Annotated in this window: 36 protein-coding genes (1 of these 36 running past the window's edge); 17 read left to right on the top strand and 19 right to left on the bottom strand. The window is 36.8% G+C overall.

The window, feature by feature from the left end; all coding sequences use genetic code 11:
- Positions 1 to 2648: choice-of-anchor L domain-containing protein (locus FKR84_RS11890; protein WP_141422535.1), on the bottom strand; the 2648-nt coding region annotated here is incomplete at its 3' end.
- 296 nt (positions 2649 to 2944) lie between these two features.
- On the opposite strand from FKR84_RS11890, the gene folE reads away from it, so the two are divergent.
- The 5 genes from folE to FKR84_RS11865 all read left to right on the top strand — a co-directional run bounded on the left by folE (position 2945) and on the right by FKR84_RS11865 (position 6792).
- Complete coding sequence (gene folE / locus FKR84_RS11885) at positions 2945 to 3622, top strand: GTP cyclohydrolase I FolE (protein WP_233357762.1); 678 nt, start codon at positions 2945 to 2947, stop codon at positions 3620 to 3622.
- Positions 3623 to 3661: 39 nt separating this feature from the next.
- Positions 3662 to 5152, top strand: a complete 1491-nt coding sequence (cysS, locus tag FKR84_RS11880; RefSeq protein WP_141422534.1) for a cysteine--tRNA ligase — start codon at positions 3662 to 3664, stop codon at positions 5150 to 5152.
- 19 nt (positions 5153 to 5171) lie between these two features.
- Positions 5172 to 5411 (top strand): membrane protein insertion efficiency factor YidD, encoded by a 240-nt coding sequence (yidD, locus tag FKR84_RS11875; protein WP_141422533.1) that lies wholly within the window; start codon positions 5172 to 5174, stop codon positions 5409 to 5411.
- A 63-nt stretch (positions 5412 to 5474) separates the two neighbouring features.
- Positions 5475 to 6311, top strand: a complete 837-nt coding sequence (gene lgt, locus FKR84_RS11870; protein ID WP_141422532.1) for a prolipoprotein diacylglyceryl transferase — start codon at positions 5475 to 5477, stop codon at positions 6309 to 6311.
- A complete protein-coding gene (locus FKR84_RS11865; RefSeq protein ID WP_141422531.1) occupies positions 6304 to 6792 on the top strand; it encodes a DUF192 domain-containing protein in 489 nt (162 codons plus the stop codon). Before lgt ends, FKR84_RS11865 begins: the two co-directional genes overlap by 8 nt.
- Before the next feature lie 583 nt (positions 6793 to 7375).
- Here FKR84_RS11865 and secDF read toward each other — a convergent pair.
- From secDF to gyrB, 4 genes are all read right to left on the bottom strand, one after another.
- Positions 7376 to 10393, bottom strand: a complete 3018-nt coding sequence (secDF, locus tag FKR84_RS11860) for a protein translocase subunit SecDF (RefSeq protein ID WP_141422530.1) — start codon at positions 10391 to 10393, stop codon at positions 7376 to 7378.
- Between the two features lie 224 nt (positions 10394 to 10617).
- Positions 10618 to 11544, bottom strand: coding sequence for a malate dehydrogenase (gene mdh, locus FKR84_RS11855; protein WP_141422529.1), 927 nt, complete (start codon positions 11542 to 11544; stop codon positions 10618 to 10620).
- A 100-nt stretch (positions 11545 to 11644) separates the two neighbouring features.
- Positions 11645 to 12652, bottom strand: coding sequence for a DUF6588 family protein (locus FKR84_RS11850; protein ID WP_141422528.1), 1008 nt, complete (start codon positions 12650 to 12652; stop codon positions 11645 to 11647).
- A 184-nt stretch (positions 12653 to 12836) separates the two neighbouring features.
- Positions 12837 to 14774 carry a DNA topoisomerase (ATP-hydrolyzing) subunit B gene (gene gyrB, locus FKR84_RS11845; protein WP_141422527.1) on the bottom strand — a complete coding sequence of 646 codons (1938 nt, stop codon included), beginning with the start codon at positions 14772 to 14774 and terminating at the stop codon, positions 12837 to 12839.
- 154 nt (positions 14775 to 14928) lie between these two features.
- Between gyrB and FKR84_RS11840 the strand changes: the two genes are divergently transcribed.
- Positions 14929 to 15519, top strand: coding sequence for a DUF2911 domain-containing protein (locus FKR84_RS11840; protein WP_233357761.1), 591 nt, complete (start codon positions 14929 to 14931; stop codon positions 15517 to 15519).
- On the opposite strand, the gene FKR84_RS11835 is transcribed toward FKR84_RS11840, so the two are convergent.
- Positions 15516 to 16148, bottom strand: a complete 633-nt coding sequence (locus FKR84_RS11835; RefSeq protein ID WP_141422526.1) for a 7-carboxy-7-deazaguanine synthase QueE — start codon at positions 16146 to 16148, stop codon at positions 15516 to 15518. The genes FKR84_RS11840 and FKR84_RS11835 overlap by 4 nt on opposite strands.
- Positions 16149 to 16292: 144 nt before the next feature.
- On the opposite strand from FKR84_RS11835, the gene FKR84_RS11830 reads away from it, so the two are divergent.
- The 8 genes from FKR84_RS11830 to FKR84_RS11795 all read left to right on the top strand — a co-directional run bounded on the left by FKR84_RS11830 (position 16293) and on the right by FKR84_RS11795 (position 21260).
- Positions 16293 to 16850, top strand: a complete 558-nt coding sequence (locus tag FKR84_RS11830) for a hypothetical protein (protein WP_141422525.1) — start codon at positions 16293 to 16295, stop codon at positions 16848 to 16850.
- A 1-nt stretch (position 16851) separates the two neighbouring features.
- Positions 16852 to 17478 (top strand): inorganic diphosphatase, encoded by a 627-nt coding sequence (locus FKR84_RS11825; RefSeq protein ID WP_141422524.1) that lies wholly within the window; start codon positions 16852 to 16854, stop codon positions 17476 to 17478.
- An 88-nt stretch (positions 17479 to 17566) separates the two neighbouring features.
- Complete coding sequence (locus FKR84_RS11820; protein ID WP_141422523.1) at positions 17567 to 17749, top strand: hypothetical protein; 183 nt, start codon at positions 17567 to 17569, stop codon at positions 17747 to 17749.
- A gap of 6 nt (positions 17750 to 17755) precedes the next feature.
- Complete coding sequence (locus FKR84_RS11815; protein WP_141422522.1) at positions 17756 to 18592, top strand: alpha/beta hydrolase; 837 nt, start codon at positions 17756 to 17758, stop codon at positions 18590 to 18592.
- A 1-nt stretch (position 18593) separates the two neighbouring features.
- Complete coding sequence (locus FKR84_RS11810) at positions 18594 to 19370, top strand: pseudouridine synthase (protein ID WP_141422521.1); 777 nt, start codon at positions 18594 to 18596, stop codon at positions 19368 to 19370.
- 11 nt (positions 19371 to 19381) lie between these two features.
- Positions 19382 to 19807: a VOC family protein gene (locus FKR84_RS11805; protein WP_141422520.1), complete on the top strand. Its 426-nt coding sequence runs from the start codon at positions 19382 to 19384 to the stop codon at positions 19805 to 19807.
- A 5-nt stretch (positions 19808 to 19812) separates the two neighbouring features.
- Complete coding sequence (locus FKR84_RS11800) at positions 19813 to 20850, top strand: AI-2E family transporter (protein ID WP_141422519.1); 1038 nt, start codon at positions 19813 to 19815, stop codon at positions 20848 to 20850.
- 11 nt (positions 20851 to 20861) lie between these two features.
- Complete coding sequence (locus tag FKR84_RS11795) at positions 20862 to 21260, top strand: YkvA family protein (RefSeq protein ID WP_141422518.1); 399 nt, start codon at positions 20862 to 20864, stop codon at positions 21258 to 21260.
- A gap of 78 nt (positions 21261 to 21338) precedes the next feature.
- On the opposite strand, the gene FKR84_RS11790 is transcribed toward FKR84_RS11795, so the two are convergent.
- The 4 genes from FKR84_RS11790 to argS all read right to left on the bottom strand — a co-directional run bounded on the left by FKR84_RS11790 (position 21339) and on the right by argS (position 27997).
- On the bottom strand, positions 21339 to 22232 hold the full coding sequence (locus FKR84_RS11790) for a bifunctional 5,10-methylenetetrahydrofolate dehydrogenase/5,10-methenyltetrahydrofolate cyclohydrolase (protein WP_141422517.1): 894 nt from the start codon (positions 22230 to 22232) through the stop codon (positions 21339 to 21341).
- 97 nt (positions 22233 to 22329) lie between these two features.
- Entirely contained in the window at positions 22330 to 23658 is a 1329-nt protein-coding gene (gene ffh / locus FKR84_RS11785; RefSeq protein ID WP_141422516.1) for a signal recognition particle protein, read from the bottom strand.
- Between the two features lie 125 nt (positions 23659 to 23783).
- The gene (locus tag FKR84_RS11780; protein ID WP_141422515.1) at positions 23784 to 26039 is read right to left on the bottom strand and encodes a T9SS type A sorting domain-containing protein; all 2256 of its coding nucleotides are present in this window, start codon (positions 26037 to 26039) and stop codon (positions 23784 to 23786) included.
- A 182-nt stretch (positions 26040 to 26221) separates the two neighbouring features.
- Positions 26222 to 27997, bottom strand: a complete 1776-nt coding sequence (argS, locus tag FKR84_RS11775) for an arginine--tRNA ligase (RefSeq protein WP_141422514.1) — start codon at positions 27995 to 27997, stop codon at positions 26222 to 26224.
- Between the two features lie 282 nt (positions 27998 to 28279).
- Between argS and FKR84_RS11770 the strand changes: the two genes are divergently transcribed.
- Positions 28280 to 28705 (top strand): hypothetical protein, encoded by a 426-nt coding sequence (locus tag FKR84_RS11770; protein ID WP_141422513.1) that lies wholly within the window; start codon positions 28280 to 28282, stop codon positions 28703 to 28705.
- A 228-nt stretch (positions 28706 to 28933) separates the two neighbouring features.
- Here FKR84_RS11770 and FKR84_RS11765 read toward each other — a convergent pair whose 3' ends face one another.
- Positions 28934 to 29137 (bottom strand): hypothetical protein, encoded by a 204-nt coding sequence (locus tag FKR84_RS11765; protein WP_141422512.1) that lies wholly within the window; start codon positions 29135 to 29137, stop codon positions 28934 to 28936.
- A gap of 72 nt (positions 29138 to 29209) precedes the next feature.
- Between FKR84_RS11765 and FKR84_RS11760 the strand changes: the two genes are divergently transcribed.
- Both FKR84_RS11760 and FKR84_RS11755 read left to right on the top strand, forming a co-directional pair.
- Entirely contained in the window at positions 29210 to 30637 is a 1428-nt protein-coding gene (locus tag FKR84_RS11760) for an SDR family oxidoreductase (protein WP_141422511.1), read from the top strand.
- The gene (locus tag FKR84_RS11755) at positions 30637 to 32121 is read left to right on the top strand and encodes a BCCT family transporter (RefSeq protein WP_141422510.1); all 1485 of its coding nucleotides are present in this window, start codon (positions 30637 to 30639) and stop codon (positions 32119 to 32121) included. The genes FKR84_RS11760 and FKR84_RS11755 overlap by 1 nt, the downstream gene beginning before the upstream one ends.
- Positions 32122 to 32299: 178 nt before the next feature.
- On the opposite strand, the gene ctlX is transcribed toward FKR84_RS11755, so the two are convergent.
- The 8 genes from ctlX to rpsD all read right to left on the bottom strand — a co-directional run.
- On the bottom strand, positions 32300 to 33232 hold the full coding sequence (gene ctlX, locus FKR84_RS11750; protein ID WP_141422509.1) for a citrulline utilization hydrolase CtlX: 933 nt from the start codon (positions 33230 to 33232) through the stop codon (positions 32300 to 32302).
- A 125-nt stretch (positions 33233 to 33357) separates the two neighbouring features.
- Positions 33358 to 34272: a dimethylarginine dimethylaminohydrolase family protein gene (locus tag FKR84_RS11745; RefSeq protein WP_141422508.1), complete on the bottom strand. Its 915-nt coding sequence runs from the start codon at positions 34270 to 34272 to the stop codon at positions 33358 to 33360.
- A gap of 165 nt (positions 34273 to 34437) precedes the next feature.
- On the bottom strand, positions 34438 to 35724 hold the full coding sequence (locus FKR84_RS11740) for a citrate synthase (protein WP_141422507.1): 1287 nt from the start codon (positions 35722 to 35724) through the stop codon (positions 34438 to 34440).
- Positions 35725 to 35966: 242 nt separating this feature from the next.
- Positions 35967 to 37253: a phosphopyruvate hydratase gene (gene eno / locus FKR84_RS11735; protein WP_141422506.1), complete on the bottom strand. Its 1287-nt coding sequence runs from the start codon at positions 37251 to 37253 to the stop codon at positions 35967 to 35969.
- 64 nt (positions 37254 to 37317) lie between these two features.
- A complete protein-coding gene (carA, locus tag FKR84_RS11730) occupies positions 37318 to 38430 on the bottom strand; it encodes a glutamine-hydrolyzing carbamoyl-phosphate synthase small subunit (protein ID WP_141422505.1) in 1113 nt (370 codons plus the stop codon).
- Positions 38431 to 38520: 90 nt separating this feature from the next.
- On the bottom strand, positions 38521 to 39024 hold the full coding sequence (gene rplQ / locus FKR84_RS11725) for a 50S ribosomal protein L17 (RefSeq protein ID WP_141422504.1): 504 nt from the start codon (positions 39022 to 39024) through the stop codon (positions 38521 to 38523).
- 66 nt (positions 39025 to 39090) lie between these two features.
- Positions 39091 to 40083 carry a DNA-directed RNA polymerase subunit alpha gene (locus tag FKR84_RS11720; RefSeq protein ID WP_141422503.1) on the bottom strand — a complete coding sequence of 331 codons (993 nt, stop codon included), beginning with the start codon at positions 40081 to 40083 and terminating at the stop codon, positions 39091 to 39093.
- A gap of 24 nt (positions 40084 to 40107) precedes the next feature.
- Positions 40108 to 40392: the final stretch of a 30S ribosomal protein S4 gene (rpsD, locus tag FKR84_RS11715; RefSeq protein ID WP_141422502.1), read on the bottom strand. 321 nt of this gene lie beyond the right edge of the window; 285 of the gene's 606 nt are visible here — the last part of the coding sequence; its start codon lies beyond the right edge, outside the window — the gene reads right to left on this strand; its stop codon occupies positions 40108 to 40110.

Here is a 40392-nt window from a genome sequence, read left to right as displayed (position 1 = left end):
AAACTGGTCGTAGTAAAGCAATCGGCATTGTCTGTGTTTTCTATTCGTACATAAATACTTGTGCAGTCTTGGGCTATGGCAGGCTCGTAAGCGCTTGGGTCCGGGATGGCCGTGGCAGGGTCGCCGGCATCGGCTTCGGCTTGGCTCTCGTAGTACGAAAAGCTAAAGTCTGCCGGGTCTTGACTGCCCAATATTGTGGTTTCGTTTTGGGTGAGCTCTACCGTCTCTCCCCCACCTTGGTAACAGAAGTTGATGGGTTCTGCTTCGTTAGTTTCGGCTACTTCTAATGCAGTTATTTCAAAACTATTGTCGCTGGCATTACAGTTTCCTTCGTCTGTGTCGGAAACCCGTACATATATTGTCTGCCCGCCTGCTGTGGTGTTTTCAAAAGCATCTGGGGTGGTAATTGCATCGGTGCCGGCATCTGCATCGCCTTGGCTTTCAAAATATTCTACCTGGAAGTCAGCAGGGTCTAACCCATCTAACGCCAAAGCTTCATTGGCCGTTAAATCAAATATGGCAAAACCATCGTTATCATTGTCACATTCTTCGAGGTCGTCTAGGTTGGACCCAACGTTGATACTGCCTTCACAAACCTCAAAAGGTTCTACTTCATAACAGCCGCTAAGCGTTTCGTTAGTATAGCCTTCTACTCTTATATATACTGTTTCGCATTCTTCCGCGGAAGCTAATTCATATTCTTCCGGGTTTTCTATAGGGTTTACGCCTGCATCTGCTGCAGCTTGACTTGTGTAATAAGTAATTAAAAAGTTGTTCGGATCTTGATTTGCAGCTAATACATTATCATTATTAATTGTTAAATCGAAGGTTGTTATTGTAGAAACATTTCCGCACGTAAATAAATCTTCTGGCAAGACTTCTTCCGGCATTGGAGTAGGTTGAAATTCTACCACTACTTGATCTGTACTCTGACAAGCACCAAGGTACTCAAATTCTGCCGTGTAAGTTCCTTCTTCGGTAACTACTAAAGTTGGACCTGTTTCTCCCGGTATTACCGTCCCGTCTAGGTACCAAGTAATTACCACGCCTGGGATAACCGATAGGCCTATATCTAAAATAACTTCGTTACCTTGGCAAGTAGCTTCACCGTTCTCTACAGTAAGATCCCCCCCAAGGTTTACCTCACCAACATCAAAACTACCTGCTTCTAAAAAAACGGCAGAGTTGTAAGCTGTATCGTTTCTATCGGCTACAGCCAATTTAATATGATAAGTTTCGCCGGGCGTTACTGCAGATTGCGCCGTCATAAGTACCGTATTCCCTTTTTGATCTATGGGCGCAAAAGCTTCATTTTCTCCCCCGGCGCCATAGTATTTATCAAAATACAGAGGGTTTTCTGAACTACAGCTTCCATTATAGGCATCATCTCTTACTGTTCGTACCGACACCGGAGTATTTGTCCCCGGCACAAGAGCTATATTTTCTGTATTGCCGTTCTCATCGGTTAAAAAGAAAGCAAATATATCACTAAAACTGCATTGATACGTACCATACTCATCGGAAGAGAAAAGAAAATTAAAACTAATCTCGTCTGCAAAGGTCACAAAATCAAATTCTATAATTGAAGCATTTTCTGAATGTGAAGAATTATTGTTTTCTATGTCTTGTATTAGAGCTGTCAAATCCGGATCTCCGGGCCAGCCAGTGCCGCCAGAGCTCTGTATGCCGGTTTCCGGTCCGGGAACATCGTTCTCTGCGTGGCCGCTATATAGTACTATACCGCTTTCTATAGGAAAAGCAGAACCGTTACTATCAAAATAACCAATACCATTTACATCGCCAAAATCTGTTCCTGTACTGGAAGTAATATTAGAGATTTGCGCACAGGGGTTGTTAATTAGTACGTCTTCTACAAGTTCGTCTATCGTATAAAGATCTGAATCTACACTTACAAAATTTACCTCTATGGTAATATCAAAAGTGATAGAACTGGAACAGCCAGAAGGATCTACAACTGTAAGCGTAACTTGGTAAGTACCTACACTACCATAAGAATAGGTAACGGTTTCTCCAAAAGCACCAGAACCATCTCCAAAATTCCATTGAAAGATTGCACCAGAACCATCATTTTCAAAAAAAGCAGAGCCTTCAAAAGTTAGATCTACTAAAACCCCAGCTGTATAATTACCACCAGGAACTTCTGTAGCCGGACTAACACTAACAACTTCCGGATAAATTTGCTGACAAGGCGGCTCGCAAGAAATTTCGGCTTCCCAACCCGGTAAGGGCGAAAAATTACCATCTAAAACAAACTCGAAGGTTAAACAACCAGAAGGATTGGATGCGCTGGCTATTACTGTACCCGGATTATTAGATGCGGTATACGAACCAATTAAAGGTGCGGCGGTAGAATCTCCGTCATAAATATAGAGGTAATCTTGCCCGGCAGCAATTAAAAATTCACTAAAATCTACACGGGTTCTATCGCCATCTACATCGGGACATATAGTCATCGTTTTTGTTACTTCATCAAAAGAAGAATAAGTACCGTCTGGCCCACCTTGATCATAAAAATTGCCTGAGCATGTTTCTATGGTGGCATCTTTTATAATTATATCATTTTGCGCCAATACGGATTGCGAAAAAGAAAATAAGCTGGCAATTAAAAAAAGTAATTTTAATTTCATGTTTATAGTTTTAGCTATACTGTAATTCTATATTGGTTTCCAGAAAGCTGGTTAGACTTTCTGTTTTTAACTTTTCCAAACACAAAAAATTCAGTAAAACAAAAACATAAAATATGTAACTATTTTAAAGTAAAAAGCTGGTGTTTGGGGTAACTTTATCTTTAAAAGCGAAATGTAATAAATTTTTGCAAAATTCTTGTTAAAAATTGCAATGAATTCAGTATAAAAAAAACATACGCGAAAAAGAAAAGTAAAAACTGTATCTTTGCACCGCCAAAAAAGTTTAAGACAAACCCATGAAAATAGATAACATATTGGACGATATAGAAGAAATAGGCGACAACCACATTGGGGCTAGTTATGAGAACCCAATGCGCGAAGATGCTTTTGAAAAAAGTGATTTAGAAAAAATTGCCTCTATCAAAGAAGATGTGGCAAATATTATGGACACACTTGGTTTAGATTTAAGAGATGATAGCCTAAGAGGAACACCGCAAAGAGTTGCAAAAATGTTTGTAAACGAGATTTTTGCAGGGCTTAATCCAGATAGAAAACCAAAAGCTTCTGTTTTTAATAATCATTACAAATATGGCGAGATGCTGGTAGAGAAAAACATTACTGTTTATTCTACTTGTGAGCACCATTTACTCCCTATTGTAGGAAAAGCTCACGTTGCTTATATTTCTAGCGGAACAGTGGTTGGCTTATCTAAAATGAACCGAATTGTAGATTATTATGCAAAACGCCCACAAGTGCAAGAACGTTTAACCATACAAATTGTTAAGGAATTGCAAAAAGCTTTAGGGACAGACGATGTCGCTTGCGTGATAGATGCCAAACATTTGTGTGTAAACAGCCGTGGTATTAGAGATATAGAAAGCAGTACGGTGACCAGTGAATTTGGCGGAAAATTCAAAGAAAAAGACACCAAGCGAGAATTCTTAGATTATATAAAATTAGATACCGAATTTTAAACAATTTGTTTCTTTATTAGTCCTAAAATTTAGTTGTTTATGCCTTTATACGAAAATCAGAACCTTAAAATATATAATTCGCTCACCGGCGAAAAAGAAATTTTTAAACCTCTAACAGCCGGCTATGTTGGCTTATATGTTTGTGGCCCAACGGTTTATAACAAGGTGCATTTAGGCAATTGTCGAACTTTTATTTCGTTTGATTTAGTTTTTAGGTATTTAAAACATTTAGGCTATAAAGTAAGGTATGTACGCAATATAACCGATGCTGGCCATTTGGAAGACGACGCCGAAACCGGAGAAGATCGTATTGCAAAAAAAGCCAGACTTGAAAAATTGGAACCTATGGAAATTGTTCAAAAATACACCATAGACTTTCATACCATTTTACAAAAATTTAATAATCTGCCGCCAAGCATAGAGCCCACTGCTACCGGTCATATTGTTGAACAAATAGAAATTATTAAGGAAATTATAGACAACGGCTTGGCTTACGAAGCCAATGGCTCTGTATATTTTGATGTACTTAAATATCACGAGAATAACCATTACGGCATTTTAAGCAAACGCAAGTTGGAAGACATGATTGCCAATACGCGAGAGCTTACTGCACAGAGCGATAAAAGAAATCCGCAGGATTTTGCTTTATGGAAAAAAGCAGAGCCGCAACACATAATGCGTTGGCCATCGCCTTGGGGAGTTGGTTTTCCCGGCTGGCATTTAGAATGTACGGTTATGAGTACCAAATATTTGGGCGAAGAATTTGATATTCACGGTGGCGGAATGGATTTAAAATTTCCACACCACGAATGCGAAATCGCCCAAGGTAAAGCCGCTTCCGGCAAAGATCCGGTAAATTATTGGATGCACGCCAATATGCTTACTTTAAACGGACAAAAAATGGCAAAAAGCACCGGTAATAATATTTTACCGAGTGATTTGTTTAGTGGCGAAAACGACCAGTTGAGCAAGGCTTATTCGCCTAGCGTAGCGCGTTTTTTTATGCTGCAAGCTAACTACAGAAGCATTTTAGATTTTTCTGATGAAGCTTTAACCGCTGCAGAAAAAGGTTTTCAGCGTTTGATGGAAGCTATTGCCACCTTACCAAATCTTAAAACCCAAAAGGAAACCGATGGCTTAAAAGTAGAAAAATGGCGGGAAGAATGCTATAACGCCATGAACGACGACTTTAACAGTCCGGTACTTATTGCTAAACTTTTTGATGCGGTTAAATTTATTAATGCGGTAAAAGCAGAAAAAGCAGCGGTATCTACAGAAGATTTAGAGATACTTAAAGCTACTATGCACGCCTTTGTTTTTGATGTTTTAGGGTTAGAAACGGTTGCGGCGGTAGACAAAAACGATAAAAACACAGAACGTTTAAAAGAAGTTCTTGATTTATTAGTTGCTTTACGGAAAAGTGCGCGCGACAATAAAGATTTTGCTACCAGCGATAAAATTCGGGATGAGTTGGCCGCTTTAGGAATTACACTTAAAGACGGAAAAGAAGGCACAACCTATACTTTATAATTAACCCGGGAGCAATGGTATGTTTAAGAAAATTGTAATAGCGCCTTTTTTATTTTTGATTAAGGTCTACCAGCATTTAATTTCGCCACTTACTCCCGCTACTTGTAGGTTTCAACCAACTTGCTCCCATTATGCCACGCAAGCTTTAAAAACCCATGGTTTGTTTAGAGGTTTACTGTTGAGCATAAAACGTATTGGGCGTTGCCACCCTTGGGGCGGCTCTGGATATGATCCTGTACCACCCAAAAAAACAACTTAACAAGAATACCTCTACAAACCAAATCAAATTTCTATCTTTACAGCCTTAAAATAAATTTCTATCATGATAAATACTGCTATTGTTTGGGACCCTTCCAACGGTATAGACTTAGGATTTTTTGTAATTCGTTATTACAGTTTGATGTATCTAATAGCATTTACCCTGGGTTGGTATATTATGAAGAAAATTTATGCCAATGAAAATGTTTCCGAAGAAAAATTAGATCCTTTATTTATCTATACGGTTTTAGCCACCTTAATTGGCGCAAGATTAGGACACGTTATTTTTTATCAAACCGAATTGATCTGGCAAGATCCCCTATCTATTTTCTTACCATTTAGGTTTGTACCGGATTTTGAGTTTACCGGTTTTCAAGGCCTGGCTTCTCACGGCGCGGCCATTGGAATTATAGTCGCTATGTATCTCTATAACAAGAAAATTTTAAAGAAAAGCATTTTATGGATTTTAGACAGAATTGTAATCCCTGTAAGTATAGGTGGAGTATTTATACGAATTGGTAATTTTATTAATTCTGAAATTATAGGAAAACCTACCAACAGCGATTATGGCGTTATTTTTAAACAATTAGGCGAAGATTTTCCAAGGCATCCGGCACAATTGTATGAAGCCGGCTGTTATGTGATTGTCTTTCTAATTTTATGGTTAATATACTGGAAAACCGACAAAAAAGATAAAACCGGCTTTATATTTGGGCTTTTTCTTGTCTTGTTATGGACGGTGAGATTCTTTGTAGAATTTGTAAAAGAAGCGCAAGTAGTTGGCCGTGGAGAATGGGCGTTAAATACCGGACAATGGCTAAGTATACCATTTATATTAATAGGATTATTTTTAATTTTTAGAAGTGGCAAATACAAAACAAGCACTGCAAAAAATGTTTAATAATTTTCAAAAACTACTTCTTGGCTTTGCGCTAATTAGTTTGATTTCCTGTAAGGAAAAAACAAATAATAAAGAAATACATACCGCCGAAATAAGCTTTACCAAAGAAGCCGACCTCTATATTCTAAATAAAGAAAAAGATACTTTAAAACATTTGGAGATAGAGTTGGCCGAAGATTCTTACGAGCAACAAACCGGCTTAATGCACCGCCCGAGTATGAAAGAAAACCGCGGCATGTTATTTGTTTATCCAGATGAACAACCGCGACCTAATTTTTATATGAAAAATACGGCTATAGATTTGGACCTCATCTATATAAACGCGCAGCACAAAATAGTAGATTTCAATAAAAATGCCCAAGCTTTTAAAGAAAACTCTTTGCCTTCTGAAGCTCCCGCAAAATATGTTTTAGAAGTAAATGCAGACCGTGTAGAGCAATGGAATTTAAGTCTAGGAGATTCTGTTATTCTTAAAAAATAAGTCCGTTTTAAGCAGTTGTTTCTAATCCACCTTCCACATTTAATAGCCTTTACGGAACTACTTAGTACTATAAACAGTTTAGTAATGTTTATCGCTGCTAACTGAATTTATTTTTATCGGACAGCAATTGTTTTAGACATTTAACCCTCTAATGCTTTTATTTTAGGGATAGAACGGCATGCTTGAGCTCTTGCTTTTTTTGGTAAAAAAGCAAATCGAGTAGTGATAGCCCGATCTTTTTATGTTTTCTAAAAACGTAAAAAGGAAATACCCAAAATATAAACAAGCTGGGGCTCGAAATAAGCCTTTTTAATAATGAATTTACAAAGGATTATAATCTTACGCTCTAAGGGGCTTTGTTCATATTCTTTGCTTTAAGTTCCTCTCCCTCCGCTCGTAGGATACACTAGAAAACGAACTAAATTTTTTCATGAAAAAGACCTAAAAAATTCTAAACTTTTATAACTAGCTCAGGCTTTTTATTGAATAGACTTTTTACTTTCCAGATCTTTTCTGTAAAGCAAAAAAGGTTGTCAAAATTAATTGACAACCTTTTAATGATTTTATTCTAAAAGAAGACTCTTTAAGCAGTAACTTCTTGTTTATCTTCCTCTTCCTCTTCTTTTCTTTCACTCTTTAATAACTCGTCGCTTTTCTTTTTAGCGGTGTCATACATAATTGGCGTTGCAATAAATACAGATGAGTAAGTACCAATTAGCACTCCAACAATTAAAGCAAACATAAAGCCTCTAATACTTTCACCACCAAAGATGAAGATAGAAATTAATACTAATAAAGTAGTAAAAGAGGTATTAACCGTACGACTAACCGTACTGTTAATTGCCAGGTTTATGGTGTGTTTAAACTTCCAACCTGCGTGCTCTCTAAAGTATTCTCTAATCCTGTCAAACACAACCACTGTATCATTTAACGAGTAACCTACTACGGTAAGTATTGCAGCAATAAAGGCCTGGTTTATTTCCATATTAAACGGCATAATTTTATAGGTAAGCGAGAAAATACCAAGAATTATTACCACATCGTGGAATACTGCAACCACTGCTCCCAAACTAAATTGCCATTTTCTAAATCTGAATAAAATATATAAGAACACTACAATTAATGAGCCCAGAACTGCCCAAACAGAGGCGGTTTTAATATCGTCTGCAATGGTTGGTCCAACCTTCATAGAAGACATAACACCTACATTATTCTGATCATCAACCATTTTAAATTGATCATAAGTTAAACCATCTGGCATATAAGGTTGCAAGGTTTGATAGAGCATTTGTGCAATCTCATTATCTACGGCTGTACCTTCTTCGTCTACTTTATATTTGGTAGTAATTTTAAGTTGGTTATCTGCGCCATAAGTTTTTGCTTCTGCACTACCATAGGTTTGCACCAATTCGTTTTCTATTTCTGTAGCATTAACAGATTGATCAAAACGAACGGTATAGGTTCTACCTCCAACAAAATCTACCCCTTGGTTAAGACCATTAACGGCTAATGACCCAAGACTTACAATAAGTAAAACTCCTGAAATCACATAACTAACTTTTCTTTTTGTAATAAAGTTAATGTCTATATTTTTAAACAGGTTTTTTGTTGCTCCCGTAGAAAACGCTAAAGACTTACCATCTTTACCATAACCGTCTATAAATAAACGCGTTATAAAGATTGCTGTAAATAAAGAAGTACAAATACCAATTAATAATGTCGTTGCAAAACCTTTAATTGGGCCGGTACCAAATACCAACAATATTATACCGGTAAGACCTGTAGTTATATTGGCATCTAAAATAGAAGATAAGGCATTGCCAAAACCATCTTTAATGGCATCTATTTGCGCTTTGCCTTTTGCCAGCTCTTCTCTAATACGTTCAAAAATAAGCACGTTTGCATCTACAGACATACCAATAGTTAAAACAATACCTGCAATACCCGGTAAAGTTAGTACCGCGCCTAAACCTGCCAACACTCCAAAAATAAATAGAATGTTTAAAGCCAAAGCAACATCTGCAAAAATACCGGCTTTACCGTAATAAAAAATCATCCAGATTAACACTAAAATAAGTGCAATTACAAACGAAAGAATACCACTATCTATGGCTTCTTGTCCTAAAGACGGCCCTACTACTTCACTTTGTACAATATCTGCAGAAGCAGGAAGCTTACCAGCGCGTAACACGTTGGCTAAATCTTGCCCTTCTGTTACCGTAAAATCTCCAGAAATCTCGCTTCTACCACCTGCAATAGGTCCTGTAGTTACTCCTGGTGCCGAGTATACAATATCATCTAAAACAATGGCAATTTGCGAGCCTTGAGAGAAAGCCGTTCCGGTCATTTCTTCCCATTTTTTGGCTCCTTTTCCATTCATTTCCATAGAAACCGCTACTCTACCCATTTGGTCGTAGGTTTGTACGGCATCTGTAATTACGCTTCCGCTAAGGTCTGGTTCGTTTTGTTTATTCGCTTTAAGCGCATATAAATCTATCAACTCATTGCCTTCTACAGAAGAAGGAATTCCCCAAACAAATTTTGCGTATTTATGCTCTGTAGATAAAAGAGAGCGTATTTGCGGCATACGCAAATAGTCGTTTACTTGCGCGGTGTCTTTTAAACGGAAAGTAGCAATAATTGGACCACCGCTTCTTCCGGCACCAACTATTAAATCTCCCAAAGGCTCATTGGCTTGTTCAGCTTCTTCTTCAGAGCTTGCCAATAAATCTTCTATATCTTCGTCTTCTTCTACTTTTGTAGAATCTTGTGTTGTTTCTTTTTGCTCTTTTTTAGGCGCTTGCATCTGCTTTAATTTAGCATTTGCTTGGCTTAAAAATGGCATAAATTGTTGCCCCGGAAATACGTGCCAAAACTCTAATTGCGCTGTACTTTGTAAAAGGTCTTTAACTCTATCTATATCTTTAGCTCCAGGTAATTCTACCAAAATTCTACCAGAGTTGCCTAACCTTTGAATATTGGGTTGGGTAACGCCAAATTTATCAATACGCTTACGCAATACTTCAAAAGCAGAAGTAATGCTCTCGTCTACTTTACGTCTAATTACGCTTTGCACGGCTTCGTTAGACATGTCGTAGGTAACATCGTCACTAAGGGTTTTGTTCGCAAAAATATCTGGCGATGCCAAGCGGGCATCCGGTATTTTATTAAACTCCTGAAAAAACAATTCTAAATAATCGTCCTGACTGTCTTTCTGTGCTTCGTCTGCTTGCGATAAGGCTTTATTAAAAGAAGGATCTTGCGAGTTATTAGCAAGCTCTCGCAAAATGTCCTTTACGGAAATTTGAAGAATTACGTTTATACCGCCTTTTAAATCCAGCCCTTTGTTAAGCTCTTTATCTTTGGCATTATTGTAGGTAATACCGGCAAAGATATTATTGTTTCCAATAGAATCTAGGTAACGGTTTTCTACTTCTTCTCTTTTATCTGCGTAATCTTCTACATCTTTGCTAATTTTCTGATTAGCAAACGATTCCGCATCACTTTCTACGCCAGAGGTAATAAAAGTGAACGAAAGTTGGTAAACACATACCAACCCGAATAAAATTGCGAATAGTTTGATTAATCCCTTATTCTGCATTATCTTCTATTATTATTGATTTATTTTTTAAAAACGGACAAATATAGGGTTTCAAAAAAGAAATGCCAATTATTTTTTTAAGATAAATTTCACAAAAAAACAGACCGCCTAAAAAGCATCTTTGTATTTCTTTCTATTTTTAAATAAAAGTATAGAAAGAATAACAAATTTTGCTGCTTTTTAGGCAGTCTATCTTAAAGCTTAGCGCCCTATACAACTGTTTTTTAATTCTCTAAAAGGCCGTTGGTTTTTTTAACCGCTTCTGCGCTTTCTTGCATTTTTTTCTTTTCGGCATCGTTTAATTCTATTTCTACAATTTTCTCAATACCATCTTTTCCTAAAATTACAGGAACACCAATACACAAGCCTTCCAAATCATATTCGCCGTTTAATAAGGCAGAACAAGGAAACATTTTTTTCTGGTCGCAAGCAATTGCCTGTACCAAACCAGAAACAGCAGCTCCCGGCGCATACCAAGCGCTGGTTCCTAACATTTTTGTTAAGGTTGCCCCGCCTACTTTAGTATCCTCCGCTACTTGTTGTAAACGTTCTTCAGACAAAAATTCTGATGCCAGTACAGAGTTTCTAGTAGCCATACGGGTTAACGGCACCATACCTTTATCACTATGGCCGCCAATTACCATTCCGTCAACATCAGAAATAGGAGCTTCTAAGGCTTCTGCTAAACGGTATTTAAATCTTGCACTGTCTAAAGCGCCTCCCATACCTATAATTTTATTTTTTGGTAAACCGGTAGTTTGGTGTACCAAATAAGTCATCGTATCCATAGGATTACTTACTACTATAATAGTAACGTCTGGCGAGTGCTTAATAATATTAGCAGAAACTTCTTTTACAATATCTGCATTTATACCTATAAGTTCTTCTCGTGTCATACCAGGTTTACGCGGCACACCACTAGTTATTACTGCAATATCACTATTGGCAGTTTTAGAATAATCTTTAGTGCTACCGGTAATTTTGGTGTCAAATCCGTTTAACGAAGCGGTTTGCATCAAATCCATCGCTTTACCTTCCGCAAAGTTTTCTTTAATGTCTACAATTACCACTTCTGAAGCAAAGTTTTTAATTGCGATATATTCTGCACAACTTGCTCCTACCGAGCCTGCTCCTACTACTGTTACTTTCATTATTTTAATTTTTATAGATAATTTATACTGAATTCTAATTGGATTGCTAAAGTACAAAATTGATTTTTCTTTTCGGAAAAGCTAAGCGTTTATTCACAAATTAATAGCCAAAATTAAGACCTACGTTAACATTTTGATATTTTTGAAAACTATAAGCTGCATGCAATCTAAAAAAGCCCAATTTTAATTTTGTACCTAAGGTAGCATTTACTCCATTTACCGCTGTATCTACAGAATAGGGATTAACCAAAGTTTGCCCGTGCAAGGGTCCAGACTCTAAAGTATAAGTTCCTTTTAAAGAAGTGGTAGCATCTCCTTTTATATAACCCAGTCCGCCATAAAAGTTAATAACGGGCCAGTTGGTAGAAGCTATTGCGGTAAAAATCCAGCTAGACATTTCGGTTTCTATTGCTTGGTTGTTGGCTTGTATTTGTGTTTGCTCTAACGCATAAGAAGCTTCAAATTTATTATAGCCTACTAAGGCAGAAATTTTGATTGGAAAAATTTCTGGAGTTAACCAAGAAGTGAATTCATGTTGTAAAGCCGCTCCGTATAAATTGGTTTTAGCTCCGTCATATTCCAACTCTGGTAAAAACCTTGCTTTAACTTCAAAACCTTTAACTAAGCCAACACTTGCTTGCAAATATGCTGTAGGTAAAAAGTTTAGGTTTTCATCACCTAAACCTTGTGGCAGTGTAAAATTGGTGGTTTCTGTTCCATTTTCGGTTTGGTATTGCACGATTACTGTTTGCTCCATTTCGTTGTGACCTAAAACTGAAGCAACTGATTTGCTGGTAGCGCCATCCGGAAATTGAATATAATTATAGTCTTCTGTATTTAACCTAAAGTTCTGCTTTTCTTCCGGCACAAAAGCAACATTAGGAACTATAGATACCTCAAAATGCAATAACTTTTTTGCTTCTCCGGAATTGTACCAACCATTTGCCATACTATAAATTATGCCCTCAGAAACCGGAGCAATATAATTTTTACTAAATGTGGTGGCGTCGTCTAAACCTGCTTTTAAAATATTCTGAATATCGTCTTGACCGCGCAAATTACAACAGACCAAAACGAAACTTATAAAAATTAGTAAAGGTCGTTTCATAATAATTGAATTTAATTAAAGTTAGTTTTCTTAAAAATACGAACTAACCCGACAAGTAGTTAAAAAACTTACTATTTACCGAACAATAGGCTAATAAAATCGTTACAATATAAATAAAAGCGCAATAAAAAACCTGTGCTTAATAAAAAACACAGGTTTTCTAACTTTAGAATATTAATCTTATTTACGCATCAATATTTGCATATTTTGCGTTCTTTTCTATAAACTCTCTACGTGGTGGCACCTCATCTCCCATTAGCATAGAGAAAATTCTATCTGCTTCGCTACCACTGTCTATGGTTACTTGGCGCAGGGTTCTAAATTCGGGATTCATAGTGGTGTCCCAAAGTTGCTCTGCATTCATCTCTCCAAGTCCTTTGTAACGTTGCACGCTAATGCCACCTGCATATTCTTTGGTAATAGCATCGCGTTCTTCTTCGTTCCACGCATAACGTTTTTTACTTCCTTTCTTTATTAAATATAAAGGAGGGGTAGCAATATAAACGTGTCCAGCTTCTATAAGTTCTCGCATATAGCGATAGAAGAAGGTTAAAATAAGCGTTGCAATGTGACTCCCATCTACATCTGCATCACACATAATTACAATTTTATGGTAACGCAATTTAGAAAGGTTTAGCGCTTTACTATCTTCTTCTGTACCAATAGTAACACCAAGCGCTGTATAGATATTTCTTATTTCTTCGTTCTCAAAAACCTTATGCTGCATAGCTTTTTCTACGTTCAAGATTTTCCCCCGTAAGGGTAAAATTGCTTGAAAGTTTCTATCTCTACCTTGTTTGGCAGTTCCGCCTGCAGAATCTCCCTCAACTAAAAATACTTCGCATTGTTCGGGATCTTGTTCTGAGCAATCAGAGAGTTTTCCGGGTAAACCGCCACCACTCATAACCGTTTTTCGCTGCACCATTTCTCGTGCTTTTTTGGCAGCGTGACGCGCTTGTGCGGCAAGGATAACTTTCTCTACAATGGTTTTGGCATCATTAGGATTTTCTTCCAAATAGATTTCCAACATTTCAGAAACCGCCTGCGATACTGCAGAAGTAACTTCGCGGTTACCCAATTTGGTTTTTGTTTGCCCTTCAAATTGCGGTTCTGCAACCTTTACGGAAACTATTGCAGTTAAACCTTCTCTAAAGTCATCACCAGCAATGTCAAACTTTAATTTATCTAACATTCCTGAAGAATCTGCATATTTTTTTAAAGTAGAGGTTAAACCTCTTCTAAAGCCGGATAAATGCGTACCGCCTTCGTGCGTATTAATGTTGTTTACGTAAGAATGTAAGTTCTCTCCATACGAATCGTTATAAATCATAGCCACTTCTACCGGAATGTCATTTTTTTCTCCTTCCATAGAAATAACGGTACTAATAATAGGCTCTCTGGTTTCATCTAGAAAGCGAATAAATTCAGCAAGACCTTCTTCTGAGTAAAACTCGTCTGCTCTAAACTCACCATTTTCTTCTTTTTCGCGTTTATCTATAAGCGTAATACGAATGCCTTTATTTAAAAAAGCTAGTTCTCGTAAACGGCTAGCTAGCGTATCATAATTATAACGTGTACTATCTTTAAAAATAGTAGAGTCTGGCTTAAACGTCACTACGGTGCCATTAAAATCTGTATCACCAGTACTTTTTACGGGGTACAAGGGCTTACCGCGCTCGTATTCTTGCTCCCAAACTTTTCCTTGTTTATGTACTACGGCGTGCAAATGCTCAGAAAGTGCATTCACACAACTCACTCCCACCCCGTGCAAACCACCAGATACTTTGTAAGAATCTTTATCAAATTTACCTCCGGCGCCAATTTTAGTCATCACCACTTGCAGGGCAGAAACGCCTTCTTTCTTGTGAATATCCACGGGAATACCACGACCATTATCTTTTGTGGTAATTGAACCGTCTTCGTTAATAACTACATCTATTGCATCACAATGACCTGCCATTGCTTCGTCTATTGAGTTATCGACAACCTCATAAACCAAATGATGCAAACCTCTATTACCAACATCTCCAATATACATAGAAGGGCGCATTCTCACGTGCTCCATTCCTTCTAGGGCCTGAATACTATCTGCCGAATAACTTTTTTTAACTTCTTCGCTCATACATTTTATTGATTAACATACATAAGAAACAAATATAGAAAAACCAACTATGTTTAAGAAATAAGAATTGACAGCAACACCCGAAGTTATTAACAAACAGCTTATAAAAGACAAAAAATAATACCGTAAGACGATTTTTAGCAACCTAAGAGACATGATTTCTTATTTTGAGCTTATTTTTGTACTTTACGCCCAGATGATACATTTAAAATTACTCTTTTTAAGTTTTTTTGGTTTTTGTTTTTTTGCGCTGCAAGGGCAGGATTTTTCTGATGTAGATAAAAGCCCTATGGCGGTAAGCATAATTAGAAACGCCGACAATTCTCCTATGGCTCGTATTATTTATAGCAGACCAAAAATGAGAGGCCGACAAATTTTTGACGATTTGGTGCCTTACGGCGAAATATGGCGTACCGGCGCCAATGAAGCAACCGAACTACGACTTTACAATGCTATGCGCGTTAATAAACATTTGATACCAGCCGGAACTTATACACTTTATACCATACCCAATAAGAAATATTGGACCGTTATTTTAAATGAAAAAGAAAAAGCTTGGGGTACTTTTGATTATTCTTCAGCTTTGGATGTTTTGCGCATTAAAGTTATTGTACAAGAAGCCGCCGCACCAATTGAAGATTTCTCCATGGCGTTTCAACCACATAAAAACGGCGCTAATTTATTTATTGGCTGGGAAAATGTTTTTGTAGAATTACAACTTCGCAACAAAAAAAACTATAATTAAGGTATATTAAGGTATTTATGGGTTTGTAAAGAAACTTTCCATTTGGGGTTTTTCATCACATATTCTACAATAAGTGGCATCATCTTGTCGCGCATACTCCACTCCGGTTGTAAATATAAAATGCAATTATCGTTTACTTTGGCAGCTTGCTCTTCTGCAAATTTAAAGTCGTGTTTATTAAACACAATAACTTTTAACTCGTTTGCTTTTTCATAAACTTCTGGTTGGGGTAGTTTTATTTTTTTTGGTGAAAGGCAAATCCAATCCCAAATACCGGTAAGTTTATACGCTCCGGAAGTCTCTATATGAATGGTTAACCCTTCTTTTTTAAGACCCTCTGTAAGCGCGGTCATATCCCAGGTAAGTGGCTCGCCACCGGTAACTACAATGGTTTTAGAATGTTTTGCAGCGTTTTCTATAATCTGCGAAGTTTTGGTAGGCGGATGTTTGTCTGCATCCCAGCTTTCTTTTACATCGCACCAGTGGCAACCTACATCGCAACCGCCAACTCGTATAAAGTATGCGGCAGTTCCTTTATGAAAACCTTCGCCTTGTATGGTGTAAAACTCTTCCATAAGTGGAAGCATTTCACCTTTATCTACCAATTTTTCTATTTCTTCTTTTTTCATAGGCTGCAAAGATAAACATATAAGCATGAAGAGCATCTTTAAGCCTTTATTTTTAATCCGTAAAGCGCATAAATTTTAGTAAAAAATTTCTAAGAGCAAAATACTATGCTTACTTTTACCGCCAATTATTTTCAATATTTCAACATGAAAAAATTATTATATTTCGCGGGGTTTATGGCCATCTTAGTTGTATTGCATAGCTGTCAACAAGAAGAGAAGAAAGATCCTTTTCAGATAAATAAAAACAGCGTAGGCTTATTAACCAGCACAACGCCCATTAAAGCTTTAGATTCTATCTTTGCCAAAGATTCTATTGTTAATAAAGACAAAGGTTTTAGTCGCGGCTCAGACATTATGGTCTACGATAAAAACGGAAAAGAATTATTGCTTTTAGATCCGGTACAAAATTTTGACAGCACCAGCACTATTGCTAATGTTCGTATTAAAGACGAGCGCTTTGCTACCGATAAAGGCTTAACTATAAACAGTACTTTTAAAGATATTAGCAAACATTATAAAATTGCACGTATTGAAAATACGTTACGTTCTGCCGTAATTTTTCTAGATGAGATAAACGCTTACGTAACCATAGATAAAGAAGTGATCTCGGGTAGCGCAAAATACAATACCGATGTAAAAATAGAACCCAGCCAAATACCGGACGATGCCAAAATAAAACAATTTTGGTTAGGTTGGAAATAATATGCGTAAACGCAAGATTACTATGCTAAAGATTTTGGGAGTGCTGAGTTTGTTTTTTTTGGTTGGATGTAAAAATTCTGAAAAGCAAAATATTGATTATAAAACCTTGCCGGCTTACAACGCAAAGAAAAACTTGCAAGCGGTAATAGAAATTCCTGCCGGCAGCAATCAAAAAATAGAATATAAAAAAGATACCAATCGTTTTGTAGTAGATTCTATAAACAAACAAGCACGAGTGATAGATTTTTTGCCTTACCCGGGCAATTACGGTTTTATTCCCGGCACCTATTCTAATCCTAAAAATAATGGCGATGGTGATGCTTTAGACGTTTTGGTCCTTTCCGAAAGTCTTGCCAGCGGCACGTTGATAGAAATAAAACCTATAGCCATGATGCGTTTGTTGGATGAAGGTGAAAAAGACTTTAAAATTATTGCTGTTCCGTTAAATAAAAATTTACGCACAATGCAATTAGACAGTTTTGAAAACCTTTCATTAAAATACCCGCACGTACGTAAAATACTTCATTCTTGGTTTGAGAATTACGACAAAACAGACAAGCTGGAAATAAAAGGCTGGACCGACGGTAAAACGGCTGAAAAACTTATACAACAAGCTTTGGTAAACTAACCTGCCTGTTTATAAAATGTTAATCTGCAAAGTCCTTTCTTTTTGAATAAGTATCTTTAAAGCCTAAAAACCAAAAAATTAATTTATTATGATTAAAGTTTTAGGAATAATACTTACAATAGTAGGTATGGTAGGTCTTGTATTAGGGATTTTTGGAATTTTTGGTTCTTTAAATATTATGGGGGCTTGGCCTTTTGCTATTATAGGCTTTATCTTTTTTGTTTCGGGAATAGGCATTGTAAAACGTAAAAAAGACACCGATGAGTCTTAAGAACTAATGAAAAAAAAGTTTCAGAAATTTTTACCGCGTATTGTTGGCGCGCAAATCAACTCGCTTCATCTTTTAAATAAACGCAAGGCTGCAAATAAAGCTTATCAAATTTTTTGTACGCCACGCCGAGGCAGGGTGCAAGAGCGCCAAAAAGATTTTTTAGAGAAAGCAAAAGACCAAATTGTAAATGCAGAAGGTTTAGATTTACAAACCTATTCTTGGCCTGGCAACGGAAAAACAATTTTACTAATACACGGCTGGGAAAGCAATACCAATCGTTGGCAAAGTTTGGTTGACAGATTGCAAGCACAAAACTATAATATAGTTGCGTTTGATGCACCCGCCCACGGCTATTCTCAGGGATCTATTTTACATATTCCGTTATACAGCAAATGTTTGCAGGTTATGATAAATCATTTTGCACCACATTATTTAATTGGGCACAGCATTGGCGGGATGACCACCATTTATAATCAATATTGTAACGCAAACCAAGAAATAGAAAAGCTGGTAGTTTTAGGTCCGCCGTCTGAGTTGACGCAAATCATGGGAGATTATCAGCAAATTTTGCGTTTAAAACCACAAGTAATGCAATCTTTGGAAGCTTTATTTAATGAGCGTTTAGGTTATTATTTTACTGATTTCTCTATAGCAAAATTCAGTAAAGAAATAAATAAAAAAGGTTTGCTTATTCATGATAAGTTTGATAAAATAGCACCTATAACTGCTTCTGAAGCTATTGCCCAAAACTGGCAAGACGCAATCTTATTTAAAACAGAAGGAGCAGGCCACTCGCTATACCACGATAAAATTGACAGAAAAATCATAGAATTTTTAAACTAATATGAGCTCTACAGAAAAACCCGTTAGAATAAATAAATACCTAAGCCAAGCCGGGTATTGCTCACGCCGAAAAGCAGATAAATTAATTGAAGAAGGGCGAGTTACCGTAAACGGAAAAGTACCCGAAATGGGCACAAAAGTAACCTCTTTAGATAAAGTGGCGGTAAACGGCAAACCAATTTCAGACAAAGAAGAAAAACCGGTTTACCTAGCGTTTAATAAACCCATTGGTATTGTATGCACGACAGATACCCGCGTAGAAAAAGACAATATCATAGATTATATTAATTATCCGCAACGCATTTTTCCTATTGGCAGGTTAGACAAACCTAGTGAAGGCCTTATTTTACTTACCAACGATGGGGATATTGTAAATAAAATCTTACGCTCCAGAAACAACCACGGAAAAGAATATGTGGTAAAAGTAGACCGCACTGTAGACAAAGATTTCCTAGAAAGAATGCGTAACGGCATACCAATTTTAGATACGGTTACCAAAAAGTGTGAAGTAGAAAAAATAAATGCCCACGAGTTTAAAATGGTACTTACCCAAGGTCTTAACCGTCAAATTAGACGTATGTGCGAGTATTTGGGCTATGAAGTTCTTGCTTTAAAGCGTATTCGGGTGTTGAATATCCCGTTAGATATCCCTGTTGGGGAATACAGGCATTTGCGCGAACAAGAACTAAAAGAATTACAAGAAATAGTAGGCAGCTCTAGCAAAACAGAAGAAGCTTCTTTACCAAAGCCCCCAAAACGCACACGTAAAAAACAATAAAACATACTATTATGCAGACGCTTTCTCCTTTTCATTTAGCCATTCCGGTAAGTAACTTAGAAGCATCCCGTAAATTTTACGGCGAAATTTTAAACCTTGAAGAAGGTAGAAGTAGCGAGCATTGGACAGACTATAATTTTTTTGGTCACCAGTTGGTAATTCACCAAACAGAAAGTAGCGCAAAAAAGGTTGCAGCAAGAAGCAAGGTTGACGATAAAGAAGTACCTATTCCGCATTTTGGAGTCGTCTTAAATTGGGAAGATTTTTTTAGCTTTTATGAAGAAATAAAAAATAAAAAGATTACTTTCGAGATAACACCATATATCCGTTTTAAAGGCCTTGCAGGAGAACAAGTGACTATGTTTTTTTATGATCCCAGCCAAAATGCCTTAGAATTTAAAGCTTTTAAAAACCCCGAGCAACTCTTTGCCAAATAGAATTTATGGAAAAGAAAATAGATCCATCCCTGGTACGGCAATTTTTTGTTTTGCTGCTCATTTTGTTTTTGGGCATACTTATTTTTAACGAAATGACACCCTATTTTTCTGGGGTTTTGGGGGCAGTAACTTTATATGTTTTATTTAAAAAATGGATGCATCGATTAGTAAATCGTGGTTGGCATCAAGATTTGGCTGCCGGCACATTGATGTTTGTATCGTTTGTAGGAATTTTATTACCAATATCGGGCACGGTTTTATTGCTTAGTTCTAAAATAGGAAAAGCAGTAAATAATTCTGAAAGGGTAATTGAGGTTTTTAAAAATCAAATTAATGAATGGGAAGAAATATACGGTTATAATTTAAGCACCCAAATAGACACCTCGCAAGTAACCAACTGGGTATCTACCAATTTACAAAGTTTGGCCGGTGGCACTTTTGATGCTTTTATAGCTATAAGTATTATGTATTTTTTGTTGTACTATATGCTTACCAACCATAAAAAATTACGCCGTTCTTTGGAAGATTATGTACCTTTAAACCGCAACAATTTATTATTGATAGGAAAAGAAAGCCGGTCTATGGTAAAAGCAAATGCCATTGGTATTCCGTTAGTTGCTTTTTTTCAAGGCATTGTAGCGCTTATTGGTTATCTTATTTTTGGGGTACCAGATCCTTTCTTTTGGTTTGCAATAACCACTATTGGGTCTATGATTCCTTTTATAGGAACCGCGATTGGTATTGCTCCGGTAACAATTCTTTTGTTTGCACAAGGTCATACTTGGCAAGCAGTAGCTATTTTAATCTATGGCGTAGTAGTTGTAGGTTCAACAGATAATATAATTAGGCTATATGTGTTAAAACGCCTTTCTAACGTTCACCCTTTAATTACGCTAATTGGCGTTATTGTTGGTGTACCACTTTTTGGATTTATAGGTTTGATTTTTGGACCATTATTAATTTCGTTATTTTTACTGACGGTGAAAATTTATAAAAAAGAATACGGCAAAGAAACGCCAAGCACACACGAACAAATACTTTAAAAAAACAGACGATGATTTTAGACAGAATTAAAGATGTAATTACCCCAAATTTTGTAAGCGAGGAAGCTGGTAAAACCACGCAAGACGATTTGAATAAAACGGTAAAAAGCGAAAAGCAAATAGATAGAAAAATAAGCAGCGCCGGCATGTTAGAAAAATACTCAGAGTTGGGTAAACTTATGCTTAAGATGCTTAAAGATTATAAAAAAGGTATTTACCACAATGTGCCTTGGTTTACTATTGCTTCTATTGTAGTGGCACTTTTATACGTGCTTAATCCGTTTGATATTGTGCCAGATTTTATTCCGGGAATTGGCTATGTAGATGATTTAGGTGTTTTTACTATTGCGCTGCGTTTTGTAGAAACAGATTTGCACCGCTATTTAGATTGGAAATTAGAGGAAGATTAGAAATTAGTTTTATCTTCTGTTTTCTGTCAAAATTTTCAGTAAAAAGTATTCCGTAAAGGTTTTAAAAAATACTTTAGCTTATTGCGCTTGGCTTTTTAACAAATGGCGTTCTCTTGCTAATAAAGTGTTTTTCAAGAGCATACTAACCGTCATTGGGCCAACACCACCTGGTACCGGAGTGATATAACTGGCGCGTTTGCTGACATTTTCAAAATCTACGTCTCCCTTTATAACATAACCTTTTTTGGCATCTTCGTCTGGTACGCGGGTTATTCCTACATCTATAATTACAGCGTCGTCTTTTATCATTTCGCCTTTAAGAAAATCTGGAATACCCACAGCAATAATTACAATATCTGCTTGTGACGTAATTTGAGTTATGTTCTTGGTATATTCGTGCGTTAAGGTTACTGTAGAATTTCCGGGAAAACCGCTTCTACCCATTAAAATACTCATTGGTCTACCAACAATATAACTTCTACCAATTACTACGGTATGTTTACCTTTTGTTGGAATATCGTAACGCTCTAACAATTCTAAAATACCAAATGGCGTGGCCGGAATAAAGGACGTCATATCCAAACTCATTTTCCCGAAATTGGTAGGATGAAAACCGTCTACATCTTTATCTGGATCTACAGCCATTAAAACCCTTTGTGTATCTATTTGCGGTGGCAATGGCAGTTGTACGATAAAACCGTCTATGTCATCATTTTGGTTTAATTCTTCAATCTTAGCCAACAATTCTACTTCTCGAGTATTAGCAGACATACGAACCAAAGTAGATTCAAAACCAACTTGCTTACACGACTTTACCTTACTGTTTACGTAAGTTTTACTCGCCCCATCGTTACCAACAATTATAGCGGCAAGATGTGGCACTTTATCGCCACGTTGTTTTATTTTTTTAACCTCAGCAGCAATTTCGTCTTTGATATCGTTACTGATTTTTTTTCCGTCTAAAATGGTCATATGTAGTGTTTAGTGGTCAGTATTCAATTGGCAGTTCTCAGTATTCAGTTGGTAGTTGCTTTTTTTATTTTTTTGCTGAAGTTTTACCAACAACAACTTATTTCATTCCTTTCATCATTTGCATCATTTTCTTACCGCCGCCGCCTTGCATCATCTTCATCATTTTACTCATTTGGTCAAACTGCTTTAGCAACTGATTTACTTGGGTTACCGAGGTACCCGAACCTTTCCCAATACGTCGTTTTCTGCTGGCATTAATTAAAGAAGGCTGTGCACGTTCTGCCGGGGTCATCGAGTGGATTATAGCTTCTATGTGCTTAAAAGCATCATCATCTATATCTATATCTTTCATCATTTTTCCGGCGCCGGGTATCATTCCCATCAGGTCTTTCATGTTACCCATTTTTTTAACCTGCTGAATCTGCTTCAGGAAATCGTCAAAACCAAACTGGTTTTTTGCAATTTTCTTCTGAATTTTTCGCGCTTCTTCTTCGTCGTATTGTTCTTGGGCTCTTTCTACCAAAGAAACAACATCTCCCATCCCTAGAATCCTGTCTGCCATACGAGAAGGATAGAAAATATCTATCGCCTCCATCTTTTCTCCGGTACCAATAAATTTTATTGGTTTATTTACAACAGATTTAATAGAGATAGCAGCTCCGCCTCGGGTATCACCATCGAGCTTTGTTAAGATAACCCCGTCAAAATCTAAAATATCATTAAAGGCTTTTGCCGTATTAACCGCGTCTTGCCCCGTCATAGAGTCTACTACAAAAAGCGTTTCCTGTGGTTTTATTGCTTCGTGAATATTAGAAATTTCGGTCATCATTACTTGATCTACCGCCAATCTACCCGCGGTATCAATAATTACCACGTTATGACCGTTTTCTTTGGCGTGAGCAATAGCGCGTTGTGCAATATCTACCGGATTTTTGGTTTCTTTATCTGAGAAAACCTCAACCCCAATTTGGTCGCCCACTACGTGCAACTGATCTATAGCCGCCGGACGGTAAACATCACAAGCTACCAGTAAAGGTTTTTTTGTTTTTTTATTTTTAAGGAAATTGGCAAGCTTACCGGAAAAGGTGGTTTTACCACTACCTTGTAAACCCGACATTAAAATAACGCTCGGATCTCCCGAAAGATTAACTCCCGCTGCATCTCCGCCCATTAAGTCGGTAAGTTCGTCTTTTACCAATTTTACCATAAGCTCGCCGGGTTTTAACGATTTTAAAACGTCTTGCCCCAAAGCTTTTTCTTTTACTACATTGGTAAAATCTTTGGCAATTTTATAGTTAACATCTGCATCTACCAGTGCTCTTCTAACTTCTTTTAAAGTTTCGGCAACGTTAACTTCTGTAATTTGCCCGTGGCCTTTTAAAACGTGTAAGGCCTTATCTAACTTATCACTTAAACTATCAAACATAATCTTTCCGAGGTTTTTAAGGATTGCAAAGTTAACAATTTGAACTTTAACAATAAAAAGCAAAGTATAAAAAAAGTGAGCTTCTTTTAAGAAAGCTCACTTTTTGTTAAAATAATAGGCAGGTATTATTTTTTAATCACTTTTTTTACAGCTTGATTTCCTTCACTGTCTTTAATTTTCACAAAGTAAATTCCCGCAGAGAAATTCTCGAAATTAAGCCTTTCCTTATTTTCATTTACCAAGAGACGTTTTCCGCTTATATCAAAAACTTCAACTTTTAAAAGCTCTATTTCATTCTTATTGGAAATATTGACAATTCCCGTGGTGGGATTAGGGTAAAGTTGGATGTTTTCAGGAGATGTTATTGGGTTAACAGATAAATTTTCAACTATTTCCGTGTAAACGTTATTTGTAATGATAGGTTCATTATAATCAAAATAAATTGCGGCATCCCCTTGAATCACATCGCCGACGGCAATATCTCCTTTGGGTTTGATTTTATATGCAATATATCCGTGGCTTCCCTCTTCATCTGCCGATTCAAAAGGCAAATCGATATTTTCAAAAATGAATTCTATGTGGTTGTTATTGGTAATTTCCACCCGATAATCATCACTAGCCGAAACCATTCTTAAAGTATTCCAGTCCAATTCTTCACTTAAATCATCGGCAATCATTACCCTATCGGCGTTTGCATTTCCTGTATTTTGAAAATTAACAATATAATGCAAGTAGTTATCAATTTGATCAATATTAATTTCATCACCTTCCAAAACTTGTTTATTATTTGGATCGTAAGAGCTAACTACCGTTACAGGCAATACAAACATATTATTTGCCGGGGTAATATCGTTATCATCTGGTGTTACATTGGCTGTAAAGTTCAGCACTTCTCCTACCGTCAATGGATTTTCAACAACATCAATACGCCCAAGCTCTATTTTAATAGTTTGCGAACTTAAAGGTCTGAGATTATACAATGTAAAGGTAAGTATACCCGCTGTACTGGAAGTTGGTGGCAGATTGCTTGACAACGCTTCAAAAGCATTGCTATCATATTCGAATGACAAGGTGCCATTTACAATTTCGGTACCCATATTCTCTACAGTAACCCTGAAATATTTTGTTCCGGCATAAGGTTTAATTGGGCCACTACTATAAATGGAAACATTTAAATCTTCGACAATCTCAGAATGTTCAATACAGAAATCATTGACAGCAACATTCCCATAACCGCTAAAATTTTCTGTTTGGGAATTGGGGTTCACAGAAAAATAAGAAGGAAAAGTACTTATCACAGAAGTAATGTTAGTTCCCTCATCTACTTTTAATAAATAATTTCCATTGTAGCCGGTAATAGTTCCAAAATTATTTCCGTTGTTTTCTGATTTTACAATTACATTCGGAACAGCAAAAGCTGTACTTGCATCGCAACCATTGCCCATATTGTAACGCAACGTTCCAGTAATCGTATTGGACTGCGCAGGATCAAATGTGCAATTGGTGGTAGCTACTGCCCCTATGTCTTGGAGTTGTTGGTAATAAAAATCATTAAAAGTTGTAACATCATCCAAACAAACCTTTACAACATTGGGGGTTTGATAAAAACCTTCGAGCAACTCAATATTAGAAGAGTTACCGTTTTTTAAATTTACATTAGTCAATACGTCATTACCAAATAAGCTTAGATAAGTTATGTTAGGATTGTTGGAAACATCCAAAATTGGAATATTGGTATAATGAACATACAAAAATTGTAAACTCTGATTAATACCAACATCCAGACTTGTTAGCGGGTTACTTGAAAGATCTACATCTTCTAAAGCTGCATTTTGTAACAAATCGATTGTTGAAATATTATTAATTCTAGCATTGAATTCAATCAAATTCGTCTCACTAGAAAGATCAAAGCCGCTTATATTATTACCACTAATATCTAATGTTTCTAAATCTGGATGGTTTAGATTTAATGACGAGAGGTTATTATTTCTAATTTTGAGAACAGTAAGATTAATGTTTTGAGATACGTCAATCGCACTAATGTCATTATTATTAAGGTTTAAAACCTCTAAACTAGTTAGCGCTGTTAGGTCTATAGAGGTAATTAGATTTCCTCTCAAATCTAAATCTGTTAAATTTACAAATGCCTCTACCCCGGTCGTATTGCTAATTTGTGGCGCAGAAGAACCCGAGAATTGCAAATCCAACTCTGTAACCAGTTGTGCTTCGGAAACCTGAATTTCCCCATCTGCATTTAAATCAATTGGAGGCGAATAATTGAGTAATTTGCCTTTTAAATTCGCATCTGGAATGTTAACAATTTGCGCCGAAAGAAATTGCGCAAAGAAAAACACACAAAATAATAAAGTAATTCTTTTCATAAAAAGTTAGTCTAAAAGTTATTTTAATCTTCATAAACCATAACCAATGTTAATAAACAACTAAAAATACTAATTTTATACGAAAACGATAGCTTTATTCTAAAATTTTTGAGGAGTTACAATCAATACACTATTTAGTTTCAACCAAGAAACCAATTTATTTTTTAAAAAACTACTTAAACTTACATCCGCTCCGGAACTTCTATTCCCAATAGTTCGAAAGCAGATTTTATAGTTTCTCCTACTTTTTTGGCCAGTTGCACTCTGAAGATTTTTTCTTCCAATTTATCTGCTCCCAAAATACTTATGTTTTGATAAAACGAATTAAAACTCTTTACCAAATCGTAGGCATAATTGGCTATTAATGCCGGACTGTGTTGTTCTGCGGCTTGCTGAACGGTTTCAGGATATAACTGAATTTGCTTGAGCAACTCTCGTTCTTTTTCGTGCAAAGCATAGTTCTCTATAGTTTTGCTATATTCAAAATCTACTTTTCTTAAAATAGATTGAATCCTAGCATAGGTATATTGTATAAACGGCCCGGTGTTGCCCTGAAAATCTACCGACTCTTCCGGGTTAAACAAAATGCGCTTTCGCGGATCTACTTTTAGGATATAATATTTAAGCGCGCCCAAGCCAATTATCTTGTATAACTCTTGTTTTTCTTCTGCGCTATACGCCTCTAATTTTCCTAAATCTTCGGCAATTTCTTTGGCGGTTTGCGTCATATCTGCAATTAAATCGTCAGCGTCTACTACGGTTCCTTCACGACTTTTCATTTTTCCGCTTGGTAAATCTACCATTCCGTAGCTTAGGTGATACAGATTTTCTGCCCAGGCAAAACCGAGTTTTTTCAGAATTAAAAACAAAACTTTAAAATGATAATCCTGCTCGTTTCCTACCGTATAAACCATACCATTTATAGCATAATCTTCTACCCGCTGAATGGCCGTACCAATATCTTGCGTCATATAAACGGCGGTGCCGTCTGCACGTAAAACAATTTTTTCGTCCAAGCCTTCATCGGTTAGATCTATCCAAACGCTGCCATCTTCTTTTTTATAAAAAACGCCTTTTTTTAGTCCGTCGTTTACTACTTCTTTCCCCAATAAATAAGTATCACTTTCGTAGTAATTTTTATCAAAATCTACTCCCAGTTCTGCATAGGTTTTTTTAAAACCGTCGTACACCCACTGGTTCATTTTTTTCCAAAGGGCAACGGTTTCTTTATCGCCAGCTTCCCATTTTTGCAACATTTTTTGAGCTTCCAACAAAAGCGGCGCTTCTTTTTTTGCCTTTTCTTCGGGTACGCCTTGTTTTTCTAATTCTTTTATTTGGGTTTTATATTCTTGGTCAAATTTTACGTAATATTTACCAACCAATTTATCGCCTTTTAAACCAGAAGTTTCGGGAGTTTCCTGCTCGCCAAATTTTTTCCAGGCCAGCATACTTTTACAAATATGAATACCACGGTCGTTTATAATCTGGGTTTTATAGACGGTATTGCCGGCAGCTTTTAAAATTTCGGCAACAGAGTAACCCAAAAGATTGTTACGAATATGTCCTAAATGCAAAGGTTTGTTGGTGTTGGGCGAAGAATATTCTACCATTATGGTATCTGATTTTTCGGTACTTGCAACACTGCCGTAATTGGTTTTATCTTTTAAGGCATTAAAATCTTGTAGAAAATAAGCATCGCTTAAAACAATATTCAAGAAGCCTTTTACCACGTTGTATTTTGCCACTTCTTTTACATTTTTCAGCAAATAATCGCCAATGCTTTCTCCCAATTTTACCGGATTGGTTTTTACTTGGCGCAACATAGGAAAAACCACCACGGTTACATCTCCTTCAAACTCTTTTCTTGTGGCCTGCAATTCTACGTCGGGCAAAGTAACCTCGTGTAGTTTTTTTACTGCATTTTTTACTTCTTCGGCAAGTTTATCTTGAATACTCATCGCTTAAAAATTTGGGCACAAAGATACTTAAAATTTGCAGTTAGGCAGTTCTATAACCAGACTTTGTGGTTTATACCAATTTAACCATATAATGTCGCATTCAAGCTCATTCATTTTCTGCTCTATTTCCTTGCTCAAAGTTTCCATAGCTACGGCTATGCAAACCAATCGCAGCGTTATCGAGCAAAAAAGCAACATCGCTTTCTGTGCGACTTTACAAAGTTAAATTGGCATTAGGTTTACACCGAATTGTGTATCTTGTAAACCAAACAAGCGCAAAAAATGTTAGTAAACGTCTCTTACAACAAACCAAAACTTAAAAATGAAATTAACGAAGCAGTAGGTAAAGCCTTTAGCTTTAAAGAACGCTTAAAGTTGAATGGTATTGGCTCTGGAAAACTTTTTATTACCAGCTCCAGTATATCTATACACAATTTACTTATTTTGGACAGCTACCTCAACACTTGCGGTATAGAATTGCGTCCAGATGGTATTATTGTAAGTTTTAGGTCGTTGTTAGAAACCTACGCGCTGGTAATTCCGTATTACAAACTAAACCTTTACAAAGGTGGCGCAAGCGAGTATGGTATTTACCGCGACCACCATTTTATAAAAGTAAAAGCCGACAGAAACAGCGTACATAAGTTTTTTAAAAAGCTGCAAAACTGCAAAGCCCAACATTGGTCTTCGGAACAGCCAGAACGGTAAAATAAAATGTTATAGGTAATACGTTTACACGGAATTTATTAGCGCTAATTGACTCCCCGCGCAAAGGATTGAACGGCATGTTTGAGCTCTCCCGCGGCGATAGCAAGCGGGAAGCGAGTAGTGAAAGCCTGACCCTTTGCTTTTTCTGCAAAGGGATGCGCCCAAAATAAAAACAATTTGCTTATGCTTGTTGGCTATAAAAGTAGTGGCAAAAAGAGGCTTGTATATTTACCTCTTTCTAAAAGCAATGCCAGACAACAAACTCAGAACGCCTAAACCAATCATGGCCAAAGCTTGGGTAGAATCTGCTTGCGGATTTACCTTTTCTGCGCCGGTTTCTAACGAAATATGTGGAAAGAAAAAAGTGTAAAGTCCGTAGGCAATAAGAGCAAGCCCAACCAACAAGAGTACAATTTTGAGTGTGTTTTGCATGTAATTTAACTATTGTTACAATTAAAATTGAAAGATAATTATTAAATCTGTAAATTCAAGCAAATTTATCTTATGAAAATTCTATTAACCGGCGCCAATGGATATATTGGCATGCGACTTTTACCACTTTTATTAGAAGACGGCCACCAAGTGGTTTGTGCCGTTAGAAGTGCCAGCCGTCTTTCTGTAAGCGATAAAATAAGGCGCAAAATAGAAATTGTAGAGATAGATTTTCTAGAAGAAGTAGAGCCAAATGTATTGCCAAAAGATCTGGATGCTGCTTATTATCTTATCCATTCGATGACTTCTTCTACCAAAAATTTTGACGAAAAAGAAGCTCAAGCAGCACGCAACTTTAATAAATACGTAGAGAACACGGCTATAAAGCAAACTATTTTTTTGACGGGAATGACCAACGATAAGGAAACTTCCAAACATTTGAGCTCCCGACAAAAAGTTGGACAAATTTTGCAAGAAGGCAATTTTCACCTTACGCAATTGCAAGCAGGAATTATTGTAGGTTCTGGTAGTTCTTCTTTTGAAATTATACGCGATTTATGCGAAAAACTACCGGTAATGATTACCCCAAAATGGGTAAATACCAAAACGCAACCCACCGCTATACGCAATGTTTTGCAATTTTTAACCGGGGTTTTGGGCTATGAAGATTGCTATGACGATAGTTTTGATATTGGCGGTCCGGAAGTGCTTACCTACAAAAAAATGATGCAGCAATATATAGAGGTGCGCGATTTAAAACTCTATATTATAGATGTGCCTTTTATGTCGCCGCGCTTGTCTTCTTATTGGTTGTATTTTGTAACTTCTACTTCGTATAAACTGGCGGTAAATTTGGTAGATAGTATGCGGGTAGAAGTAGTTTCTAAAGACACGCGCTTGCAAGAAAAATTTGGAATAGATTTAATACCGTATAAAGAAGCCATTGCTTTGGCTTTTGATAAAATTGAACAAAATCTGGTAATTTCCAGCTGGAAAGATTCTTTGGTTAGCGGTCGCGTAAAAACAGATGTAAACCATCATATACAAATACCAACCCACGGTTGCTTAAAAGATGAGCAAAAACAAAAAGCAGAAAATCCGGAAAAAGCTTTAGAAAAAATTTGGAGTATTGGCGGACAAAACGGTTGGTATTATGCCAATACTTTGTGGCGCGTAAGGGGTTTTTTTGATAAAGTTTCTGGCGGGGTAGGTTTGCGCCGCGGTCGCACGCACGTAAACGAAATTTACACCGGAGATTCTTTAGATTTCTGGCGTGTGGTTTTGGCAGATAAAGAAGAAAAACGTTTATTGCTCTACGCCGAAATGCGCGTTCCCGGCGAAGCTTGGCTCGAGTTTAAAATAGATAAAGAAAATATAGTGCACCAAACAGCTACTTTTAGACCAAAAGGACTCTCCGGCCGCTTATATTGGTATAGTATGTTGCCGTTTCACTATTTTATTTTTAAAGGAATGTTGAACAAAATTGCTACCGCTTCTTGATGCCAAAAGTTTGGAATTATTGTAAAAACAACCTTCTTCTACTTCTTGCGGTGGCAATTGTTGGCCTCCTGTCTCTTTTTATTTTTCTAAATCCCGAAAATTTTTATGCTTCTATAGTAACTTGGTCCATAGAAGTGCGCGATTATTTTGGCAGCTTTTATTTATGGTTGGGTTTACTCACTTTTATTTTTTTGCTGCTGATAGCGCTTTTGCCCATTGGCAAAAGACGTTTGGGAGGCAAAACACCAGAATATAAAACTGCTTCTTGGCTCGCTATGCTTTATAGCGCCGGAATGGGCGCAGGAATTTTATTGCGTGCCGTGCAAGAGCCGTTGTTTATGTATCAAAATCCGCCTATTGTGAGTAAAGATCCTAACAGCATTATAGCTTTAGAATATACGTTTTACCAATGGGGTTTTACGGCTTGGGCGTTTTATGTCTTTTTTGCGTTGATTATTGGGTATTATCTTTTTATCAAAAAGAAAACGGTTTTATTGAGTAACGTATTTCCGCAGTACCAAAACAGCAACATTATTAAAGTTGTAGATTTACTTACCGTGCTTACTACCGTAATTGGTATTGTAGCTGCAATTGGCTTGGGCGCCCAACAAATTGATGGCGGTATTACCTATTTATTTAAACCAGAGAAAAACTATTATTTTGCCTACCTGTTTACTTTTATCGTTTTTCTTTTCGGATTTTTCTCGGTTTATCGTGGTATTCATAAAGGCATTCAGAAAATATCTAACCTTAATATTGCGGTTACTAGCTTGCTGTTTTTATTTGTTCTATTGCAAAACGACCTGCTTTTAACCTTCAAGAACTTTGGCACAGCTACTTATAAATACATTTTAGATTTCTTTCCGTTAAGTTTGGCGTTGGGAAATTACAATCCGGGAGAGAAATTCTTAACCGATTGGACTTATTATTACTGGGCATTTTGGTTGGCATGGGCGCCGTTTACCGGAATATTTATAGCGCGTATTTCTCGGGGAAGAACTATTAGACAAATGATTTTTGGCGCTATTTTATTGCCGTCTTTAGGCAGCTTTTTATGGTTTAGTGTTTTTGGTACTTCAGCTTTTCAAATTGTGGAAGAAATGGGTAATTACCAAGGCGAGATGAACAATGTGTTTACTTCTATCTTTGTGTTTTTAGAAAACTATCCGTTTGCCGGTATAAGCTCGTTGGTTACCATTGCTCTTTTGGTTGGTTTTTTGATAACTTCTGTAGATTCTGCCATTTATGTAATGAGCATGTTTACCGACAAAGGCAAACAAAACCCCAAAAATTCGCATCGTTTAATTTGGGCAATAGTCTTATTTACCTTTACAGAAGCTATTCTGCTTTTAGGAAGTTTTAATCCGGCCGTAGATGTGCTTACCGCTATGCAAAAATTATTGATTATCACTTCGCCACCTTTTGCATTTTTAACCGTAATGATAGGAATTTCTTTTGTACGGAATTTACTCGTGCGGGAGTAAGGAAATAGTTATTATAGTTTGGATTTCAAATTCCATTTCAGCTTCAGGTTCAACTTCAATTTCGATTTCCAGTACTCCCGTTCTCGATACAATCCCGCGCTTGCGGGATCACTCGAACTCCTTATTCGTCGCAAGCTGCTAACTGCCAACTCACCACTACGCACTAAGCACTAAAACACTACGCCTTCGGTAAGAAAACCTCTGCCATCATACAACGGGCGCTTCCGCCACCAAGGGTTTCTATGGTGTGCAAATCACTGCTTAAAATCTCGCAATGTTTTTCTATTTTGGCTACTTGTCCGGGCGTTAAACTTTGGTGCGCACGATTGCTCATTACCAAATATTTTTTACCAAAAGCCCCTTGTACTTGCAGCATATTTCCGGCAAAGTCGTTCATTTGCTCTACGCTAATCGAGATAATTTCTTTGCTGTCTTCTTTAAGGCTTTTTAGCACGTTTTTGTGCTCTTTTTTATCTTCTATGGTATCTAAGCAAATAACGGCAAACTCTTCTGCCACGCACATCATCACATTGGTATGGTAAATAAGTTTCCGCTCGTTGTTTACGTATTGGTATGCGTGAAAAATTATTGGTGTATATTCAAATTCTTCGCAAAACTCAATCAACAATTCTTCGTTAGCTCTTGGTGAAAGGGCGCAATAAGCTTTTCGGTTGGTGCGGTCTAAAATTAAATTGCCGGTTCCTTCCAAAAACACATTTTCTTCTTCGGCTTTGCGGTAATCTACTATGTTTTTAATAGAAAAACCTTCGTCTTCCAAAGTTGTCAAGACATCTTCTCTACGTTCTCTTCTGCGGTTTTCGGCAAACATTGGGTACAATGCCACATTGCCATTTTCGTGAAAAGAAACCCAGTTGTTCGGAAAGATAGAATCTGGCGTTTTATTTTCTTTAATATCGTCTATTACCACAACTTTTACGCCCACTTTTTTTAACTTTTCTACAAAAGCATCAAACTCATTTTGGGCTTTTTGGGTAAGGTCTGCCGCATCGGCATCTATACTTTTCTGAAAATAATTATTTACGGCCGTTTCCTCGTTCATACGGTAATCTACCGGCCTAATCATTAAAATTGTATCTGTAATCTGTCTCATTCTTTTTTAATTTTTTGGGCGTTCGGGCGGGCTTTCACGAGTCGCTTTTTTGTTTTGTTTTTTTCGACTGCGCTCAAAATAACAAAACAAAAAGAGCTCCAACAATCGTTCAATCCCTAACGCATTTATTCTCTAATCAGAGGCAAAGTAGAACAACGCAACAAACCTTCCTGTTTAGCAATTTCGGCATACGGAACTTCTTCTACCGTAAAACCATTATCGCGAAGCCATTGATTTAATCTGATAAAATTCTTTTCAGAAATAACCACCTCCGGCGAAATGCTAAAAATATTACTATTCATATTATACATTTCTTCTTTGGTGATTTCAAATACATTTTCCTTACCAAAATAATCTACCAACCAATTGTATTCTTCTTCTTCCAAAAAGCCATTTCTATGAATAATGGCTTTGCCTTTTCCTATTGGCTGGAAGCAACAATCTAAGTGCAAGGCATTGTCTTTTGGGTCTGTGTTGCTTTTTCGTAAGTTAAAACTTTTCACTTTTTTATCTGGAAACAAATCCTGTAAAGCCTTTACTGCTTTGGTATTGGTGCGTGCAGTAATAAAATCTGGATAATCTTTTCCACGGTAAGTGCCAACAAAAATATAGTCTTCGTGCGGCATAACGTCACCACCTTCTACGTGTGCGTCCTCTTCAAATTTTACCACATTTTTAGGATCAATAAGATCTAAAACGTGTTGTATGGCTTCAATTTCCTGATCTCTGTCCGGTAAAATATTGGCTTTTATAAATTTGTCTTCGATAACAAAACCAATATCGCGCGAAAAAATTTGGTTATAACCCTCAATTACGTTGGGTCTGTAAACTTGCACATCGTATTTTTTTAAAACTTTTTCTACAGCAGCCATTTCTTCTACCATATCTGCCTCTTCCGGATAGCTGCCGGCTTTTATGTGTTCTTTAGATTTAGGATCGTAGGTATCTTCTAAGGCCGGGGTTTTACCGGGAGTTTTGGCAATTCCTAAAACAACTTCTTTCAGTTTTGAAAATTCGTTGGTAACGTGTGGTTTTAACATACTGCAACTTTTATTATATCTATAAAAAAGAAGCTGTCTAAATTTTTTGTTGTCTTTTGCTGTTTAAATTACCAAAACGCGCATTGGTTTTTGGTAAGTTTATAAACCTGCAAGTTTAAGACAAGTTGCTTTTAGACAGCCTCCGTTTAAACCAACCGCTTCAATTTAGCGGCTTTCTATATCTTTAAAATCTCTATGGTTTTCGCCAATATAAATTTGTCTTGGACGACCAATTGGCTCTTTACGCAAGCGCATCTCTCTCCATTGTGCAATCCAACCCGGTAAACGACCAAGAGCAAACATTACCGTAAACATTTCTGTTGGTATGCCAAGTGCTCTATAAATAATACCGGAGTAAAAATCTACGTTTGGATATAATTTTCTGTCTACAAAATAAGAATCTTCCAAAGCTTCTTTTTCTAAGCCTTTGGCTATATCTAATACCGGATCTTCTATTCCTAAATTACCCAATACTTCGTCTGCAGATTTTTTAATGATTTTTGCGCGAGGATCAAAGTTTTTATAAACGCGGTGACCAAAGCCCATCAAACGGAAAGAATCTTCTTTGTCTTTGGCTTTTTTCATATACTTTTTAGTATCGCCACCATCTTGCTTAATACCTTCTAACATTTCTATTACCGCTTGGTTAGCACCACCGTGCAATGGTCCCCAAAGTGCACAAATACCGGCAGAAATAGAAGCAAACAAACCTGCGTGCGAAGAACCTACCATTCTTACCGTAGAGGTAGAACAGTTTTGCTCGTGATCTGCATGCAAAATTAACAACTTATTTAAAGCCGAAGAAATTGCAGGATCTACCTTATATTCTTCGTTAGGCTTTTTAAACATCATTTTTAAGATGTTATCTACATATCCTAAAGATGTATCGCCATAATCTAATGGTTGACTGTTACGTTTGCGTAAAGTCCAGGCTACTAAAACCGGAAATTTTGCCAATAATTTAATAATGGCATTATACATATCTTCGTCAGAGTCTACATTTACAGAGCTTGGGTTAAATGCAATTAAAGCATTGTTTAAAGACGATAAAACGCCCATTGGATGCGCAGATTTAGGAAAACCATCTAAGATTTTCTTCATCTCTTCATCTACCACAGACTCTTTTTTGATGTCTTTATATAATTTGTCAAGTTGCTCTTGCGTGGGCAACTCTCCGAAAATAAGAAGATAAGCAACTTCTAAAAAACTAGCTTTTTCGGCTAAATCTTCAATAGCATAACCACGGTAACGTAAAATACCTTCTTCTCCGTTTAGAAAAGTAATCGCACTTTCGCAAGAACCGGTATTTTTATAACCGGGATCCAAGGTAATTAATCCCCCTGTTTCGCCTCTTAATTTTTTGATTTCTATTCCTACTTCACCTTCGGTACCTTTTACGACTGGAAAATCGTATTTTTTACCGCCGATTTCTATGGTTGCTTTCTCTGACATATTCTTTAATTATTTTATTTTTTTAAGTGTCGCTAAATTACAAAAATTAGTGCTAATAGAGCGACAAGAAGTCGTGATATTTGTACTGTAGTAACAAACTTTCACATAATTTTTACACTTTCTATAGTTTAATTCTATAAGAACTGGTTTTTATTTTTAAAATAGAATTTACTCAAAACAAAACCGCTGTCAATTTTTAAGTTTGACAGCGGTTTTTAAATTTTTGCAACAAAATGCTATAACTATATTTTAAAGGCTTTTTTTTGCGGGTAATAAGCTATTTCTCCCAGTTCTTCCTCTATACGTAATAACTGATTATATTTTGCCATACGATCGCTACGCGAAGCAGAACCGGTTTTAATTTGCCCGGTATTGAGTGCTACGGCCAAATCTGCAATGGTGGTATCTTCTGTCTCTCCGGAACGGTGTGACATAACCGAAGTATAACCGGCATTATGTGCCATATTTACCGCGGCAATAGTTTCGGTAAGGGTACCAATTTGGTTTACTTTTATCAAAATAGAATTGGCTATTTGGTTTTCAATTCCGCGCTCTAAACGCTCTACATTGGTTACAAATAAATCGTCTCCTACCAGCTGTACTTTTTTACCAATTTTTTCGGTAAGGTATTGCCAGCCGTCCCAATCGTCTTCGTCCATCCCGTCTTCAATAGAAATAATAGGATATTCTGCAGCCAATTCTGCTAAATAATCTGCTTGTTCGTGGCTGTTTCTTACTTTTCCGGATTCGCCTTCAAATTTTGCGTAATTGTATTTACCATCTTCGTAAAATTCCGCGGCAGCGCAATCTAACGCCAACATAATTTCGTCACCAAACTTATAACCAGCATTTTCTGTAGCTTGTTTAATAGAATCTAAAGCATCTTCGGTACCTTTTAAGGTAGGCGCAAATCCGCCTTCGTCGCCAACTGCCGTGCTTAAATTTCTATCTTTCAACACTTTTTTTAGGTGATGAAAAATTTCTGAACCCATTTGTAGCGCGTGTGAAAAGCTTTTTGCTTTTACCGGCATAATCATAAATTCCTGAAAGGCAATTGGCGCATCTGAATGGGAACCACCGTTGATGATATTCATCATTGGCACCGGAAGTGTTTTGGCACTCACGCCACCAACATACCGATAAAGCGGCATATTTAACTCTGCCGCAGCTGCTTTTGCCACGGCCAAAGAAACGCCTAAAATGGCGTTGGCACCAAGATTGGCTTTGTTATCGCTGCCGTCTAAATCTATTAAGGCGCGGTCTATGGCTTCTTGCTGCAATACATCTGCACCTACCAAAGCTTCGGCTATTTTTGTATTTACGTTTTCTACGGCTTTTAAAACGCCTTTGCCCATATAGTTTTTTTTGCCGTCGCGTAACTCTACAGCTTCGTGCTCGCCAGTAGATGCGCCCGAAGGCACGGCTGCTCTTCCTAAATAGCCGTTTTCTGTTACTACATCTACTTCTACGGTTGGATTACCACGCGAATCAAAAATTTGTCTTGCTCTTATATCTATTATTAGACTCATAATTAGTTTAAATTATAATGAATGTCCGAAAAATACAAATTAAGTTTAATTTTTAAGCTATAAATTAAGCTTTTGCCAGTTTTATGTTTTCTATAAATTCATCAAATAAATAGGACGCATCTTTAGGTCCGGGATTAGCTTCTGGGTGATATTGAACAGAAAAACAATTTTTATTCTTTATACGCAAACCTGCCACGGTATGATCGTTTAAATGCAAATGGGTTATTTCTATGTTATCGTTTTTTTCCAGGCTTTCTCTGTCTACCGAAAATCCATGATTCTGGGAAGTGATTTCACCTTTTCCGGTTCGTACATTTTTTACGGGATGATTAATACCGCGATGCCCGTGATGCATTTTATAGGTTTTAATATTATTGGCCAAAGCAATAACTTGATGCCCTAAGCAAATACCGAAAAGTGGTTTATTTTCTTCCAAAATATTTTTTGTTAGCGCTATAGCTTCCTTTAGTGGCTCTGGATCTCCGGGACCGTTTGAAAGAAAATAAGCATCGGGATTCCATTCTTTCATCTCTGCATAGGTTGCATTGTACGGAAAGACTTTTACGTAGCAATCGCGTTTGGCCAAATTTCTAAGAATATTTTGCTTGATACCAATATCTAAAGCAGCTATCTTATAGCTCGCTTTTTCTTTACCAACAAAATAAGGTACTTTAGTAGAAACTTTTGAGGCCAACTCGTAGCCCTTCATATCAGGAATCTCTGCCAATTGCTTTTTTAGCGCCTCTATATTGTCTACTTCAGTAGAAATTACAGCATTCATTGCGCCGTGTTTGCGTATATATGCAACCAAAGCGCGGGTATCTACATCTGCAATAGCGAGCAGTTTATGTCCTTTAAGGAAATTTTCTAAAGAGCCAGAAGCTTTTTTACGCGAATAATTGTAACTGAAATTTTTACAAATTAAACCGGCAATCTTAATGGAATTTGATTCAACATCTTCTTCATAAGTACCATAATTACCAATATGTGCGTTGGTAGTTACCATAATCTGTCCGTAATAAGAAGGATCTGTAAAAATTTCTTGATAACCCGTCATACCGGTATTAAAGCAAACTTCTCCAAACGAAGAACCTTGCATTTGTCCTATAATTTTACCGTGAAAGATGGTACCATCTTCTAATAAAACGATTGCTTTTTGCCGATTTTGAAACTGCATTATAAATAGTTATTAAAGTATGGGTTAAAAAAAAGGGACAAACACAAAAGCGTTTATCCCTTATAAAATTAAATAATTGAATATTTTATTCTATTCTTCCTCATTAGAAGTTTTTTTATCTTCTGCAGGAGTTTGTTTACCTTCAGATTGTGTAGCCTCGGCCGGTTTACTCTTTTTACCGCCTCTTCTACTTCTTCTGGTAGATTTTTTCTTGCCAGTCTCTTTATTGTAAATATCATTAAAATCTACAAACTCTATCATTGCCATTTCTGCGTTATCTCCTAAACGATTACCCAATTTGATTATTCTTACATAACCTCCTGGTCTATCGCCGACTTTTGGAGCTATCTCGCGAAATAACTCGGATACCGCATACTTATCTCTTAGTTTAGAAAAAACCAAGCGTCTGTTATGCGTAGTATCTGCTTTAGATTTAGTTACCAAAGGCTCTATAAATTGTCTTAAAGCTTTAGCTTTAGCTACTGTGGTATTTATGCGTTTATGCTCTATTAAAGAACTAGCCATGTTTGCAAACATAGACTTTCTATGAGCAGTCTTTCTACTTAAATGATTAAATTTCTTTCCGTGTCTCATTTTCTTAGATGTTAGAAGATAGGATTAACCAAGGTTTAGAAACGTCGGTTAATCCTACGTCTATTTTTAGTCTTTATCTAATTTATATTTTGAAAGATCCATACCGAAATTTAAGCCTTTAACGTTAACTAATTCTTCTAGCTCTGTCAAGGATTTTTTTCCGAAGTTACGGAACTTCATCAAATCGTTTTTATTATATGCTACCAAGTCTCCTAAGGTGTCTACTTCTGCCGCTTTTAAGCAATTTAATGCTCTTACCGAAAGATCCAGATCTACCAATTTGGTTTTTAACAACTGGCGCATATGCAACGATTCTTCGTCGTAAGTTTCAGTTTGCGCTATCTCATCAGACTCTAAGGTTATTCGCTCATCAGAGAATAACATAAAGTGGTGAATAAGAATTTTTGCAGCCTCTGTCAATGCGTCTTTAGGATGTATAGAACCATCGGAACTAATTTCGAAAACCAATTTTTCATAATCGGTTTTTTGTTCTACACGATAGTTTTCTATGCTGTATTTCACGTTTTTGATTGGCGTAAAGATACTATCAGTAAAAATGGTTCCTAACGGAGCACTAGATTTTTTATTTTCTTCTGCAGGAACGTAGCCTCGACCTTTTTCTATGGTAAGCTCTAGGTTAAGACTAACGTCTTTCTCCATATTACAAATTACCAAATCGGGGTTTAATACCTGAAATCCGGAAATAAATTTTTGAAAATCACCGGCCGTTAATTGTTCCTTACCGGAAACCGCTACCGTTATGGTTTCGTTATCAACTTCCTCTATTTGGCGTTTAAAACGAACTTGTTTTAAGTTAAGAATCATTTCGGTAACGTCTTCTACAACCCCCGAAATGGTAGAAAATTCGTGTTCTACACCTTCTACGCGAACAGATGTTATTGCAAAACCTTCTAAAGAAGATAACAGCACTCTTCTTAAAGCGTTACCAACTGTAAGCCCGTAACCCGGTTCTAAAGGACGAAATTCAAATTTGCCTTCGAACTCGGTCGAGTCTATCATGATAACTTTATCGGGCCTTTGAAAATTTAATATTGCCATATTGTGAGTTCTGTCTGTTAAAAATTATTTCGAATATAATTCGACAATAAATTGTTCGTTTATATTTTCAGGAATTTGAATCCTTGTTGGCACCGCTACAAAAGTTCCTTCTTTTTTCTCGCTGTTCCAAGTTATCCACTCGTAAACGCTGCTTGCATTTTCTAAAGATTCTTGAATAGCGTTTAAAGACTTCGATTTTTCACGTACACCTACTATGTCACCAGCTTTAAGTTGGTAAGATGGTATATTTACAATTTTACCGTTTACGGTAATGTGCCGGTGCGATACTAATTGTCTTGCACCTCTTCT

The organism is Haloflavibacter putidus (genome assembly GCF_006546625.1).
In the GTDB taxonomy this organism is placed as follows: domain Bacteria; phylum Bacteroidota; class Bacteroidia; order Flavobacteriales; family Flavobacteriaceae; genus Mesonia; species Mesonia putida.
This window is presented reverse-complemented; position numbering and strand designations above follow the sequence as displayed.

What these genes read in the sequence shown, in the direction of transcription:
- folE (WP_233357762.1), top strand. Translation starts at nt 2,945, where the DNA reads ATGAAAATAGATAACATATTGGACGATATAGAAGAAATAGGCGACAAC.
- cysS (WP_141422534.1), top strand. Translation starts at nt 3,662, where the DNA reads ATGCCTTTATACGAAAATCAGAACCTTAAAATATATAATTCGCTCACC.
- yidD (WP_141422533.1), top strand. Translation starts at nt 5,172, where the DNA reads ATGTTTAAGAAAATTGTAATAGCGCCTTTTTTATTTTTGATTAAGGTC.
- lgt (WP_141422532.1), top strand. Translation starts at nt 5,475, where the DNA reads ATGATAAATACTGCTATTGTTTGGGACCCTTCCAACGGTATAGACTTA.
- FKR84_RS11865 (WP_141422531.1), top strand. Translation starts at nt 6,304, where the DNA reads ATGTTTAATAATTTTCAAAAACTACTTCTTGGCTTTGCGCTAATTAGT.
- secDF (WP_141422530.1), bottom strand. Translation starts at nt 10,393, where the DNA reads ATGCAGAATAAGGGATTAATCAAACTATTCGCAATTTTATTCGGGTTG.
- mdh (WP_141422529.1), bottom strand. Translation starts at nt 11,544, where the DNA reads ATGAAAGTAACAGTAGTAGGAGCAGGCTCGGTAGGAGCAAGTTGTGCA.
- FKR84_RS11850 (WP_141422528.1), bottom strand. Translation starts at nt 12,652, where the DNA reads ATGAAACGACCTTTACTAATTTTTATAAGTTTCGTTTTGGTCTGTTGT.
- gyrB (WP_141422527.1), bottom strand. Translation starts at nt 14,774, where the DNA reads ATGAGCGAAGAAGTTAAAAAAAGTTATTCGGCAGATAGTATTCAGGCC.
- FKR84_RS11840 (WP_233357761.1), top strand. Translation starts at nt 14,929, where the DNA reads ATGATTTCTTATTTTGAGCTTATTTTTGTACTTTACGCCCAGATGATA.
- FKR84_RS11835 (WP_141422526.1), bottom strand. Translation starts at nt 16,148, where the DNA reads ATGAAAAAAGAAGAAATAGAAAAATTGGTAGATAAAGGTGAAATGCTT.
- FKR84_RS11830 (WP_141422525.1), top strand. Translation starts at nt 16,293, where the DNA reads ATGAAAAAATTATTATATTTCGCGGGGTTTATGGCCATCTTAGTTGTA.
- FKR84_RS11825 (WP_141422524.1), top strand. Translation starts at nt 16,852, where the DNA reads ATGCGTAAACGCAAGATTACTATGCTAAAGATTTTGGGAGTGCTGAGT.
- FKR84_RS11820 (WP_141422523.1), top strand. Translation starts at nt 17,567, where the DNA reads ATGATTAAAGTTTTAGGAATAATACTTACAATAGTAGGTATGGTAGGT.
- FKR84_RS11815 (WP_141422522.1), top strand. Translation starts at nt 17,756, where the DNA reads ATGAAAAAAAAGTTTCAGAAATTTTTACCGCGTATTGTTGGCGCGCAA.
- FKR84_RS11810 (WP_141422521.1), top strand. Translation starts at nt 18,594, where the DNA reads ATGAGCTCTACAGAAAAACCCGTTAGAATAAATAAATACCTAAGCCAA.
- FKR84_RS11805 (WP_141422520.1), top strand. Translation starts at nt 19,382, where the DNA reads ATGCAGACGCTTTCTCCTTTTCATTTAGCCATTCCGGTAAGTAACTTA.
- FKR84_RS11800 (WP_141422519.1), top strand. Translation starts at nt 19,813, where the DNA reads ATGGAAAAGAAAATAGATCCATCCCTGGTACGGCAATTTTTTGTTTTG.
- FKR84_RS11795 (WP_141422518.1), top strand. Translation starts at nt 20,862, where the DNA reads ATGATTTTAGACAGAATTAAAGATGTAATTACCCCAAATTTTGTAAGC.
- FKR84_RS11790 (WP_141422517.1), bottom strand. Translation starts at nt 22,232, where the DNA reads ATGACCATTTTAGACGGAAAAAAAATCAGTAACGATATCAAAGACGAA.
- ffh (WP_141422516.1), bottom strand. Translation starts at nt 23,658, where the DNA reads ATGTTTGATAGTTTAAGTGATAAGTTAGATAAGGCCTTACACGTTTTA.
- FKR84_RS11780 (WP_141422515.1), bottom strand. Translation starts at nt 26,039, where the DNA reads ATGAAAAGAATTACTTTATTATTTTGTGTGTTTTTCTTTGCGCAATTT.
- argS (WP_141422514.1), bottom strand. Translation starts at nt 27,997, where the DNA reads ATGAGTATTCAAGATAAACTTGCCGAAGAAGTAAAAAATGCAGTAAAA.
- FKR84_RS11770 (WP_141422513.1), top strand. Translation starts at nt 28,280, where the DNA reads ATGTTAGTAAACGTCTCTTACAACAAACCAAAACTTAAAAATGAAATT.
- FKR84_RS11765 (WP_141422512.1), bottom strand. Translation starts at nt 29,137, where the DNA reads ATGCAAAACACACTCAAAATTGTACTCTTGTTGGTTGGGCTTGCTCTT.
- FKR84_RS11760 (WP_141422511.1), top strand. Translation starts at nt 29,210, where the DNA reads ATGAAAATTCTATTAACCGGCGCCAATGGATATATTGGCATGCGACTT.
- FKR84_RS11755 (WP_141422510.1), top strand. Translation starts at nt 30,637, where the DNA reads ATGCCAAAAGTTTGGAATTATTGTAAAAACAACCTTCTTCTACTTCTT.
- ctlX (WP_141422509.1), bottom strand. Translation starts at nt 33,232, where the DNA reads ATGAGACAGATTACAGATACAATTTTAATGATTAGGCCGGTAGATTAC.
- FKR84_RS11745 (WP_141422508.1), bottom strand. Translation starts at nt 34,272, where the DNA reads ATGTTAAAACCACACGTTACCAACGAATTTTCAAAACTGAAAGAAGTT.
- FKR84_RS11740 (WP_141422507.1), bottom strand. Translation starts at nt 35,724, where the DNA reads ATGTCAGAGAAAGCAACCATAGAAATCGGCGGTAAAAAATACGATTTT.
- eno (WP_141422506.1), bottom strand. Translation starts at nt 37,253, where the DNA reads ATGAGTCTAATAATAGATATAAGAGCAAGACAAATTTTTGATTCGCGT.
- carA (WP_141422505.1), bottom strand. Translation starts at nt 38,430, where the DNA reads ATGCAGTTTCAAAATCGGCAAAAAGCAATCGTTTTATTAGAAGATGGT.
- rplQ (WP_141422504.1), bottom strand. Translation starts at nt 39,024, where the DNA reads ATGAGACACGGAAAGAAATTTAATCATTTAAGTAGAAAGACTGCTCAT.
- FKR84_RS11720 (WP_141422503.1), bottom strand. Translation starts at nt 40,083, where the DNA reads ATGGCAATATTAAATTTTCAAAGGCCCGATAAAGTTATCATGATAGAC.